This window comes from Calyptranema fuscum S582 (assembly GCF_055793305.1).
In genome coordinates this window covers 115,344-169,751 of record NZ_JBSLYH010000011.1, presented here as the reverse complement: position 1 = coordinate 169,751, position 54,408 = coordinate 115,344, and the positions used below count along the sequence as shown (strand labels likewise).

The window sequence follows — 54,408 nt, the reverse complement described above, 5'->3', positions numbered from 1 at the left end:
AACCCAACTTCGGCAAGAATCATAGGTTCAGGTGTTTTGTCAGTCCATTAGCGACCCACTACATCCAATGACTGGGCTAACCGGGTTTGAAATGTTGCCATCCAGTCATCCTGATGACGATGGGCTTCCCAGGCACCCGAATCCAGGGTGCCAATTTGCCAGGTTCCTTGCATCGAGTTAGCATCGTCTGCCAGGGTGCCTACATAGTTCACCGGAAACAGCGACACGATGAGATAGCACTTGGTGAACTGGATTGTCCGTCCCACCACAGAGCCACTCACCTCCGCTTCCCCTAAATAATCATCATCGAGAATATTGCCGCTGAGCAAATTTCCACGTTGCAACAACGTGGCTTCAAATCGTGTAGGAACCTCATCTTGCCAGTATGTTCCCAACCAACTTCCACTCACGTCTGCCATTGCGAAACTGCCGTTTGCTTCAAGGTTTGCAGCGATACAACTGATACGGAAACCCCAGCCGATAAGACTGGCTGCGATCAATTATGCATAAGCTTTGGTGTCTCGGATCGGTTTGCGTCGGATTTGATAACTGGAGTTGCTCGGGAAAGTCGCGACGTTTGACACTCGACGACGCCAGCACCCACAAATTGAGGGGTGGGGTCAAGGGTTGGGGCACCTGGGCAATATCGCGCCAAAACTGCCGCAGGCGAGACTGATTGGCGACAAAACCGTATTGCACCGGAATTTGGGTAGCATCTTTGGGAAAAAACTGGCGCAATTCCAAGGCAAAACTCAACCCCAACGCTACTTCTTGCAGCGATCGATATCCCACAATCACCACCAGTGGAGACTCTGGCTCCAGATACAGGGTTTTGGCGATCTGATCGGGGTGGTAAGACTTTTGAAAGGCGAAATTGTTGACGACAAAGGTGCTGCTGAGGATGCCGACCAGCAGTAGGGCGATGAAGGGATGAAGGGGTGAAGGGATGAAGGGAGGGGTGAAGAGATGAAGGGGTGGAGGGGTGAAGAGGTGGAGGGTGAAGGGGTGGAGGGGCAGAGTGATCCGGTAAATTTTAGGGGTGAAGCATTCGGATCAGGATGTTCGCCATTTACCAACGACTATTTAACGAATGCCTTGCCCTTGCAGGAGTTGCTGCTATCTAGCTGGGTCAGTGGCTCTATCTTTGTGTTTAGTTTTGTTAAGATTCATTAGAATAGAGAGTGTCAACCTAATCTAGTACAGCAAAACGAAAGTTTTGTAAGGGGTGAAGGGTAGAACCCCTTCTTGGGGGCTTCGCCCCCAAACCCCCATGTTGCAAAATTTGGTGTTTGCAACACTAGTGTGAGATGTGGGACTTTTCTGTCGGCAAAGTTCTGTATTCCACGATGGGTAAGGCGTTAGATGTTGTTGTGGAAGGCTTATGTATCTGACCTGGCTGGATAGCAATTCCTGGTTAATTGAGATGGCAGGGCAACGAATTTTACTAGATCCCTGGCTGGTAGGTTCGTTGGTATTTGGCAACCAGGACTGGTTTTTTAAGGGCGATCGCCCCAGCGCTCGTTCCATTCCAACCAATATTGACTGCATTCTGCTATCTCAAGGGTTGGAAGATCATGCCCATCCTCCCACCCTTAAACAATTGGATCGCACGATTCCTGTCGTCGCCTCTCCTAATGCCGCCAAGGTGGTCACAGCCCTGGATTATCAACAGATTACGCCATTAGCCCATGGAGAAACGACAACGCTGGCAGATCGGCTAGAAATTCGGGCATTTCCAGGAACGGAGTTGGGTCCATTTTTGACCGAAAACGGGTATCTGCTACGAGATTTAGCATCTGGCGAAAGTCTTTATTACGAACCGCATGGCTATCACTCTGAGAGCTTAAAGGACTTTGCCCCAGTCGATGTTGTCATTACCCCTGTGATCGATCTGAGGGTGCCGTTATTGGGGCCTGTGATTCAGGGTCATAAAACGGTGCTGGATGCCTTGCATATGTTACATCCTCAATATCTACTACCGACCGCAGCAGGTGGTGAGGTTGTGTTTACAGGGGTCTTAAATGCAGTGTTACAAACCACAGGCAGTATTGAGGAAATGCGATCGCAATTAGCCCAAAGCGACCTCTCAACCCAGTTATTAGACGTGACACCGGGCGATCGCGTTGAGATTCTTCCTCAAAAAGCAGCCGCGATGAAACCATAATGATGGATGGGATGCAGCATCTTCAGATCGTGGGTTTAATAACTTAAAGATTGTTTTGCAATGCACAGCGTTGCCGTGCGTTGCAAAAGATTCTCGGGTTTTATTGAAGCTGTGATCTGACACATCAGAATCACAAGATGGATATGACATGGAAAATACAGGTTGGCTCGATTGGATCTTGGGTGGAGTAGCGATCGCCATTTTAATGGGCGGCATGTTCATGCTGGTATCGGGTGTCTTGAGTATGAATAAGGTCAAATGAGGACGGCTATACATGAAGTAGATCTTTGGAACCAAGGGCGATGCCCTTGGTTCCAAAGATCTACTCATTAACCTATTGGCTTTAAACCGGACTCTATGGTTTTAACGCGACGCCAATTTCTTGCCCTGGCAAGCTACGGCACAACTGCCGCCGTTTTTGCTGATTTTTTGCCGGCTTGCAACCGTCAATCTATCAATACGCTATCCCATGCGATCGCGGCAGATAGCATAGGTTATGGGGCGTTGCAGCCCGATCCCAACGGGGTGTTAGATCTGCCTGCCGGATTTCGCTATCGCATTCTCTCGCACCAGGGAGACGTCATGAGTGATGGGCACCCGGTTCCCGGCGCATTTGATGGCATGGCAGCGTTTGCCGATGAGCAGGGAAATACAATTCTCATTCGCAATCACGAATTGTTGCCCAGTAGCCTCACCCAGGTCGCGGCTCCCGTGGCTAAACGCTATGACCGATGGGGCAAAGGGGGGACAACTACACTGGTGGTATCCCGCCAACGGCAACTGATCCGGCAATATGCGTCATTAGCAGGCACCGTTCGTAACTGTTCGGGTGGGGCAACGCCCTGGGGGTCTTGGATCAGTTGTGAAGAATTTACGGCAACCCCGGCGAATAATCAACCAGAGCAGCCTGACCACGTAGAGCAACCACACGGGTATAATTTTGAAGTGCCGATCACCGCAACCGGGTTGATCGATCCAGAGCCATTGATTGCAATGGGACGGTTTTGCCATGAAGCGATCGCCGTTGATCCCCGTACGGGTATGGTGTATCAGACGGAGGATCGAGTAGATGGGCTATTCTACCGATTTATTCCTCATCAACCCGGAAATCTCAAAGCAGGGGGTGTACTGGAGGCACTGTGTATCAAAGATCAACCCCAGGCAATAACCCGTTCCCAGTTTCCTCAGCGGCAACCCGTTGCGGTCGAGTGGGTGCCTATCGACCAGGTTGATCCCCCTGACGATACGGTTCGGATCGAGGGTTGGCAAAAGGGTGCAGCTCAGTTTTCCAGGGGAGAAGGCATCTGCTACAGCAACGGGGATTTGTATTTTACCTGCACCAATGGCGGAGATAGACAACTGGGGCAAGTTTGGCGCTATAGAGCAGCGGCAACATCCGCAGAAACAGACACCCTGGAATTGTGGTTACAACCCGATGATGCAACTGTACTAGATTTTCCTGATAACCTGGTCATAGCGCCAAATGGGGATGTATTGCTCTGTGAAGACGGGCGCGGCGATCAGTTTGTGGTGGGTGTGACGCCAACGGGACAGTTCTACCCATTTGCTCATAATGCATTGAACGGGTCAGAGTTTGCAGGAATTTGCTGGTCGCCCGATCGCTCTACCTTATTTCTCAATATCTATGATCCCGGAATAACAGTCGCTATTTGGCGCGATCGCCCTTCCTGATACCAATCTTTTATGAAGTTGCGCTAAACTAGAACCCCCTGTAGTCCCCCTTGCTAAGGGGGACGGCAACAGCCGGGGGTTGAATAAGACGCAGCTTCACATTAAATCGGTATGAGCAGTATTGGGAAAGAAGCTCCTGGCTGAGGTGAGCGTTGTTTGATCTCGCAGTGTTTGTCTGAAGTTCTGTTTAATTGGTATCATTCACTGTACAAAATCCCAAATCGAACCATAATCGCTGTAAAAAGCCGAAATCCTATCACTTTACGGATGGAACAGGCAGAATTTGCTATTTATAGTACTGAGAGCCTATCCGGAGAGAGAATTTTGTGTGCCCTGCGGGCACACAAAATTCTCTCTGTTACCCCGTTTTTGCATAGGGTCTTAGCGTGTGATTTCCTGTTTTTTGCGAAAAGGGAAGATAAATGTCCCAAGTGTCCGGCTCTGGTCTCCTGTATTTCGCTCCTGAGACTCAATCCGATCTGTTGATAGTGGCACCGGAGACACAAGTTAATAAAGTTTTAGCTCAGATGAGCCATTCTCAGTCGAGCTGTGCCCTGGTGACTCAGCAAAACCAACTAGTCGGCATTTTTACAGAGCGCGACTTGGTTAAAGCGATCGCCAGCCATATAGATTTGGAAGCTATTGCGATCGCTGACGTTATGACTCACTCGGTCGTTACGATCACCGATCACGATGCCAAAGATTTATTTACAGTTCTCGATCAATTTCGTCAACATCACATTCGCCATCTACCCGTTATCAATGGGCAAGGACAGATCATCGGCATCATCACGCCACACAGCATTCGCAATCAGTTAAAACCGTTCGATTTGTTGAAATTCAAACAAGTCGAAGAAGCCATGGAACGGCACGTTATCCATGCACCCTTGACCGCATCGGTACAAACCATTATTCAACAAATGACCCAGCGACAGGTCAGTTGCATCGTAATTACCGAAACAAGAGCAGATGGCGCAATTAGCCCCGTTGGCATTATTACCGAGCGAGATATCTTGCAGTTTCAGCTTTTACAAGTGGATTTTGAGCAGACTCCCATCAGTAGTCTCATGAGTACTCCACTGTTTACCCTGCATCCGCACGATTCGCTATGGACGGTTCATCGAGAAATGCAACATCGCCATACACGGCGGTTGGTTGTTGCCGAAACCACCGGAGAACTTGCCGGAATCATCACCCAAACCAGCATTTTGCGGATGCTGGATCCCATAGAACTGGCAGTGACCATTCAAACGTTGCAACAAAAAATTGATGAAAACACCACGCAGTTAAACCAAGAAGTCATGCGGGGACGCCAATTGGTGGAGTCACTCGCCGAAAGTGAAGCCCGATATCGAGCCGTCGTTGAACTACAAACCGAACTGATCAGCCGTTTTTTGCCCGATGGCAGCCTAACATTTGTCAACGATGCGTACTGTCGTTATTTTGGCAAAACCAGCCAAGCCCTGATGGGTAGCAACTTCATGGATGAGCTGATCGATCTCCATCGCCCATTGATTGTAGCGGCACTTGACAACCTGACCGCAGACCAGCCCATCACCAGGGTCGAAACCTCTGCGGTTTTGCCCACCGGAAAACTGGCGTGGCAGCAATGGAGTTATTGCGCCGTATTCGATTCCCAAAATCAATTAGTAGAATATCAAGCCGTCGGGCAAGATATTAGCGATCGCAAGTATCGCGAAGCAGAACGCCAGCAAGCTGAAGAACATCTCAAAGCCTCTTTGCGAGAAAAAGAAACACTTCTGCAAGAGGTGAAGCATCGAGTCAAAAATAATCTGCAAGTCATTACTGGCTTGCTGGACATGCAAATCAATCGGATTACAGAACCTCGATCAAAGATCTTCCTCGAAAGTAGTCGCGATCGCATTCAATCGATGCTGATGGTGCACGAAAATTTGTATCAATTGCACTCTTTTAATCAAAGTAGTTTCGCAGACTATGTCAGCAGACTGGTGCGAAATTTGCTTATGACCTACGTCGAATCGCCTCAACACATTGCACTGGCGATCGCCATCGAACCAACCCTATCCCTCACCCTCGATCAGGCAACCTATTGCGGCATGATTTTGAATGAATTGGTAACCAATGTCTTGAAATATGGCTTGAACGACGATCAATCAGGTGAGATCTCAATCTATCTAAATGAAACCCCCGATCACCAGCTGAGCCTAGCCGTTGCTAATCAAGGCGATCGCCTGCCTGACGATTTCTCATTAGATAACTTGACCTCTATCGGCTTAAAACTCGTGATCGCATTGGCAGAAGGGTTAGAAGGCACGGTTGCCGTTGAGAGGGGTAGCAGAACAGTCTTTAAAGTCTTATTCCCAAAATCTAACCTATCGGGCTAAATTCACTTGGTGATCTGCCATATACAGCCGCCAACTGCCCCAACGGGTAATTTCGCGTTGTCCTTCACAGGCGATGGGTTCGCCCAATACGCCCAATACGACTTCGCCATCATTTAACCGAACTTTGCCAATACACAAGCCGGGTGGCTCTTGAAGCAAAATCTGGCAGATGCCCTCAAAGGGAACATTCCAGACTTCAACAGCGATCGCCACGCCTCCTTCTTTAACCCGAATCATCGCTGGGTGGCGATCGCTAATCGACCACAGCCGATAACTGGCTTCTGTTGTGGTTTCTTGGATAAATTCTGCACCCACCCGGATGAGGTTATCGTTGAGTTCTAACCCACGCATCAGGGTACCATTGACGGCTAACTTTACAGACTGCATGATTAAGGCGATCGCACTCCTTGCTAACTTCTAAACCCGGTTTGAGTTGGAAGCTGTAATTGTCTCACAACAAAATCCATTCTCTAAATTACCGATCCGAAACGTGATGAGAAGAGTTGATTGTTCGTGCCCGTTGGGCACGAACAATCAACGTTTCAGATAGGAGACATATTGGTTTAACTTTTAAGAACCACTTGCGGTGCTGTAGCGGTTTCTAAAGCAGTTATAACGGCAGCAGCGGCAGCGGTCCATCCGACAATGCCACCTTGTGCCCGTACCATTTCTAGCGTCGCTTGCTTAAATTCTGGGAAATAGCTCTCCGTACAATCTTCTACCATCAGACACTCATAGCCTCGATCATTGGCTTCTCGCATCGTGGTTTGCACACATACTTCTGTCGTCACACCTGTAATTAACAAATGGGTAATTCCCCGTTCTTCTAACAACGACGATAACGGCGTGGCATAAAATGCACCCTTACCGGGTTTTGTAATCACTGTTTCACCGGGCAATGGTGCCAGTTCCGGAATAATCCCATTTCCCGCCTCACCCACAATCAAGATCCGTCCCATCGGACCTTCATCACCAATCTTCAGCGCACTCTTTCCCCGCTCCAACTTTGATGGTGGACAGTCCGATAAGTCTGGCTTGTGGCATTCAATCGTATGAAAAATCGGTAACTTCAGTGACCGAAACGTTTCTAACAAGTGTTTTAAGGTTGGCACGATCGCCTGTAACCGATTGACATCATTACCCAATGCATCTCCAAAGCCACCTGGCTCCATAAAATCACGTTGCATATCAATCACAATCAAAGCCAATTTACTTGGGTCAGCAGGCAGGGGGTAGTCGTAGGGTAGAGCGGGGATAGAAGGCATAGGGGTAATGGAGTAATAGGAAAAATCGAGAGATTCATGTGAAGCCGCAACTCATGCAGAACCACGATTCATACCAAGACATGATTCACATGGTGCCATTAAATGGTTAATTAGGACGGGGTGCCGGGGTGGAACCCCTGTCTGGGGGCACAGACCGCACCCCTTTCCAAACCAGCCCTGCGGCGGCTGTAGAGACGCGATTTCTAAGAAACGCCATGATTCCTAAGAGATGCGATGAATCGCGTCCCTGTGGTTTGATGATGCTAATGACCTGCCATACTTTGACCGATCGCGGCAAAGTCAGCTTGCTCGATGGGGCTGTCGTAAACAAATTTACCGCCACTAATCACGAGAATGCGATCGCTCAATTTCAACAATTCATCCAGGTCTTCACTGACTAAAAGAACAGCAACTCCTCGGTTACGAGCCGCGACAATTTGACCGTGAATGAACTCTACCGCCGCAAAGTCTAAGCCAAAGCAAGGGTTAGCGGCAATCAATAAACGAATGTGATCGGCAGATAATTCTCGGGCTAACACCGCTCGTTGAACATTACCACCCGACAGATTGCTGATAGGCGTTTCGGGCGAAGGTGTCTTCACAGAAAATTGCTGAATCAAGCCCTGTGCGGCTTGCTTGATCGCATTCAATATCAGCATAATGCCCTTTGCCTGGGGTGAGCGATCGAAGGTGCGCAGTGCCATATTTTCGGCAACACTCATATGGGGCACACAGGCATTGCGTAGTGGTTCTTCAGGCAAGGCAAACACCTTGTGCTTAAACATTTCGGCACGAGTTGCCGTATAAAGTTCGCCATTGACAATGATTTGCCCTGACGTTGGCAGACGTTGACCCGCCAGAGATTCTACAAACTCACGCTGTCCGTTACCCGAAATCCCGGCAATACCGACAATTTCGCCACTGTGAACCGTCAGATTGACCCCACCTACTGCTTCCAAACCATTATCTTTATTGGCATGGAGATCTTGCACCTGAAGCACAGCCACAGGGTCAGGATGCGTCACTTTCTCGACTTGTTTGGGCTCTCGTCGCTCGCCCATCATCATCTCTGCCATATCTGAAACGGTCAGGTCTTTGACCAATCCATTTCCGGCAAATCGCCCTTTGCGCAGTACTGTTACTTCATCAGTAAATGCCATTACCTCACGGAATTTGTGAGAAATCATCAACACGCTTAACTGTCCTGCCTTAACTTGTTCGCGCAACAAGCCCAATACTTCATCGGCTTCTCCGGGGGTCAGTACTGAGGTTGGTTCATCCAAAATCAAGATGCGGCTATGCAAATAAATTTGCTTGAGAATTTCTAGCTTTTGCTTTTCTCCAGCCGCTAATTGGGCGATCGGCACATCTAACGGGACTTGAAAGGGAGAGGATGCCATGAAGGTGCGCAATCCTTCCATTTCTTTTTTCCAATTGATCAGCGTGGGGCTATCAAACCGCGATAATACCAGGTTTTCTGCCACCGTCATCGCAGGCACAGACGTAAAGTGCTGATAAACCATACCGATGCCATACTTGTGCGCATCCCGAGGACTGTGAATAGCAGCTTTTGCACCATCAATCAGTACTTCACCCGAGGTGGGAGTGTAAAAGCCCATAATGCACTTCACCAGGGTGCTTTTACCCGCCCCATTTTCACCGAGCAGGGCATGAAACGTCCCCGGTTTCAGGGTCATGGAGACATCCTCCAGGGCAGTTAAGCTGCCAAACCGCTTGGTCATATTGACCACTTGCAGCTCGGCAGGTCGAGGCGTATCAGGCATTGGGGATTGAGTATTAGGGGTGAGAGTGTTGGCTTCGGTCATGGTATGAGACTCCAGCAGGTGGATAAGTGAGAGAAGAGAGAAGACGGGAGCAAGAAAAGCAGGAATTGAACGTCAGGGATTAAGGTGCAATAAATCGCGGTTTGATACCGAATTGGTTAAGATTTGATGGCTTGAATCAGGGCGTCTGAAGAGGCGATCGCACCAAAGACACCGCCTTGCATTGTTACCATTTTCAGGGCTGCCAGGTGGTTACCATAGTCGGTAGCGGCAGTGCAATCAGAAAGAAGTAGACATTCATAACCACGATCGTTGGCATCCCGCATGGTGGTATGAACGCAAACATCCGTAGTGATACCTGTGAGAATAATGTTTTGAATAGCGCAACGTTTGAGTAGCAAATCTAAATCTGTAGCATAGAAGGAACCTTTGCCCGGTTTATCAATAATCGGTTCGCCCGGTAGGGGAGCCAGGTCAGGAATGATATCCCAACCGGGTTCGCCCCGCACCAAAATCTTACCGCAAGGACCGGGATCACCAATACCTGCCCCAATTTGTTGCGATCGCCAACGTTTATTTTCGGGTAAATCTGCCAGATCGGGTCGGTGTCCCTCTCGCGTATGCATGATGTGATAACCCTCTGCCCGCATCACTGCCAACAACCGCTTGAGTGGCTCGATCGGCGCACGCGTCAGCGACAAGTCGTAGCCCATCTTGTCTACGTAGCCACCTTCTCCACAAAAATCGGTCTGCATATCAATAATCAGCAGCACCGTGTTTTCTGGGCGCAGATCGCCGTTATAAGGATACAAGTAGGGTTCTGATTCGACGTAACGTCCCATGGCAAGTCTCTGAGTGAATAAGGAGATTTGGTTATTAGCTAGTACACCAACTTAAAAGTTTTAGAGGGGGTGGAGGGGGTGAAACCCTCTCTTGGGGGCACAGCCCCGAAACCCCCATGTTGCAAAATTTAGTGTTTGCAACACTAGTAGCTGTTAGCTGTTAGCTGTTAGCTATTAGCTGGTTGAACGGGGTGCAGGGGTGGAACCCCTGGCTGGGGGCGCAGCCCCCACACCTCCACTGTCTTAGCCATCTACTCAATTGCTATAGCTGTTAGCTCTTAGCTGTTGGCTGTTAGCTCTTAGCTGTTAGCTATTAGCTGTTAGCTGTTAGCTAATAGCTACTTGCGGTTCTGCATCTTCGATATACATCCGGGAGGGTTCCGGGAAGCCACAGGACGTGCCATCTTTATGCACCACCTCGTCTTCCCAGGGAAGCCGATAGTTGCCATTCACCATATCTTTCATGTAGGTGTAGGGACAGTCTTGTGCGCCACCTTTGACCGCAACATAACCGCGATGCCCAAACTGGTAAATATTGTTCTCAACACCCCAGTGTTGACGAGCTTCGCGCACCAGGTCAGGGCGTAATTCAGCTGTAATAATTTCGTCGGGGCGATGGCTACCCATAACTAATGGTGTGCCGTCAAAATTAACAAACATCCCTTCGCCCATGGAGTCAAAACTGCCATCGCTACCGCACATACAGACCGAAGCCGTGTACATCAGGTTACAGAAAGCGTTCGCTTGATTGGTGACCTGCCAGGAGTGCCGAATTGGGGCAGTATATCCTGCCGTGCGAATCATAATTTCTGCGCCTTTATAGGCAGATTCCCGTGCCATTTCAGGAAACATACCATCATGGCAAATAATCAATGCGATCTTGCTGCCATTCGGTCCTTCACACACGGGAATGCCCAGATTCCCAGGTTCCCAGGGTTCGACCGGAACCCAAGGATGCAGTTTGCGGTAGTAAAGCTTTAATTCACCCCGGTCATCTAAGATAATGCCGCTGTTATAAGGGTTGCCGTGGGGATTGTATTCCATGATGGAAAAGCAACCCCAAATTTTATTGTCTTGGCAAGCCCGACTAAAGGCAGCGACTTCAGGACCATCTAGCTTGCACATGATATCGGGATTGGTATCCATCGACAGCCCATGCAATGAATATTCTGGAAAAACCACTAAGTCCATCGTCGGCATATTGCGTCGAGCTTTGCCAACCATTTCGACAATACGCTGCGTCTGCGCAGCCAGATCATCGGGCGTAACGACGTTGGGCAGTTGCAGTTGCACCATGCCTAAAACAACGCCGTTCGGTGATTTGTTGAGTCCGCCAAGTCCGCTCATAGTAAGAGTTTAGGGGGTTAGAAAAGGATGAAGGGTCATGGCTAATAGCTATTAGCCGTTAGCTATCAGCTATGTATCTGTTCCCAAGGCACCGGGTGCGCCGGTGAGGGTGCGTTTGGGAGTGCAAGTGGCAATCATAATCAACAAGGTCAGCACATAAGGGGCAGCGTTGAACAGATAGTAGCCTTCTTTGATGCCAACGGATTGCAGGGCAGGTCCGAGGGCTTGAGCACCCCCAAACAGTAGGGATGCCCAGAGACATTGAATGGGATTCCAGCGGGCGAAGATCACCAACGCAACCGCCATCAAGCCTTGTCCGCTAGAGATGCGTTCCGTCCAAACGCCGGGATAATAAAGCGAAAGCGAGGCTCCACCAATACCGGCTAAAAAGCTGCCTGCCATAACGCTCAGCATCCGCACGTTGAAAATAGAAACGCCCATGGCTCTGGCAGCATCGGGGCTATCGCCCACCGCCCGGATAAATAAACCCCAGCGGGTCGAGCGAAAGAACCAGTTCATAATCGGGGCGATCGCCAATCCCAAGAGAAACAAGGGACTGATCTGCAACGCTGCTTTTAATGCCGGAACCATGCCGTCGGTTGCCAGGTTGATGGTGGGTAACTGCGGCGCAGACGGTTGGATAAACGGCTTGCCCAGAAAGAAGGCAATGCCGCTGCCAAAGATAATCATGGCAATACCGACTGCCACATCATTCACACGCGGTTGTTGCGATAACCAGCCGTGAATCGCACCCAACACCAACCCTGCCAAACCGGCTACCAAAACGCCTATCCAGGGCGATCCGGTGAGATAAGAAATGCCATAGGCACTCATTGCCCCCGTCAGCAGGGTACCCTCCAGACCCAGGTTGATCTTGCCGCTCTTCTCCGTCAGGCATTCACCCAAACTGACGAACAGGAACGGTGTGCCACCCCGCATTGTCCCGGCGGCGATCGCCAGGGGCACCCCCCACCAACCTAAAGCCTCTACTGCTTCTGCTGCCACGTTAGAAGTCCTCCGAAAATGCGAGTTTCAAGTTTTGAACGAGGTGTCAGAGTAGCTAATAGCTGTTAGCTGTTAGCTGTTAGCTATGAGCTATGAGCTCTCAGCCTCATACCGTTACCACGGGCTCTTGTCCTGGAGAAGGTGGGGGAGCAGGAGGGGTGACAACGGTCATTTGTTCTTTGAAGAAGGGAATTCTGCCATACAGCGAGTCGCTGAACAATACGACTAAGAAAACCAGTCCTTCAAACACCAACACCGTTGCATCGGGCAAATTGTGCGATCGCTGTAAGATCCCGCCGCTAGCCAGAATGCCACCCACCAATAGGGAAATAAAGATCGCCGCCAGGGGATTATGGCGCGCAGCAAATGCCACCATGATGCCGCCATACCCATACCCAACATTAAGCGATTCGTTTGCCGAACCCTGGACAGCGGCAATTTCGACCATACCCGCCAAACCGGCACAGGAACCTGCCAGGAAGCAAATAGCAACCGTCAGCTTACCCACAGGTAATCCGGCAATCCGGGCAGCCCGAATATTACCGCCTGCCGTCCGAGCCGCAAACCCAAAGGTAGTGCGCTGAATCAAGAAGTAGGAAATGACGCAGGCAACAATGCCGTAGAGCAACCCCCAGTGAACCCGTGTACCAGGCATGCTGCCCAGCATATTGATTTCCGGCAGAGTAAAGCTAGAGGGCTTATTCAGCGAACTGGGGTCGCGCAGAGGGCCGCCGACTAGATGATTGAGTAAAGCGATCGCCACATAGTTGAGCAACAAACTGCTAATCGTCTCATTCACCGCCCGGTAATGCCGCAGTGCGCCAGCAATGCCAATCCATACGCCACCAATCAACAGCGCTGCGATCGCCATACCAATCTGGACAACGACAGACGGCAACCCTAACGGATCTGCCACCTGTTCCGCCGTCGGTAACACACTACCGTACGACAAAAATAGCCCCATGATAATGGCTCCCAGACCCCCCATCACCAGCGCTCCTTCATTGCCGATGATGACCAGTCCCAAGCGAGCGGGCAATGCCGTACACAACGCACTCAACATCAGCGGAGCCGCCCGAATCAGCGTATTCTGAAACGTACTCCAACTGCCAAACGCTGCCTTCCAGATTGAGCCATAAACGCCAAATGGATTTGCCCCTGCCAGCGCACAAAATACGCCAAACAGAATCAACCCAAATAGGATGGCACTAAAAGGAATGAAAATCGATTCGAGAGTTCTACGCCAACTTTGCATCGCTGAGTCCTTTTCTAACTGCCAATCGTGCCAATCACGCCATCGACGAGGTAGTTCATTTCCTCCAGTTTTGGATCTTGTTGTTTCAACGCTTCGCCCGTGGCAATCACTACCTTGCCCTGGTTATCTTTGATTTCGCCTTGATACACCACCATGCTGCCGTCCATAAATTTGGCGATCGCATCATCTGCCGCTTGCTTGGCATCTGGGGTAACCGCCGCACCATAGGCTGACATCTTACAGAATCCTTCCTTCAATCCCCCTCGCAACATATGGGGAATATCGCCGACCATCAATGTCTTGCCTGCGTTCAAGTCTTCAACCAACTTGCTATAAAAGGTCGTCCAATCCCATTCAGCTCCCGTCAAGTACCCTTTGGGAGCCAGAGAAACCTGGTCAGCATGATACCCCGTGCAGAACATGCCACGTTTTTCTGCGGTTTCCATCACGACTTTGGGGCTATCAACGTGACAGGTCACCGATTCAATTCCCTGATCTGCCATGCTGTTAACGGCTTCCGCTTCCTTCAACGGCATCGCCCAATCGCCTGTAAAAATCACCTGAGTTGTGGCATCGGGGCGTACACTGCGGGCACCCAACATGAAGCTATTGACATTTCGTAAAACAGTCGGGATTGGCTTAGCTGCCACAAACCCTAGCTTGCCATTCGCAGTGGTCAGCGCTGCCACAATACCGGAGATATACTGCGCCTCGTCAATATAGCCATAATAGCTCCCGACATTTTTAGGATGAACCCCTTCTTGATACAGCCCTCCCGCATGGAAAAACTGCACATCGGGATATTCCTCTGCCATTTTGAGAATGTGCGGGTCAAAGTATCCAAAGGACGTAGGAAACAGAACCTTAGCCCCATCAATGTCGATCATGCTACGCATCGATTCAGCTACAGCACTGGTTTCAGGCACACTGGCTTCTTCAACCAATTTGGCATAGGTTAATTTCGATGCCATAGCCGCTGCCCCTGCCGCATGAGCCTGGTTCCAGCCAAAATCGTCCTTTGGACCTACGTAGATAAAGCCAAGCACCAGTGGCTCACCGCCAGCAGGTGCCTCACCTGTCGAAGAGCCTGCCTCCGTTTCCGCAGACGGGCTGCATCCAGTCCCAAACTTTGCCGTAACCCCAAACGCACCAGCAGCCAACAAACCTCGAATAACCTGGCGGCGGGATAAACCTGAAAACCTTCTGTAGCTCACCGTCGTCTTCTCCGATAGAAATGCTTTTCGACAAATCACTTGCAAGTTGCGAATGCAAGACTCGCCATCAAACTATCGATTCGCTGCCTTACCCGTAGTATCTAAGATTACAAAGTTTAGATGGGTCGTGATCCGGATTTCGGTGGGGTTTGGGAATGAAGGGATACCATATCCGCCGCAACCGAGACAAACTTCGATTAAGAGCGTTACGCCCCCTAAATCCCTAATCCTGAGCGACTTTGAATGGTTCGGTTCCCCCAGAATTGGGGGTTATACCGATTTAATGTGAAGCTGCATCTTATTCAACCCCCGGCTGTCGCCGTCCCCCTTGCTAAGGGGGACTACAGGGGGTTCTAATTTGGCGCAACTTCATAAAAGATTGGTATTAGGGGGCGAGGTTCGGTTTCCCCTCAATCCGGAAGGACTTGGTTGAGAGGTTTACGCCCCTGTACCCCCCACTTCAACCTCTATGGGTGACGACGTGGACTCGGCTCACATCCATCAGGGTTAGCTGCTGATGCTACCCACCACACCCTCTACCAGATAATCCATTTGCTCTAGTTTAGGATCTTGCTGTTTCAGTTCTTCACTTGCCGTAACAACGACTTTACCCTGGTTATCTTTGATCTCACCCTTGTAGATCACCATGCTGCCATCCATAAATTTTGCCTTGGCAGCTTCGGCAGCCTGCTTGGCTTCATCACCCACCGCAGGACCGTAATCAGACAGCTTACAGAAGCCATCTTTCAAGCCACCCCGGAGTAAGTGAGGAATACTGCCATCCATCAGGTTTTTGCCCGAATTGATATCTTCAGCCAATTTGCTGTAGAGGTTTGACCAATCCCACTCGGCTCCGGTGAGATACCCCTTGGGTGCCAGTGCTGCCTGGTTGGCATGATAGCCAGAACAGAAAATGCCACGCTTCTCTGCGGTTTCCATCACCACTTTAGGACTATCCACATGGCAGGTGATCACGTCGATCCCCTGATCTGCCATGCTGTTTGCAGCTTCCGCTTCTTTAATCGGTTCTGCCCAGTTGCCAGTAAACACAACCTGGGTCGTCACCTCGGGTTTGACGCTTCTGGCTCCTAAGGTAAAGCTGTTGATGTTTCGCAGCACCTGAGGAATCGGTTTTGCGCCAATAAAGCCGAGCTTGCCCGTTTTAGACGTTAACCCGGCAACAATACCCGCCAGGTATTGGGCTTCATCGATGTAGCCAAAATAGCTCGCCACATTTTTAGGATGCGTGCCTTCTTGATACAGACCACCACAGTGGAAGAACTGTACATCCGGATAATCACCCGCCAGCTTGATAATGTGCGGGTCAAAGTAACCAAACGAGGTGGGGAATAAGACCTTTGCCCCATCAATGTCGATCATGCTGCGCATCGATTCTGCTACTGCCGTTGTCTCAGGGACATTGGCTTCTTCGACCAGCTTGACCCACGTAAACTTACCTGCCATCCCAGCGGCACCCTCGGCATGAGCCTGGTTATAGCCATAGTCGTCTTTAGGACCGACATAGATAAATCCCACGGTCAGTGCGTCACCTGCATCACCCCCGTCAGAACTGGCAGTCCCCTCGTTGGCAGGGCTACAGCCCGTACCAAACTTGGCGGTTACGCCAAAGGCAGTGGTTGCCAATAGCCCTCGAATGACTTGACGACGGGATAGGGATAAGACTCTCTTACTACTCACGGTTGCTCTCTCCGAAACATGACGGCAGGGAAATTAATATACGGTTCAAACTGCTGCTGAGCCAAAAACAGCAGCAATTATGTATAGTGCTTTACGCATTAATAATTAGCAGTATTAATGGGTTGCGTAGAGGATTTCGTGTTCTATGTAACATATCTGTCTCTATTCCATGCGATCGCACACCGCAATACTACAGACAGACATTCCTTATAGTTCTACGCAATCTAGTTAGGGCTTCGAGGGGGTGGGGGCGGTGCCCCCACGCAGGGGTTTTACCCCTGCACCCCGTCCTAACCCCAATGCGTACCGCTATAGAATCACAAATTAAATAAACCCGGACGTTTATTTTTGGAATCGCGGCGACGCCGCGATTCTAAAAATAAATCTTCGGTTTTATTAAATCCACGATCCTTAAAGAAAAAAGGGGAACATGATGGCTCAAACCTCACAGAGAAGTAGAACCCCTGCCCCCCGGTATTGACCTGATTGACACCACTATGACGTTGACTCTGGAAATTTCTGTGTAATGCGGCTGAGCTACACCACACGATAATTTCCGATGCAGTCTAAGTACTGCGTTTCACAAGTGGGGCTGGGATAATGAGAGGAATCGGGAGCACTGCCCCCTGCACCCCTAACCCCAACCCCGATTTGCGACGACGTGTACTATCCGTGTATGTCGGGTTTGATTTCGGTTGAACAGTTGACTTGCCGACAATGATCTCTAGAACGCTTGTCTCTATTGAGTTCAGTACGTTACACCACTGACGTGAACTTTTTGGGGGGAAATGGTGAAGAAATCGGGAAGAAAGCTGAATTGAAAACGCTTCGCGCGGCACACAACAACAAATCTGTGGCTTAAGCCATTGAAAATTACTGGGGGCGTGAATTTGAGGGAAGAGACGGCGTCTCTTCCCTCAAATTCACGCCTATCCCTCAACAACGCCAAGTGGCAAGGGCAAAGGGTTGTTATACACTAGTGCGTACTATCCATGTCTGTAGATATGCTTCACGAATTGCCCTACCACACCAGCCTCATTGCTCAGCAACCACAAACTCCTCAACCCAACATCAATCAAAACCCGCAACAACGACGTGGACAGCTTGATGTGATTATTGTTGCGATTTATTTGATCTGTGTCATCTATGTCCTGTATCGGGCATTTACCTCTCTGGATGACCAGACCAAAATTGCAGCAGAAAAAATTGCGGTTGAGAAAGAAAGCCTGGAGGGTCAAGAGGAAGAGCAAAAACTGGCAGACTCTGCTTTAAAAGATTTTGTAGATATCAAGTTTAAGTTTGAAGATCGCTATAAGTTTACGGAGCAACCCAAAAATCTAGGCATCACAATTGAAAATAAATCGAAGACATCTTCGATTTTTGTGGATTGGGATAGTAGTTCCTTAACTGATTATGACGGGCGATCGCGTCGTGTAATTCGTATGACCCCCGATAAAAAATTAGATTTGTCTCAACGGCAAGTCGATAGCATTATTGCACCCGGTCGAAGTTTGAAAGAAAGTTTGACGGCCGAAGACCTGTTGGAATCTAAAGAAGGTGGCATCTTAGAACCTAAAGCCCCCTTGATCAATATAGATGGGTTAAGAAAAGCATCAGAAAACAAGAAAACACCCAAATTTCTTAAAGATATGTATGCCAATTTCATGGCAAGAAAAGCCCCATTACGCTACTCATTGCGGCTGATTTTACAATTTTCAGAAGTCAAAACTGGGATTCGCACCGAAAGCTGGTATCCCATTCGCTGCGATTTTACCGTCGAAAAACGACCCTGGACAGACTATTTACCGTTCAATCCAAAAAGTAAATCTTAATAGCAACATGAGTCTCCTCAGAAACGCTTAGACTGAGATCAAGAGAAGAGTAAGCGAGGTGGTTGCGGACTTCGGTCTGAGGAAAGTCCGGGCTCCCGAAAGACCAGACTTGCTGGGTAACGCCCAGTGCGGGTGACCGTGAGGATAGTGCCACAGAAACATACCGCCAGTTACGGTTTGTCGGGATGTGCCCATTGGGCACACCAACCAAAATCGTTGACTGGTAAGGGTGCAAAGGTGCGGTAAGAGCGCACCAGCAGCATCGAGAGGTGCTGGCTCGGTAAACCCCGGTTGGGAGCAAGGTCGAAGAGACGACGGTTGGTCTTTTTCCGGTCTCGTTAGAGTGTACCGCTTGAGGCGTCTGGTAACAGGCGTCCCAGATAGATAACTACCCAACTGACAAGTTACTTGTCAGGAGAACAGAACCCGGCTTATGTCTTACTCTTCTCTCTTCATTCAATATTGCTAGTTATTGCGAACACTAAATTTTGCAACATGGGATGTGGGGGCGGTGCCCCCACGCAGGGGTTCCACCCCTGCACCCCGTTGTAAAACTTTTAATTGGGTTTACTAGTATTGCAAACACTAAATTTTGCAACATGGGATGTGGGGGCGGTGCCCCCACGCAGGGGTTCCACCCCTGCACCCCGTCCTAACCCTAATACATACCGCTATAGAACCAGATAATTTTTTGAAAACCATGCTCCGCATGGTTTTCAAAAAATTATCTGAACTCCCCTCGAATAAAAATCGCTATATCCCCTCATCTCTCATCTCTCCATCGCTTCATAGTTTTCCCATCCCTATGTCCCTCTTTGAGACTCCGAGATACAAGCAACTACGTCAGTTTGTCCAAAAATTAGGATTGTCCGAGCACGCTCCAGTCGAGTTAACGTTGCTCAATCTGGCATTAACCCATCCCACCGCTTCACCCGAGGTCAATTATGAACGGCTAGAATTTGTTGGCGATGCCGTAGTGAAATTAGCCGCCGCCGAGTTTTTGCATGAGCGCTATCCCACAGCCAGTGAAGGCGAACTATCAGCAATTCGAGCGATCTTGGTTAGCGATCGCCATTTAGCTGAAATTGCAGATTGCTATGGCTTAGAACGATATTTGCTGGTCGGCAGTAGTGCTAGAGGCGATCGCATCGGCAACGAAACCCGTCTGGCATCAGGGTTTGAAGCCGTCCTGGCAGCACTCTACCTCAGCACGCATACATTAGAACTGGTGCGCCCCTGGCTCGACTCTCATCTTGAGCAAAAAGCGGAAGCCATCCGCTTAGACCCGACGATGCAAAATTATAAGGGTGCATTGCAAACCTGGACGCAAGCCAAGTACCAAACTCTGCCAGAATATCGAGTGGTGGAAGTAGGGCAAGCCTATGGCGATGCCGAAAGATTTTTAGCAGAAGTTTGGCTGAATGGGCAGAAGTTGGGGCAAGGTAAAGGAAAATCGAAAAAAACAGCAGAGCAAGCCGCTGCTCAAGTTGCCTTTTTAGCATTACAGCAATCTGTTGCATCGCCCTGAGGCTCATAACTGATCGATTCACTCTAACGATATGGATTCCCAAAAACTGGGCATAGCAATTTTTGGTGTCGGACGGTGGGGGGTGCATTTAGTCCGCAATTTTTTGCAGCATCCACAAGCACGCGTCGTGGCGATCGCCGATCCCAGTCGCGATCGCTTAAACGACTTATCCAAAAAGTTTGCTCTAACCGATGAAGTTGCCTTAACGGTCGATTGGAGAGCCGCGATGAAGTTGCCTGGAGTAGAAGCAGTGGCGATCGCCACCCCAGCAACAACCCACTACTCGCTGATCCGTACTGCCCTGGAGTTGGGGCATCATGTATTGGCAGAGAAACCCCTTACCCTCAATGCTCAAGACGCGATTGAACTATGCCAATTTGCCGAGCACCAGCACCGACAACTCATCATTGACCACACCTATCTATTCCATCCAGCCGTTAGAAGTGGGCAGCAAGCGATTCAACAAGGGCTGCCAGGAGAGTTGCGCTACGGCTACGCCAGTCGAACCCACCTGGGACCAATTCGCCAAGATGTTGATGCTCTGTGGGATCTGGCAATTCACGACATTGCCATTTTCAATCATTGGTTAAATGCGACCCCCATACAGGTGCAGGCAGAAGGAACCGTCTGGTTGCAACCTCAAGCCCAAGCCGAACCCCTATTTCCCAGGGGACTGTCCGATTTGATTTGGGTCAAACTGCTGTATCCTACGGGCTTTCAAGCCCATATCCACCTGTGCTGGCTCAATCCCGATAAACAACGCCGCCTTGCCGTTGTCGGTTCTCGGGGCACACTGATTTTCGACGAACTGGCAGCGTCTGTCCCCCTGGTATTCCAACAGGGTCATTTGGAACATCTGCCTCCCCATTACATCCCGGTGGATCAACACTATCAACCCTTGGCGACAGAAGCGGCTGAGCCGTTGCAACAGGTCTGCCAGCATTTTTTAGACTGCGCACTCCACAACGAACCCTCTTCCCTATCGTCTGGCTGGGTCGGTGTGCAGCTTGTTCAAATTCTTTCTGCCCTGACACGCTCGATTAATCAAAACGGTGCCGTGATTGATGTGGCAACAGCTTAAGTCTTAATGGGTTATCAGCCATAGCGCTGCGCGCTCGGCTAGAACCCAATTATTTTTTTTGCAAGCCATGCTCTGCATGGCTTGCAAAAAAGAGAAATTGCTATCAAACCTTTTTTGGGGGAGAGCGACGGCGAAGCCGTCGCTCTCTCCAAACATAACAGGGTAATTAACTTGTGATCCTTAACAGGATCGCCGTTGCCAGCAAAAATAAAAGCCCCATACCCCCTGCCAACGGTTTCTCGTCCAGTCCCGTTAGCCAGGGGGAGCCGTTGCCCGTGTATTTCAAGACTTGCGTTGTATCCAGGCTGGCGATCGCCCAGATCCATCCGGCGTGTAAACCAATCGCCAATCCCAAATTGCCACCATCGACCCAACGGGCAAACACCAGCACCATCCCCATCAACCATAAGCCAGGCAGCTGGGGTAAATTGTCGCGCCCTTCCCAGACCAGGTGCAACACCGCAAATATCAAACTGGCGATCGCAGCGGCTACCCAGGAACCATAATCTTGCTGCAACACATTGACGAGAAAACCGCGAAATACTAATTCTTCGGATAGACTCACCCAAAACCCCAAAAGGGCGATCGGCACCACCTGCTGGAGCACAGACTGGAGTGACGTGCTGACGGATGAAGCAGCAGCAGCGGGGATAGTTTCAACAGGGATAATTTCAGCCGTGACAGCATCAGCCGGTACAGCACCGGCAAATACGGCATCAGCCGGTACAGCATCAGCCGTGACAGCATCAGCCGTGACAGATCGGTCTTGCCATGTGACCCAACCCAATGCCCACTCGACACCAAATAGGGCAGCAAGACCCACCACCCCCATCCCCCAACCTGACCCAACCGATCGCAAAACTGACCCCTGCCAGGGTAAGCCATAGGCGGCAAATGATTGGTTTTGCAGTGCAGCAATGCCCCACAACAACAAAGGCAGCAATAGGTATAGAGAAGCCACCAGGGGCAATTTTTGAGCCGGAGTGATGGGCTGGAACGGATGCCATTTGACAGCGATCGCAACCGGAATGGCGATCGGCAACCACAGACCTAACCAAACTAAAAGAAAAACTCCTACTACTAATAAAGCAGGAGCTTCTAATACCATTGGCAAAAATTGTTCAGGCAAAATTACCCCAACATCTCTATCACAATTAGGATCTTTACAAAATTAAACCCACAACTTTTTTGGGAGAGTGCGGCTCCGCCGCGCTCTCCCAAAAAAGCTATTCAAGTTATTTTTATGAGGATCCTTAGCAACGTCACTCAACCAGAGGTATCTCAACGAAACCCTGAGCAGAGAAAGTTTCTTTTCCTAACAAAGAATCGTTGACTAAATCAATCGTCATCAAAAGAGTCATCCGATCCATTCAGGCTATCGCTACTGACCTGAACCAAATGAATGTGCTTGTAACCTAACTTAATCTCAAATTCATCGCCAGGTTTCAAGCCCATTTTTTCGGTGTACGTTGCACCAATTACAATCTGTCCATTTTTATGAACGCTGACACGATAAGTGGGCTCACGTCCACGTCCATCTTTAGGACTTTCGGTACTGATAGGAGTCCCTTTTGCTGCTAACAAAGCTTCGAAAAACTCTGCTAAGTTAACACGAGTCTTATCGTTTTTACCTACAGTGTAATAACCACAAAGTCTTGCCTTCTCGCGTCGAGGCAAATGGGAAAGCTCTTTTACTTTTTGAAGAAGTGCTTTGCCTGTCAATGGGGTTGCTGGAACTTCGGTCATCACTGCCAGATGTCCTCGTAAAAATTAGGGATAACCAGCCAAAACCTAAGAATAGGTTTTGCCATATAAACAAAATAATAACCTTAAATCTGACTCCTGTGACAACTACTTTCTAGAAGATTGATATTACGAAATCTACTGTGTCTAAATGGGTAGTTTCTTAAGCAGAATTAAGCCTTTACAGATTTAAAATTCACGCCATTCAGTCTGGTTGAGCTTGCTAGCATCTTGATCTTAAATAAGCGGTAAATGAATCTGCTTTGAGTACCAGAATGTCTTAGTCACAACTCAGTAAGTAAGAAGACTGAGGCAGAAAGTTGACCCTCCGGATCAACGATCCTATCCCTTAGGAATTGGCGATCGCTCTAGGTAAATCTCCCACTAGCAATAGTGCTGAAGCCGTTAAACAGGCGTCAGAATTGGGATTCGTCGAGGAGATTTCTCCCGTGAGACTGATCTCAAAGGATCGGAAAAACCAGTGTTTTATGTGCCCAAAACAGATTTTTTAGTACCCATAGATTTATTTTTGATTTTCAAGGAATAATGGATTCCAGGGTGTCAAAAAAGCTATCCCCCATTGTTTGGCATCGGCTATAAAATCCCCCTTATCATTACTGAGCGATATTTTTTTTCGATCCCAGCCACATTTCCACCAGCCAAAATCTGGGCTGACTTAGAACTTTTCGAAATTTCAAGCTTCTGATCTGAGAAATCTGGTTTCCAGATCAGTATTCTGGCGGATTCAGCTTTGAATAGAAAATGCGATCGGTTTAGGGAAAATGAGAAATAATGTTGCAATAAGACACAATCTCAAAAAAGCATGGATCTTCTTTGTGCCGTTATCCGTTAAAGGATGGATTGACAAATATCCCCCTATCGTCAACCCCTAAAAGTCTGACTGTAAAGACTGAGAAATACGGGTGTTACAGAGGCAAAAGGATATAATCGCAAGCGCCAAAAACCTGAATTGGCTAAAGATTTAGTGATATAGCGACCTAAATTAGATGTGAAAGCGCCCGCCCAGAGGGCGGGCGCTTTCACATCTAATCATTAGAGCTCTTGCAGATTAGTTTGGGCAGGCTCTATTTCCATAAATCAAATAGGATTGCTACAAAAGCAAGACGATAGAACTGAGAACGCATAAATTCTCTACATTAGAAAAGCGAGGCTACTGTTACAATTCTCAAAAGAGTGATCTAAATTTCTTTCAACAATGGCGACTTCTGAGCGCAAACCGATTCTCCTTGACTTTGAAAAACCTCTGGCTGATTTAGAGGGACGGATTAAACAAATTCGCGAACTGGCTGAAGAAAACGATGTTGACGTATCCGATCAGATTCATCAGCTCGAAGCCAGAGCTAAACAGTTGCGAGAAGAAATTTTTAGCAGCCTGACGCCAGCTCAACGGCTGCAAGTGGCTCGTCATCCCCGTCGTCCCAGCACATTCGATTACATTCAGGCAATCAGCGATGAATGGATCGAACTGCATGGCGATCGCCTGACTGGAACCGATGATCCGGCATTAATTGGTGGAGTGGCTCGGTTAGACGGGCGACCCGTCGTGATCTTGGGTCATCAAAAAGGACGTGATACCAAAGATAATGTTGTCCGCAATTTTGGTATGGCATCTCCGGGCGGATATCGTAAAGCCATGCGGTTGATGAACCACGCGAACCGCTTTGGCATGCCCATTTTGACCTTTATCGATACCCCAGGTGCCTGGGCAGGCTTAGAAGCAGAACGGTTAGGTCAAGGCGAAGCGATCGCCTATAATCTGCGCGAGATGTTCAGCTTAGATGTGCCCATTATCTGCACGGTCATTGGCGAAGGAGGCTCTGGAGGGGCGTTGGGAATTGGCGTTGGCGATCGCCTGTTGATGTTCGAACACTCTGTTTATACGGTGGCAAGCCCCGAAGCCTGTGCCGCAATTCTCTGGAAAGATGCGGGCAAATCGCCCCAAGCCGCCGAAGCCCTCAAAATTACGGCGACTGATCTTAAGAACTTAGGGATTCTCGACCAATTGTTGCCAGAGCCTTTGGGCGGTGCTCATTCTGACCCCATCAAAGCCGCTGAAACCTTAAAGCAAGCCTTTTTGGAAAATCTGGCAGAACTCGATCAGATGACTCATCAACAGCGCAAAGAACTGCGGTACCAAAAATTCCGTAAAATTGGTGTCTTCAACGAAGTTCCTGCCTAAATATTCGGTCGCAATACGGATAGCAATATCTAAAACGCTTACTCTGTGAGCATTTCACAGATTAGGATCACAGATTTATGGATCTGTCCGTCTTGTTGAGGAGCGACGGCGAAGCCGTCGCTCCTCAACAAGACAGCATGGCTAAATGAAAGGATGTAACCCCGTTTTTGAATAAGGCTGCGCCCGATTTACCTCCGGCTGTTGCTGTCCCTCTTGCCAGGGGAGACTACGGGGGGGCATAGGTTTGGCGCGTCTTCAGGCACAGGCATAGCAGTCGGTTGATGACTCCAGTCGATAGCCCCCGGCAATGAAGGCAGAAGGTTGTGGACAGCATCCAGGAGTCACCTCACTGCCAACATGGCAAGGGCAACGATCTATAGATAAAGCTAGATAATAAGGATTGGATGATTTTAGGGTTGTATCTCTGCCCCATCACACTTAAGACATATGCGTTGAAATCAACAATGCTATAATTCTAAAAGTTACACTTCTTTACACTCCGTTAATCTTTCTATCGCATCGACATTCTCTTGTTTTTGCGATCGCCCAGGCTAGCAATGGGCTTGTACGAAGACATAACGCGAGATATAACAAGATTTTTTATCCCGTTACAGATGATGAATGGATACCTCAAAAATTAAGGATAGAAAGAGATAGAGGAGGCAAATCATTCTTTTGAGGGAATCTCGTCCTGATTCCTGAGATGTTACAACATGCCTTCGTTCTCCTCTCAGGGATTGCGTTTCACTCATCGCTATCGGATTATAAGCCCCTGTGAATTTGCGTAATCCTTACCTTAAGGTTGATGACTAACGCCGCAATGGCGGGTAAAACTGGCAGGTCTACCAGACTGCGCCAATACAAAAACTTCGGCAAGATTTAGTGAGCATCACGTTGACTCACTTGCTCAGGTTGACTTGACTGGAAATTCGGAATCATACATGGCTTCTAATGTTGGATATCGGGCACTCATCACAGGGGCAAGTAGTGGAATTGGCACCGCCACCGCTTTCGCATTTGCTGAAGCAGGCATCCATGTGTCGCTGGTCAGTCGTTCTCAAGACAAGCTGGAAACAGTGGCAGATGCAGTCAGACAAAAGGGAGTGGAGGCAAAAGCATATGCATTAGATCTATTTCAGCTGAATCAGGTTGAGTCTCAAATCGCCCAGATTGCCGCTGATTTCGGTCCCATTGACATTCTTGTCAATAACGCTGGCATGGGTTATACAGGCAACTTGACAGCAACGCCTCTGAACGCCTGGCAACAGGTTATCGACCTGAATCTGACGAGTGTTTTTCAATGTATTCAGGGTGTTTTGCCCGGTATGCGCGATCGCCAGCAGGGAACAATAATTAACATTGCTTCCATCGCCGGGTATCACGCATTTCCAGGATGGGGCGCTTACAACGTCAGCAAGGCAGGGTTAATTACCCTTTCCAAAACCTTAGCTGCCGAAGAAAGTGCCAACGGAATTCGGGTCATGATTCTCAATCCAGGTGCCGTGAACACACCTATTTGGGACAGTGAAACCGTCCAAGCTGACTTCGACCGCACGCAAATGTTATCGCCTGAAGTGGTTGCTCAATCGATTCTGCATTTAGCATTACTGCCTCAGGGTGCCGTGATTCCAGAGTTAACCCTCTTATCCAGTGCCGGAACTTTATAGTGCCCGATAGTACCGGAACAGCATCAACGATTTATCCCTCACACAGTCCATCGTTCGGAGTTTCGTCGAAAATTATTATGACTATTGCTTCTTCCAATTCTTCCAACGGCTTCAACAAGACCAATCGAACAACGCCCGCTGGTGTTAACGTTCCTAATCCGGCAGCACTAACGGTGCGCCCTGACCGGAGTACCCTGACCACCAAAGAAGAAGCCGCACAACCCCCTGAAGTGTCCTCAGAAGAAATGATGGATGCAGTTCGCACCATGCTTTTAGGGGTTGGAGAAGATCCTGAACGGGAAGGTCTCTTAAAAACACCCAAGCGGGTTGCTGAAGCAATGCAGTTTCTCACCAGTGGCTATCAACAATCTCTAGAAGAACTTGTCAATGGCGCTATTTTTGACGAAGGCCACAATGAGATGGTGCTGGTGAGAGACATCAACGTGTTTAGCCTGTGCGAACACCATATGTTGCCGTTCATGGGTAAAGCCCATGTGGCGTATATTCCCAACCAAAAAGTAGTAGGGCTAAGCAAACTAGCGAGAATTGTAGAAATGTATTCTCGCCGCTTGCAAGTGCAAGAGCGGCTGACTCGCCAAATTGCGGAGGCAATTCAAGAGATCCTTGACCCCCAAGGTGTTGCCGTTGTCATGGAGGCTAGCCACATGTGTATGGTTATGCGGGGTGTGCAAAAGCCAGGCTCTTGGACGGTCACAAGCGCTATGGTGGGTGTGTTTCAAGAAGATTCTAAAACTCGTGAAGAATTCCTCAGCTTGATTCGCCACCAACCCGCCTTCTTCTAATCAACCTAGGAGTGCAATCACTAACTTTTTCAGGGGGTGGGGGCTGCGCCCCTACCCCCTGAAAAAGTTACCCTAAAGCCCATCCCAATTTAAATGAGCGATAGGATTAGATAAAGCGTGAGAGCCTCGCTTCGCGAGGCTCTCACGCTTTTAAACGTTAGACCTCTGTGAGTTGATGTTGGCTGGGGTTGCCCAGATTCAAGCGCTGAAATAATTGGGCGACTTTGTCGAGATCTTTGTCTCCGGGCGATCGCTCCAGTCCACTAGACAGGTCAATGCCATCAGGGTTCGCCTGACTTAATGCTGCCAAAATATTATCGGGCGTCAAGCCACCCGCCAAAAACCAGGGACAGGATGGGCTAAATTCCGTCAGCGATCGCCAATCTAACGTCTGCCCAGTCCCACCATATAGCCCCGGATGGTAAGCATCGAGGAGCAGGGTATCGACTTCATCGGCATAGTGATAGGTCGTTTGCAATGTTTCTAACGTGCGGACTCGAATCGCTTTAATCCGTTCCACGTGGGGCAACTCCTTGCCAACGGCGCGGCAAAACTCTAACGACTCATTGCCATGCAGTTGCACCGCACTGAGATTAGCGATCGCCACGACCTGACAAATTTCTGCCAAACTCGCATCGACAAAGACCCCCACCCGATCGACCGTGAGAGCCTGACTATCCAGTTCAGACAATCGATCGACAACCCTGCGGATCTGGTCGGCGCTCACATATCGAGGAGATTGAGGCGCACAGATAAAACCCAGAGCCGTTGCACCCAAATGGGCGATCGCCAATCCTTGTTCGGGTTGAGTAATGCCACAAATTTTGATTCTCAACGATCCCTCCTGCTACTGATGCTATTGATGCGTGGCTCTATTCCAAAGAATTCCATCTAAATTTTGCAGCCTACTCATGGCGTAGATGACCCACTAGGGCGTTTCTGATGTTGGAGATGAATTTGAAGGTGAAACCTTCGGTTTCACCTTCAAATTCATCTCCAACATCAAGCTTAAAAGAGCTACATAGTTTTTCGCAAATCTTATCAATAAGCGTTAACTCTTGAAACAAATCTAGATTATTGAACCTGAGGTTTTTATAATCCTACTGTTTCAGGACAGATAGAGATCCCCCCAGTAGTTCTTAAGACTCAGTTCAATATAGGAGAGAAAATTTTGATGCATTCTACTCTTTTATTCGGTGTTACCACAGCAGAATGGTCTCCCAGCGTGGCTTTGATTATGATCACCTGCAATTTATTTGCGATCGCTGTTGGCTACTATGCCATCAAAAATCGGGGTGTAGGTCCCGGTTTGCCCGTTGAGATGCCAGCGATGTTTACAGGCTTTGGTGTAGCCGAATTATTGGCAACTGCTAGCTTTGGTCATATTCTCGGTGCTGGTATGGTCTTAGGACTTTCCAATGCTGGCTTGTTGTAAAACCGACACAATATAGCAATCCTAAATCAGTTGTGAAAGCGCCCGCCCAAAGGGCGGGCGCTTTCACAACTGATCAGGTTCATGAATCAAATAGGATCGCTATATAAGCTCAAAAGAAGTCTGTTTGTAAGGTGAACACTCTGGTTTTGCGTCACAAACAGACTTTTTGGTAGTCCTAAAAATCATGACATGAATACCACTGGCGACTGTTTTAATGTGAAAGGGAAACAGTTGAGATCCCTGTGCCCAACCTATCATCAGAAATAGGGATAAACAGCAGCCCTACCCCTTTGGCTGGAGAAATCTAGCGCGATCGCCTATTGTTAGGCAACACAGGGTTGATTTCAGTAAGATCAGAATCGTAATCGATCAGGAATTTTCATGCGATCGGGTTGGCGCATTGGCTCATTATTTGGAATCCCGCTCTTGTTGGATTCGTCCTGGGTTTTTATTCTTTTCTTAGTCACCTACAATTACGGCACAATCTGGCAACAGGAAGACTGGGGCGATAACATCGCCTGGATTGCAGGCTTTTCCATGGCAGTTTTGTTGTTTCTCTCTGTGTTGTTGCATGAGTTAGGGCATAGCCTGATTGCGCGATCGCAAGGCATTAAGGTCAGCTCCATTACCCTCTTCATGTTTGGTGGCATCGCCTCGATTGATCAAGAATCAAAAACCCCGAATCAAGCGTTTCAAGTGGCGATCGCGGGACCAGCTGTTAGTTTTAGCCTGTTTATCATTTTGGAACTGATTTATCGATTTTTGCCCCTCCCTGCGCCAATGACGTCCATTACCCGAGATTTAGCAGAAATCAACGGTGTTCTGGCTGTATTTAATATGCTTCCAGGCTTGCCTCTGGATGGTGGACAGGTTCTAAAAGCTGCTATTTGGCAAGCAACGGGCAGTCGGCTCAAAGGGGTGCGTTGGGCTGCCAGAGTCGGGCATTATCTTGGATGGTTTGCCATCGTTTTTAGCATTCTTTCATTCCTCAACACCTTTAACCCCTTGGTTTTGTGGTTAGCCCTGGTGGGGTGGTTTGGGGTCAACAACGCCCTTGCCTATACTCGAATTACAGATCTGCAAGAAGTGTTGCTGAACTTAAAAGCTTTAGACGCCATGAGCCACGAGTTTCGAGTCGTCGATGCGACCCTCAGCTTGCGGCAGTTTATGGATAAATATTTGCTGCTAGAAGAGGCGCAAGTGCCTACCTTTTTTATCGCATCTGATGGCCGCTACCGGGGTATGGTTTCGCTGGAAGAATTACGTCAAGCTGAACGTAGCCAATGGGAAACGCTAACCCTGGAAACAGTCTCCCATCCCCTCACCGATATTGCTACCGTTACGGAAACTACACCCTTGGTGGAAGTGATCGAACAGTTAGAAATTCAAGACTTACGCCGAATTACGGTGCTATCACCAGCCGGAGCCGTCGCCGGGGTGATTGACCGGGGGGATATTGTGCGGGCAACGGTGGAAAAACTGAAAATTCCTGTTTCCGACAGCATTATTAAACAGATCAAGGAAGAAGGCAGCTATCCCCCAGGCTTACAGCTATGGGCGATCGCCAAAGCCGCCAAAGATTGAGCCTCACAGCTTCAACCACCTGCCCAATCGTTTGGAGAGAGTGACGGCGGAGCCGTCACTCTCTCCAAACGATTGGGGGTTAATTCAATCCACAAGCCTTAGATTCTGCCAGTCTCCACTTCCAGACGTTTGTCAGCCGTCAACATGGTTTCAAACTCTTCGGCTAAGACAGGTGGGCTAAATAAATACCCCTGAATGCTATAACAGCCACTTTGACGCAAAAACGTCACCTGTTCCTGAGTCTCAACACCCTCTGCAACCACCTTGAGTTGCAAACTATGTGCCATTGCAATAATCGCTTTCACAATGGCAGCATCGTTGGAGTCGGTCGTGACATCTTGCACAAACGCCTGATCAATTTTCAGGGTATCCAGCGGAAAGCGCTTGAGATAATTCAACGACGAGTAGCCTGTGCCAAAGTCATCAATCGATATATTGACGCCCATTGCCCGCAGTTCTTGTAAAATTTCGATGGTTTTGTCTACCTCTTCCATGATGCTCGTCTCAGTCATTTCCAAAACCAGCAGTTCTGGGCTGAGTTTCGTTTCATGTAACACCTGACGCACCACCGCAGCCAGGTTGTGTTGTTTAAACTGTCGCGCCGAAATATTTACAGACACACGCACGGGCATCCGACTGAGTTTTTGCCAGCTATGGGCTTGAGCACTGGCAGTATGCAAAACCCACTCGCCAATCGATTTGATCAACCCCGTTTCTTCGGCAATCGGAATAAATTTTTTCGGTTCAACCATGCCGAGTTCAGGATGAAGCCAGCGCAATAATGCTTCGACCCCAATAATCCGTCCCGTGATCAAATTGACCTGAGGTTGGTAATAGAGTTGCAGCTCTCCACGCTCCATGGCGTTGTTTAAGTGCCCTTCGAGCGATCGCCGTTCGATCAGCAGCGTGCTCATTTCGGCATCATAAAACTGATGCTTTCCCTGGTTTTGCCGTTTGGCACACCGCATCGCTATATCGGCTTGTTGCAACAGCTGCTCTAAATTACTGCCATGCTCTGGATATAGGGCAATCCCAATGCTGAATTGGATATTCACATATTGGTCATTGACCATAAACGGCTCTTGCAGCAAATGCAAAGCTTGAGAAACCGTATTGCTAATCTCTTTCTTGGTTTGGCATTGCGTCAAAATCACACTAAATTCATCGCCGCCCAGGCGAGCTACGGTATTACCTTCACCAAAAATTTGCAACAACCGTTGCGCAACCCCTTGCAGCAGCAAATCGCCAGACGAATAGCCCAGATTATCGTTGATAGCTTTGAAGCGATCTAAATTAATGCAGAGAAGGGCAACCAGACTTTGCGATCGCTTTGCCTGCCCTAAGGCTTCTAGCAAGCGCTGGTGCAACAAAATTCGATTGCATAACCCCGTCAACGGATCCCGGTACGCCAGCTGACTGATACTGTCAGCCGCCCGCTTCATTTCATTGATGTAGGGTTCGGTAATATTTTTTTGTTTGTCGAGTCGAGCGGCGATCGCTCCCAACAACTCTGCCCGTGTAAACGGTTTGGTCAGATAGTCATCCGCACCCAGTTCCATTCCCTGACGCAAGTCACGCCGCTCGGACTTGGCACTGAGGAAAATAAACGGAATATTGGCTGTATCTGGATTGCGATGCAATTCTTCTAACACTTCATAGCCATCGCATCCCGGCATCATAATGTCGCTGATGATCAGATCCAGATTTTGCGCTTGAGCATACTGAATTCCCTCAAAACCGTCTGAAGCCACGATTACGTCGAACCCTTCAGCTTTAAGCAACTTGTGAATTAGGGATTGAACCGTCGGGTCATCTTCGATGACAAGGATTTTAGGCATAGATCTTGCTGAAGAGGAATTAGGCAACAGGGCAGTCATTCAGTTACAACGCCAACCTTAGAGATGTAAACATAATGTAAACAGAAATTTGGTATGCACACGTCTGACCCTAACAAAGCAATCAATAGTCTGACCCCAGCACAGCAATCAATATACATAACTTCACTTCTGACTAGGGCACTCGATTAATAAAGTTTGGACGGGGTAAAGGGGGTGAAATCCCTGCTTGAGGGCTGTGCCCCCACCCCCACATGGCAAAATTTAACGGGTATACGACTAAGACGCAGTGGTAATAAAAACTACAGATGGAATACTAACACTCTTAATTATTATTCCCAGACTCGTTGAGTGAAAACCAGGAAGTGGAAATACTAATTTTTATTGATGTTTATGGATAGCGTTTTATCAGCGACCATGAACCATTCTTCGCCTTGTTTTTGTTTCTTGACTAAGAAACCTTCTAAACCACTTTACAAACCTAAGCCGACGATTCCTGATGAAATCTGTTAACGCTTGGCTAACTATTGGCAGGAATGACCAGTATTTTATCGACTCGATTGCCATCCATATCGACCACCTCAAATCGAAAGTCTTCCCAGATGAAATGATCTGCGGACACAGGAATACGACCCAGTTGAGTAATCACAAACCCGCCCAAGGTTTGATAATTTCCTCGCTGTTCGCCCGGCAATTCTTCAATATCAAAGAGTTCTTTGAATTTGTCGATCGTTAACATGCCATCCATTAACCATGACCCATCCTCTCGTTGCATCATGGATAATTCTTGCGGCTGATCGGCAAAAGGAATATCGCCAATAATTACTTCCATCACATCATTAAGGGTAACGATCCCTTGAGTAACGCCATATTCATCGACAACAAAAGCAGTATGCGTTCCTGATTTTTTGAATAGTTCCAGCACCCGCAGCGCATGAGTGCTTTCGGGAATAAAGAGTGGTTGCCGCAGCATATCGGTGAGCTCGATCGGTTCTCCCGACAGGCTACGCGCCAACACATCGGTGACACTGACAACACCCAGCACGTTATCCAGATTATCTTGACAGACCGGAAATCGGCTATGGCGGCTTTCAACCATTTTGAGGCGGTTGGCTTCGGCAGAGTCGTTTAGATCCAACCATGTGATCTCCAGACGGGGAGTCATCAGGGCACCCACATGTTGATCGCCCAGGCGAAAAACCCGCTCCACCATATCCTGTTCAGCGGCTTCAAACATCCCCGCTTCAGCTCCCTGACGAACTAAAACTTTAATCTCTTCTTCGGTAATCAGGGGTTCGTCTGACGTCAGTTTGGCTCCCAGCAACTTTAGGACCCCTTCGGTTGAAATGCTTAACAGATGCACGGCAGGATAGACGATCGCCGACATCATCCGCATGGGACTCGCCACCCAAATGGCAATTTTTTCTGGACTGTTTAATGCCAGACGCTTGGGCACCAGTTCGCCAATAATCAACGAAAAATAAGCAATCGATAAAACCACCAGACCAAAGGCGATCGCCTGACTATAGGGCGCTAAAAAAGAAATAAGTGCCAGATATTTAGCTAACGATGCGGCGATCGTCGCGCCACCAAAGGCACCTGCCAGAATGCCAATCAGCGTAATTCCAACTTGAACCGTCGATAAAAACCGATTTGGGGAATTTGCCAAATCTAAAGCAACCATCGCCTTGCGGTTTCCTCGTTCAGCCATTTCTTGGAGACGTATTTTACGAGCCGAAACGATCGCCATTTCGGACATGGCAAATAAGCCATTGGCAAGGATTAAGAGAACAACAATAAAAATTTCGAACGCCATGAAAGTCCTGCTTCAAGAGGCTGAGTGCAACGTTGGAATCTAAATCTAGAGCAAACTCTCTAGTCCATAGTCTATAGCGCTACGCAGAGGATGGATGGATATCTGGATTGCTATTTGCCCATCGCTATTAAACCCAATCTAATATCCACACGCCATAAGCCTAACTACCAGGGCTCGTAGATGTCCTAAACTCGAGGATTGATTTGGGGAAGCGCGGCGACGCCGCGCTTCCCCAAATCAATCCTCGCTCCAGAGGAGTTCGGCAACTCCGGCACCCTTACCAAACGTTTACCTGGGTCTACTATTCTTAAAACCAGGGCTACAACCATCGCGACCCCACAGTATTACAGACATGCCTTCTAGAATGGTAAAGATAAGTTAAACCCAGTTCAATAAAAATAGCGTATGAACGGGTTCACGCTTTTTGTTTTTCTCTCCTCTTCGTGTGTCCAGGACGTATGGCTTTTTCCTCAATCACCCGTGCACTAGGGCGATCGCCCTTGACGACTGAACTCCTGACCAAGCTGCATCAACACCGCAGTCTTACCCTCAATGGCGTTTCCCGCATTCCCAAGGGGTTAGTCTCTTCAACCCTGGCACAGGTGCAGCAGCATCCGTTGCTGGTGGTCACTGCCACGTTGGAAGAAGCGGGACGGTGGAGCGCCCAACTGGAAGCTATGGGGTGGCAAACCGTCTATTTCTACCCCACCTCCGAGGCGTCGCCCTACGAGCCGTTTGATTCGGAGTCAGAAATGACCTGGGGTCAATTGCAAGTGTTAGCCGATTTAATCAAGCAGGATGCCGCAGAGTCAGACATGAAAGGGGCGGAGGAACCAATTCATTCGGCAACTCAAAATTTAAACCTCAAACCCCAAAAATCATTTGCGATCGTGACAACGGAGCGATCGCTCCAACCTCATTTACCGCCCATTGAGATGTTTCGAGACTATTGTCTCAGCTTGAATCAGGGGATGGAGTTGGATCTGGAAACCCTGAGTCATCAGTTAGCCAATTTGGGCTATGAACGGGTGCCTCTGGTCGAAATGGAAGGGCAGTGGAGTCGGCGCGGCGACATTATCGATGTGTTTCCGGTTGCCTCTGAGTTGCCTGTCCGCTTGGAATTGTTTGGCGATGAGTTGGATAAGATCCGCGAGTTTGACCCTGCAACCCAGCGATCGCTAGATCGAATCGACCGTCTGGTGCTGACGACCACCAATTACGCCCCGATGATTGCCGCCGCATTGGGATTTGGGGGGAAAGATGCAATCAATTCCGGGAAAGACGCGATCAATTCCAGGAAAGACGCGATCAATCACGTTTCTACGGTGTCGTCATTATTGTCGTCGTTTCTAACGCCGGAAGAACTGGAACACCTGCAACAGGGGCAGGCAATGGAGGGAATGCGACGGTTTTTGGGAGTGGCGTTTGCGCATCCGGCATCGTTGTTGGATTACTTGCCTGCCGATACCTTAGTGGCAATCGATGAACCCGAGCAATGCCGTGCCCATAGCGATCGCTGGGTGGAACATGCCGAAGAACATTGGCTGGAAGTTGGGGTTAAATCTCAGGATCAGCGGTTGCCGAAGATGCATCGCAACTTTGCAGCGTCCCTACAAGACTGCGAACGATTTGAGCGGCTGTATTTATCGGAATTGGCAGAAGAAGGTAAGGGATTAAATCTTGCCAGTCGTCCGTTTCCCTCGACGCCGCACCAGTTTGGCAAGTTAGCAGATACAATTCGCCAAGAGCGCGATCGCAATTTTTCGGTCTGGTTGGTGTCGGCGCAACCGTCTCGCTCCGTCTCGTTATTGCAAGAGCATGACTGTGCCGCGCAGTTTGTCCCCAATCCCAAAGACTATCCCGCCATCGATAAGCTGCAAAGTCAGCGGATTCCGGTGGCAGTCAAATATTCGGGGTTGGCAGAGGTAGAAGGGTTTATTCTGCCAACGTTTCGCTTAGTGGTCGTAACGGATCGAGAATTCTTTGGGCAGCATTCTCTGGCAACGCCGAGCTATATTCGCAAGCGCCGCAGAGCCGCATCAAAACAGGTTGATCCCAACAAGCTGCAACCGGGTGATTACGTCGTCCATCGCAATCATGGGGTCGGGCGTTTCCTCAAACTAGAGAGCCTGACGATTAACAACGAGACGCGAGAATATTTGGTGGTGCAGTATGCCGATGGTTTGCTGCGAGTTGCAGCAGATCAGTTGGGCACACTGTCACGGTTTCGGGGAATGGGCGATCGTACTCCCGAACTCAACAAAATGACAGGTAAAGCCTGGGAGAAAACCAAAAGCAAAGTCCGCAAAGCCATCAAAAAAGTGGCTGTGGATTTGCTGCAACTCTACGCCCAGCGCGCCCAACAACAAGGCTTTTGCTATCCGTTTGATATGCCCTGGCAGCAGGAATTGGAAGACTCGTTCCCCTATCAAGCCACAATCGACCAGCTCAAAGCGGTTCAGGATGTTAAACGCGACATGGAAAATGTCCGTCCTATGGATCGGTTGGTTTGTGGGGATGTCGGCTTTGGCAAAACCGAGGTGGCAATCCGTGCCATTTTTAAAGCCATCACTGCCGGGAAACAGGTGGCGCTGTTGGCTCCAACCACCATCCTGACGCAGCAGCATTACCACACGCTGAAGGAACGCTTTGCACCCTATCCCATCCAGGTCGGCTTGCTCAATCGATTTCGAACCGCCGAAGAACGGCGAGACATTCAGCAACGACTGACCACCGGAGAACTGGATGTGGTCGTCGGCACCCATCAACTACTTGGTAAAGGCATTCAGTTTAAAGACCTGGGCTTGCTGGTGGTGGATGAAGAACAACGGTTTGGGGTCAGTCAAAAAGAGAAAATCAAATCCCTCAAAACGCAGGTGGATGTGCTCACCCTGTCTGCAACTCCGATTCCTCGAACGTTATATATGGCACTGTCGGGGATTCGGGAAATGAGTCTTATTACCACGCCGCCGCCTTCGCGTCGTCCGATCAAGACCCACCTGGCACCCTACGATCCAGAAATGGTGCGAACGGCGATTCGGCAGGAATTGGATCGGGGCGGACAGGTGTTTTATGTGGTGCCACGGGTGGAAGGCATTGAAGAAACCACGGGACGATTGCGCGAGATGATTCCGGGGGCACGATTTGCGATCGCCCATGGTCAGATGCAGGAAGGCGAATTGGAATCGACCATGCTCACCTTCAACAATGGCGAAGCTGAAATTCTTGTCTGTACGACGATTATCGAATCGGGGTTAGATATTCCTCGCGTCAATACCATCTTGATCGAAGATGCGCAAAAGTTTGGTCTATCCCAGCTGTACCAGCTACGGGGACGGGTCGGACGGGCAGGCATTCAAGCCCATGCCTGGTTGTTTTATCCCAAACAAAGTCAGCTCACCGACACAGCACGGCAACGCCTGCGAGCGATTCAGGAATTTACCCAACTCGGTTCGGGCTATCAACTTGCTATGCGCGATATGGAAATTCGGGGGGTAGGAAATCTACTGGGAGCCGAGCAGTCGGGACAGATGGATGCGATCGGCTTTGATCTGTACATGGAAATGCTGGAAGACGCGATTAAGGAAATTCGTGGTCAAGAAATTCCCAAAGTGGACGATACGCAAATCGATCTCAATCTCACCGCTTTCATTCCTGCCGACTACATCCCCGACCTCGATCAAAAGATGAGTGCTTACCGAGCCGTTGCATCGGCGCAATCCATCCAGGAACTCAACCAGATTGCGGGAGATTGGAGCGATCGCTATGGTTCGATTCCAGTGGCAGCTCGGCAACTCTTGCGAATTATGGAACTCAAACAAATCGCCAAAACCCTGGGCTTTTCGCGCATCAAGCCCGAAGGCAAACAGCATGTTTTGCTGGAAACGCCGATGGAAGAACCTGCCTGGAACTTGCTCAAAGAGAATCTACCCAACCACTTGCATTCTCGCTTTGTCTATACCCCCGGAAAAGTCACCGTGCGGGGGCTGGGCGTGTTGAGCACCGACCAACAACTCGATAACCTGATTACCTGGCTGAGCCGGATGCAGGGCGCATTGCCCGAACCCGTCCTCGCCTGATGGTATGGATGAATTGGGGGTCGCGCAAAGCGCGACCCCCAATTCATGAACAGAATGACATTATTGCTTTACGATCGCCCCAAAATCTGCCAGAACTCGCGCATGGTTGCGCAGTAATCCCAATAAATTCAGACGATTGCGACGAATCTCAAGGTTTTCGTCCATGACCAAAACGCTATCGGCACCGTCAAAGAAATTGCTCACCACCGGGGCAATTTCTGCCAGCGCACTCACAAGCTTTTGGTAGTCTCGTTCGGCTTGAGCCGCCTGGGTTTTGGGCACCAATTGCACCAACGCATCATAAAAGGCTTGCTCCGATGGACTTTGGAACAGGCTGGGATCGGCGATCGCCACAGGCTGAAGCTGAACCGTATCCAGACTGCCCTGAGCCGCCAGCCGAGAGGAACGGTTGACAGTTTCGTAAATACTATCCAGAGTCTTGTTTTGCCGAATGGTTTGCAAGAAATGTGCGCGATCGCGCACATCTAACAAATCTTTGAGTGCCCGCTCGGCATACTCCGGATCATTTTCACCCAGCACCGCATTGACCAGGTCATAGTCGATCCCGCGTTCTTCTTGAAGCAACGTGCGGATGCGCTGCAAGAAAAAGTCGTGTAATTGCGCTTGCAGAGATATAGATTCTTGCGACTTTGCCGACGAGTTGGACGCGACATCTGTAACAACTTGCTGAATCATCTGATATAAATTCAGCGACAAATTGGCTGTCCAGGTGATATTGAGAATGGCATTGGCAGCCCGACGCAGAGCAAACGGGTCAGACGAGCCACTGGGCAACATCCCCAGGCTAAAAATCCCCACCAGGGTATCCAGCCGATCGGCAATACCCACCACCTGACCTGTCAGAGTTTGCGGCAAGTCATCACCCGCTCCCCTCGGCAAATAATGTTCCACGATCGCCGTAGCAACCGCGTCTGGTTCGCCACTGGTCAGCGCATAGGTTTGCCCCATAATGCCCTGGAGTTCGGGAAACTCTCCGACCATTTGTGTCACCAGATCGGCTTTGCAAAGTAGGGCAGCCCGTTCGATCGTTGCCCGTTCTGCCGAATTGAGGTGTAGCTGGTCGGCAATCAGAGTGGCAATATGGACAATGCGATCGACCTTTTCCCGCACCGATCCCAGGTCTTCCTGGAAGGTGACTTTCTCCAGACGAGGCAGATAACTTTCTAAAGGATGAGCGCGATCGCTATCAAAGAAAAACTTACCATCGGTTAATCGCGCCACAATCACCCGTTCATTGCCCTCAGCAATGATTTGAGACTTTTCGGGATCGCCATTAGAAATAGTAATGAAATAGGGCAACAACGTTTTGCTCCCTTCTGCCTGAAGCACTGGGAAATAACGCTGATGGCTTTCCATAACCGTGACAATCACCTCGGCAGGCAGTTCTAAAAACTGGGGATTAAATTTACCGATCACTGCCGTAGGATATTCCACTAAATCCGTCACTTCTGCCAATAGATCGGGCGAAATTGACGCAACCCCACCCACCGACTGAGCCGCTGCCTGAGTTTGCTCAAGAATACGAGTCCGGCGAACCTGGGGATCGACTTCGACATAGGCAGCATTAAGACTCGCCACATACGCCTCGGCACTGGGAATTGAAATTGGGTCGGGGTGCAACACGCGATGCCCGTGAGACATGCGATCGCTGGAACAACTTTCTGACCCATTGGTTAACGTCAGCGGCAACACCGCCTGATCCCACAGCAGCACCAACCAACGAATTGGGCGCGGAAAGCGCAGATCGCCGTCGCCCCACCGCATAAACCGCTTCCCTTCCAGATTCAAAATCCACTGGGGCACCAGCTCGGTCAACAGGTCGGGGGTCGGACGACCCAGAATTTTTTGCTGAACAAAAACGAAATCCCCTTTGTCAGTGCTGCGAATTTCCAGGGCATCTACCGCAACCCCACGAGAGCGAGCAAACCCTTCTGCTGCCTTGGTCGGTTTGCCATCCTTAAATGCTGCCTGCGCCGGGGGTCCCTTGACATCTTCTTCGCGATCGGGCTGTTGCTCCGGTAAGCCTTTGATCAACACCGCCAAACGGCGAGGGGTGGCGTAAAACTCTAACCCATCTGCGGTCAGGAAATGCTCGTCTAAGCTAGTGGGAATGCGCGATCGCCACTGTTCTAGGGCTGCTGCCACAAAACTGGCTGGCAATTCTTCTGTACCCACTTCTAGCAAAAATGACGCCATACCTCACCAAATTCAAATCTTAGAGAAATCTAATTGATGTCAAACTAACCTTCCCAGTTTACCTTGCGTCTCGCAGCACAGAGAAATGGGGTGGCAAATTATGTTGGATTCATGTTGAGATGGCGCGCGTCGCGCGCCATCTCAACATGAATCTCCCAATTTTGTTGCGGAGTTCCCCCCAGAGTGGAGCCGCAAGATTTGCCGTTTCCTATATTGTCTTCTGATAAATTGTCCTGCATACTGAGGGTTGCATTAAAGATCCAGTTTTTTTGCCGAACGTATTGCTCTACTAACCTTCAGCGTTTGCCCGATTTGACCCAACTACGATGACTGATTCAGCCCAGGATTCCAACTCAAATCCTTCCCTTATTTTCTTGCACGTTCCCAAAACAGCCGGTACGACATTGGTCGAAATCATGGCGCGTCAGTATGGAGACAATGCAATTTTTTGGACGACGAATGAAGTCATCAAGGCGATCGCCGACGCCAAGATTGTTCCTAAGTCGGGCAGTCAGCACTTCAAACTGATTCATGGGCATCTGAGTTTTGGGGTCGATCAACTGCTTCCCTACCCGTCTAAATATTTCACGGTCATGCGCGATCCGATCGATCGCCTGATTTCTGAGTATTACTACATTCAACAAGCCACCAACCATCCAAAACACGTCATTGCCAAAACTGCGCGCGATATTAAAGACTATGTCCGCTCTGGGCTTAACCGTGAAGCAGATAATGGACAAACCCGGCGGATCTCCGGCATTGGCAACAAAATTCCGTTTGGCAAATGTTCAGACGACGTTTTAGAACTGGCAAAACGCAACCTGAAAGAACAGTTTTTGATGGTTGGCATTTCTGAACGGTTTGATGAAAGCATTGTACTGTTGAGTAAATTGCTGGGATGGTCGCCGCCCTTTTATGCCAAATTAAACGTCACGAAAACCCGTCCCAAAAAAGATAGCCTTGCAGCGGGTGACTTGCAGATCATAGAAAAATATAACCAGCTAGATCTGGCGCTTTATCAATATGCCAAGACCCTTTTAGATGAAAGGATTGGGCAATATGGCGATGCCTTCTCGAACGAAGTTAAAGAGTTTCAAACGCTGAATGCCGAAACTGGCGATTTTGTGGCATCGAGAACACCTCAAACTATTCATCTTCAAGCGCAACCTCAACTTTCCCAAGATGATATCAACCAGCTGCAAACTCAGCTCAGTAAGACGAAACTTCAGCTGGCTCAGACTCAGCAAAAAGTCAAACTGTTGCGCCATCGGTTGAAGAAAAATCGGCGCAAACTCAAGCAAGCCAGAAACACCATTCACTCCATCGAATCGAGTAAGGTGTGGTGGCTCCATCAGCAGTGGCTCAAGCTGAAAGGCACCGTTTTACCGTCTCGGAAAAAGTAATACGGCACATGACGTGCAAGTTTTTGAGAGAGCGCCGCGCGGAGCACGGCTCTCTCAAAAAGCGTCACCTATCCAGGCGTGAAGCGCAATAGAACTGCTATAGATCTAACCGGATCTAACTACATCAGCTGGATCTACTTGATCGCTAATGCAGAGGTGGGGGCAATATTAGCTCCATTCAAGTTCGTGCCAATCATGTAGGCATCCTTTAAAGTCGCCCCACTCAAATTTGCCCCAACAAACGAAGCATCGGTTAAATCTGTTCCATTGAGATTTGCGCCCGACAGATCCGCCCCAATCAAATTGGCATTCTTCAAATTTGCACCGCTCAAGTCCACATTTTTCAACACCGCCAGACTCAAAACAGCGTTTTCTAGATTGGCATTAGCCAGATTAGCTCCTTCTAAATGAGCCAGATTGAGGTTGGCTTCGAGCAAATTTGCCGATTGTAATTGAGCATGATTTAAATTTGCCCAGCGCAGATCTGCCCCGCTCAGGTTGGCGTGTTGTAAGTTGGCATGATCGAGTTTTGCCAGACTCAGATTGGCATTACTGAGATCTGCCTCACTCAGATCAGCAGCATCTAAAACGGCTTCCCCTAAAAACGCCCCTTGCAAATTGGCTCGCTCCAGGGTTGCTCCGGTCAAGTCTGCGTAGGTTAAATCCGCTTCATTCAGATCCGCTTCATTGAGAATCGCATCTTTCAAAGACGCCTCACTTAGTTTTGACTGGCAAAGGTACGCTTCACTCAAATAGGCTTCGTTGAGATTGGCTTTGTTAAGATTCGACTGACCCAAATCAGCCCCAATCAAAATGGCTCGGCTGAGGTTGGCTTCGGTCAGGTCAGATTGGCTGAGATTTGCATCACTGAGATCAGCTTGGGTGAGATTGATTGCCCTGAGTTTCATGCCACTCAAATTCGCCCCACTCAGATCTACGGGTTGTGACTGTGTTTGCTGCCACTCATTCCAAATCTGAATGCCTTGCTGAATACGTGAAAGATGTTCTTGTTCAGCCATTACTTTGCCTCAATCACTAAACTGTTTGCACCAAAATGAGAGGTCTGCACCCAGTTCACTTTTAGGATCGAAGAGTATGGTTGGCATCGCGGCGTCGCCGCGATGCCAACCATAAGCTTCGGGTTTAATCAATCCCCAATCCTAAGGATCGGGGATTGATTAAACCAATTCCCTTTGAGAAAGGAATGATAAAACCATCGCTCTCTCAAAAAAATACGGGTCAATTAATTTGCAATCCTGATACCAATCTTTTATGAAGTTGCGCCAAACTAGAACCCCCTGTAGTCCCCCTTGGCAAGGGGGACGGCGACAGCCGGGGGTTGAATAAGACGCAGCTTCACATTAAATCGGTATGACGAGTTGCCTGAAATCAATTGGTTCACTCTTCGGCTAGATCGGTCTGAAATCCGGAAATGCTGGGTTCTCTTAGAAAAGTGAAGGTGGTTAGCCATTTTCACACTCAGCAAAACAGTATTGAAGGGTTAAGACAGGTATGACTGGACGTGTACTGGGCGATCGCTATCAAATTCAACAGCAGCTCAGTAAAGGAGTGGGACGGGGGACATTACTGGCGCTTGATCTAGTTACCCATGCCTGGGTCGTGATCAAACTGCTGCTGTGCCGCAATCAATTTGAAACCGAAGATCTGAAATTGTTTCGACGAGAAGCCGAGACGCTCAGAAGCCTCAACCATCCTGCCATTCCGCAATATTTAGACTATTTTGAGTTAACCCTACCCGATGGTCGTGGCTTTGCTCTGGTGCAAACCCATATTGTGGGTAAATCTCTGCAAAGTTATCTCGATGCAGGTCGTAGTTTTAGCGAAGCAGAAGCTCAAAAAATTGCGATCGCCGTTCTCGAAATTTTGATTCACTTACACCAACAAAAACCGCCCATCATCCATCGGGATATCAATCCCAGTAACATTTTGCTGGCAGCAGAACCCGATCAAGAGATCGGACAGGTTTACTTAATTGATTTCAAATCGGCACAAAATTTTGCCGCAACAGAAACCGGATCGTATACGATTACCGGAACGTATGGCTATACGCCTCCAGAACAAGCGGGCGGACGTGCCGTTAATGCCTCCGATCTTTATAGCCTGGGAGCAACATTGATCGCAATTTTGACGGGTACCGAACCGTCTAAGTTAGCCCGCAAGGGACTGCGGATCGAGTTTGAGCAAGAAATTTACCTCAATCCAATCTTTAGTAGCTGGCTAAAACGTATGGTCGAACCAAGTTTAGATAAACGGTTTACCTCGGCTCGGCAAGCTCTACTCACCCTATCGCCGCAAGACCTCCTTCGCACAGGCACAGCAAAACTGCCCCAAAAACCTGTAGACAGTCAAATTGGCTTCACTAAAACCAGCCACGCGATCGATATTTTAATGCCACAACGGTTTAGTCAGCGCCGACTGCGCATTGATGCCCAACGGTTTGCCATGGTGGATGAAATGTTGGGCTGTCAATATCGCCAGCTTGCCCAGGGTAACCGAACCGACATCCAACGGCTAGAAACGACCCAGACTCAATTGCTGATTTGGGTTGGCTCGCACAGTTATGTATTGAATGGCAAGCATCCGCTAACGATCGCAGAATTAGACTGGCTGGCGTATGAGTTAAGCCAATGGCTGAAATTGCCTGTCAAACGGTTGGAATCAAAGATTGATTAGCGATCGCAATCCTGGACAATTCAGTCAGCTCAAACCTGTGAGGATGTGCCATGCTCCGCGTGGCACATCCTCAGCCTATTACTTGGGAATTTTCGAGCAATCCCGATTTAAGACGCGCTGCCGCAATAGGTGTTCACTTCATTCACCAGAGGACCCTCTTGAGACGTTGCATTTACGATCGCTTCATAAGCAACTTGTGCTGCCGAGACATCATCTTGCTGCACCGCACTGACTAACGCGCGCGATGCCTGACCCGTCGAGGAATACATCGAAACAAAGCGATCGCGATAGCCCTGCAACTTAGGATCGGTTAGCGAAATCGCCTGCATTCGTCCAACCGATTGATCGGCAATATCAGCAATTTGCAGCAATCCATTGACATCGCCTGCCCCACTTTGGGTTGCAGACTGAACATCGGCAACAGCCTGGTTCGCCGCTGCAATCAACGAACTGCATTCGACGGTTTGAGCGATCGCTCCCGGATTAGTGTCTGAAGGAATGGTCTGCGCCTTAGCAGGAACGATAAAACTCCCGGCGAAGACTAGAAGAGGGGTGAAAAGAGCGATCGCTCGAAAATTTCTCAGCATATAAAAATTTGGGTTGCTCATGGTTTTAGCAAACATCTCAATACTGTATCAATAACATTAGCAATGGGGCTTGATCCGGGGACGATTTTTGGGTATTGCTGATTTTTGCTGAGCGCCAGCGCTCACTTACGGGTTGAACAGCGGCGCGCCGCGCTGCTGTTCAACCCATGAGCCGCCTGGTTCTGAGCGCGTCGCGACATCGGTCATAGACTGCATAGGTTTGTATTCTCCAGACATAAGAAATGTAGGTTAATCCATCTATCACATCAACTCTGGGGAATAGTTATGTCACGTCGAACCCGTGCTTCCTTTGCCAGCATTGCCCTTGCGTCATTTCTTGCACTTCCGTTACTATCAAATTTTTCCAGCGCATTGGCTCAATCTGCGATCGCAGTTCAGGTCAGTCAGATCGCTCGCCTGGGATGCACGCCGGATGAACAATCCAGACCGATTGACTTTCCCTGGTGTGCGAGTCTGCATTCTCGTGCCATTCGTTCGGTGGCGTTTAGTCCTGACGGACGGTTTCTTGCCAGCGGTAGCGTCGATCGCACGATCAAAATTTGGAACATGGCGACCACCGACCCACGCGATCGCACCCATCACCTGGTTCGCACGTTACCTGAAAATCCAGAACAAGTCTTATCGGTTGTTTTTAGCTCCGATGGTCGCCTATTAGCCAGTGGTGGCGGTCGCAACGTGCGCCTGTGGGATTGGCAGCGCGGCACCTTACTACAGGATTTTCAAGGTCATACGGGCATCGTCTACAGTGTTGCCTTCAGCCCCGATAACCGCATTCTTGCCAGTGCCGGGAATGACAAAATTATTCGTCTCTGGAACGTCGATACAGGTGCCCTGATCAGCGAACTCCAAGAAGATCAGGAAGTATTAGCGCTGGCATTTAGTCCCGATGGTCAAACATTGGTCAGTAGTGGGTCGGGCAGCACGGTAAAACTGTGGGATGTTGAAGATGTAGACGATGCGGACCTGGTCAAAATCATGGGTCCATTTGTTCATCCTGTCTGGTCGGTCGCATTTAGCCCCGATGGCGAACGGTTAGCCTTTAGTGGCGATCGCCAGGGAATCAGCAACGAACCCGACAATACCATTCGGCTGTGGGATCTCGAAGGACGACCCAAAGCAACCTTGCAATCGCATCGATCTGAAATTCGCTCGCTTAGCGTTAGCCCCGATGGTCGGTTTGTGGCAAGTGGCAGTCTGGACAACACCATCCAACTCTGGGATCTGGTAGCAGAGGAAGAGGTGAATCTACAAGCCGAACACGCCAACGAAATCTGGTCGGTTGCCTTTAGCCAAAATAGCAGAACCCTCGCCAGTGGTAGTGCCGATAACACCATCAAACTCTGGCAAATACAGTAATCAGATGGTGTGAGAACCGCACTCTGCACGGCTCTCACACCATCACCCATCTATTCAGGTGCAAAGCGCTACACAATGTGTTTCAAATCAGGGGTTAATTTTTGGAAAGGTGCGATCGCATCGTCTGGATCAGGTTGAAGGGGCATCGTCTGCTACGGGTTCTAGATAGTGGCTATCGAGCAAAAAGCTGCCCTTAGCAAACCGAATACCCCAATAGCCGCCCGGACGTCGATCCATCACAACCCCTTCCTCACCCACCTGAATCAGATTAGGCGGACGCAACATCGGCATCGGCTCTGCCGTTTTGATATAAGGGGGCAGTGCCACAACCCGAACGCGATCGCCTACCGAGAATTCTTTTGCGTCAGTCATAGGGGAAATGGAACCACTAAAGGGTATGGATGGAAGCAACCCCAATTCTTTTAAGAACGGCGGAGCCGCTGCTTTCAAACGGGATAACCAGAGATTGATTTTTGGAAGCGCGACGTTGTCGCGCTTCCAAAAATCAACGTCCGGGTTCTATTTAACATGCGAGCCTACGGAACTTGCCAGATTTTTTGATGATACTGGGCAGGTTCGGCATAGGGATCCGGCATCCCATGGGCATGATCATGTCCGTGGTGCGCATGCCCGTGATCGTGGGAATGTCCGTGATCATGTCCGCGATCATGGGAATGTCCGTGATCGTGTCCGTGATCATGGGAGTGTCCGTGATCATGTCCCCCTGCGCCTTGCTGCACGGCAACCAGACGGAATTTACACATTTCACAGTTCATTTGCACTTCGCCCAGCTGGGTTTCGATTTCCCGTTCTCGTAACACCGAGAACAGATGAGGATGCAAACCCATTTCGGGCAAACAAACCATCGAAATATCCGGAAACTGGGCGTGTTGTTCAGCTGTAATGTCAAAGATTTTTTTGACCAATACGCCTGTAAACAAAAAGTAAGGCAGGACAATAATTCGTTTGGGTTGATAAAGGCGAGCGCGGCGAAAGCCTTCTTCTAACCGAGGATGGGTAATGCCGATAAAGCAAACCTCAACCGTTTGGTAGCCACTGCCTTCCCAGACGATCCGTGCCATTTTGTAGACATCGCCATTGGCATCGGGATCACTGGCACCTCTGCCAACAAACAATACCACCGTTTCTTCGCGAGAAATGCCATGTGGATTCCATTGCGGTTGATCCAGTTCATCTAAACGCGATCGCCACAAATCCAAAATTCCTGGGGTAATGCCAAAATGCCGACCATAATGAAACGTCACCTGAGGATGGCGTTGTCGTGCCCGATCCAGCTCATTGGTCACATCAAATTTATTGTGACGCGCAGCAAACAATAACACCGGCAGCACAGACAACTCGGTGTACCCTTTTTCAACACACTGGTCAACCCCTTGCTGAATCGAAGGCTCAGTCAATTCTAAAAAACAAGGAATGACCGGACGAGATGGATCGAGTTGTTGGTAAGCAGCCGCAAAATCGAGTAGCCCTTGTCGTCCGTCTGCATCTCGGCTGCCATGCCCCACCAGCAACACAGGTCGTTCAAACGGAAGAGGCTTAAGAGACACCGATGCCAATGATGACGATTCGATCGGATAGACGATGGGAGAAGAAGTCATAAAACAACGAACTCCGTTCCTGTGCAACGCAGGAAATAGAGTGAATACACATCAAGTTAGCGTTCTGGCTTGCGAGAAGAAGGAATAGGAATACGGATCAGCGATCCGTTAACCTGGGATTTTTTTGAAAACGTCATGGTGAAGCCATTGCGCTCTCAAAACGATGCGGGGGGTATTCCATCCACGATCCTAAGGATAAGGGATAAAGGCTAAAATCGAGTCGCAAGTTGGCACGTTAAGACGTTCAAACCTGGTACCTGCAAAACGTTCAAACCTAACGCTTGACTCCCACTCCTATGGGTTACTTCCTGCGCTTACAGTTGCGGCACAGCGCCGGAATTGCACCGGACTTTCCTAACTCAGATGCTGTTCACATGTGCCTCGTTATCTTATCCTAATTGGCGATCGCACTCATACCTTGATCCCTGACTCTGACACTATTTCGACGATATTCCGACAATATGCTGACTTCGCTACGCCAGACGATTCGATTTTATTTAGAAGATATTGAAACCCCGATCGGTCAAACCATTAATGTTGCGATCGCCGCATTAGTGCTGTTATCCTCCGCTATTTTTGTGATCGAAACCTATCCGATCTCAACCGTGTTACGAAGTCAATTGGATCTGATGGATACGATCATTCTGTGGATTTTTTTAGGGGAATATTTACTACGCTTTTTTAGTGCCGAAAATCGACTGAAGCACTTTTTTAGCCTTTATTCTTTAATTGATTTATTTGCAATTTTGCCCTTCTTTTTACCCGTCAGTGATATTCGATTTATTCGAATATTCCGTTGGTTTAGAATCTTGCGATTAATTCGTTTTTTTGAAGGACGAACCATTTTAGGATACGTCAGCAGCGAAGATAGTGTTATTTTTAATCGGATTTTATTTACGCTATTTACCATTATTTTTGTCTATTCCGGTTTGATTTATCAAGTTGAGCATCCGATCAATCCGGATAAGTTCAAAACCTTTTTAGATGCCTTTTATTTTTCAGTGGCAACCATGACAACCGTCGGATTTGGCGATATTACGCCCACTTCTGAAGTCGGTCGGCTATTAACCGTATTGATGATTCTGACGGGGATTGCGTTGATCCCCTGGCAGGTGGGAGACTTAATCAGACGGTTGGTCAAAACGAAAGCTCAGATTGATACCCTATGCCCCAACTGCGGTTTATCGCAGCATGATGAAGATGCACGATTTTGCAAAGTCTGCGGTAATGCGATCGCCAAAGTCGGCGATGCCTGCGCCTTACCCAATCAGGAGATGTGATCCTGATCGCAACAGGCAATCATGAGGGCAATTTAGTATTAAACAAAACGCTGATTATTGGAGGCAAATATGAAGTTAAGCGCAATCTTGGCGGCGTTTCTTCTGGCTATTTTTTGCTTCGTTTTACCAGCAAATGCCGCCAACCCCGACCATGTCACACAACTGTTAGAACAAAAGTCTTGTCCAAATTGCGATTTAAGTTATGCCGACCTCAGAGGCGTCAACTTAGAACATGCCAACCTGGAAGGAGCCAATTTATCAGGTGCCTTGATCATGGCAACCCCTCTTAAAAACGCCAATCTCAAAGGGGCTGATTTACACAATACCAGCCTGCTTGTGGTGGATTTGAGTGGAGCTAATCTGAAAGATGCGAAGTTGCCCAATCTTCACTCGGTCACAGTGACGTTGTGTCAAACGATCGTACCCAGTGGCAAAATTTCTAATCGAGATTGCGATCGCTAACCGAAATTATTGACCCAAACGTCCTCATCTATAGCGACTCTCAAGGGCATAAAAGGCAAATTGGGGTGTGGGTGCGGCACTTCGTGCCGCACCCACACCCATTCTCATCGATCAAATTCGTTAAGACCCGATCGCGGAATGTTCTGCTGCCGAACTGGCAGAATTAACCGAATTGACCGTAGGCTTACTATCCTCTATCGGTTCCTGGATATGGGTCTGAGCATGGGTCGCCACAGGCAACGTAATTTCTACAGTAGTGCCCAACTCCAGACCATCGCTATGCAGGGTAATACTGCCGCCCATCATCTCAATTAAGCTCCGTGAAATTGCCAACCCTAGCCCAGTTCCTTCAAACTTGCGAGTGGTTGAGCCATCGACCATGACAAAAGGGCGGAATAGTTTGTGTTGCTGGTCGGGATCAATACCAATACCCGTATCTTTAACCGCTACAACCACCCAGGACGTAGGGGGCGAAAATTCATCGGTAGCATCCTGATAAATATCACCATCTGAGCCGTGGTCATAGGTGTCTGCGGCACTTTCGATCCGAGTAGTAATCGTAATCCCCCCCTGATCTGTAAACTTCGTAGCGTTATAGACCACATTCAACAACACCTGCTTTAAGCGAGCTGGGTCAACTTGAACCATGATCGGGGTGGACAGGTCTGGAATATGGAGTTCCAAGCCTTTTTGTTGAATCTGAACGGTTTGGATTTCAATCACCTCTTGCAAAATCTGGCAGAGATCGATCGCCTCCATACACATGGGCAACCCTTCTTCTTCAATCCTGCGAATGTCGAGTAGATCGTTAATAATTTTGAGCAGATGGACAGCCGCTTTGTCAGCTTGTTCTAAAAATTCAAATTCTTCTTCTGGCGTATCACAACAACCATCGCGAACCAGCCGAATGCAGCCAATAATGGCATTTAGCGGAGTTCGCAGTTCGTGAGAGGTATTGGCTAGAAATTCGCTTTTAAGTTGATTGGCAGTTTCCGCTTCTTGCCAAGCCGATTCCAGTTCTCTCGCCCGCTCTTCCAGGCGACTCACCATATTATCTAGCGCCTCAGCCAGATGGTTGAGTTCGCGAATACTGAAATTTTTGGGTGCCCGCTCCAGGGGGTTGCGTTTGTGGATACGACGGGCATATTTACTTAGCTTCTCAATCGGACGCGAGAGATCTCTTGCAATATAAAGCATGGCTAGCAGGTGAGCCGCCAGCAACCCTGTCGTCAAAATCACCAAAATTTGAGTGATAGAATCAAGCCCCTTGAGGGCGCTGTCTAATGGCGTGACTGCCATTACCGTCCAGATCTGGTTGTCGCCTGCGCTGGTGGGAATGAACACTGGGCTGAACCCAACCAACCACTCAGTTCCGTCGCCCTCGAAGTTAATATGCCGAACATCACTGGTGCCCCGCAGGGAATTATCCAGAATATCTTTGAAGCGGATTAAATCGCCTTCATCTTGAATGTTATGCCCCACCTTCCGGGCATAGGGATGGGCAAGGAAATTGCCATTGGCATCCATGACCACGGTATAACCCAGAAGCGACCAGGGTTCTGCGCTTTCCATTTGTTTGACAACAAATTCGACGCTGAGACTATATCGCAGCCGTCCGGCTGAGTCATATACGGGAGTACTGAGAACTAAATCTAGCTGACTCTGGTCTTCGGCTTGCTCCAGTTTTTTGGGTTGATCGGCAATCAGCGTAAAGTTTTGAAAGCGATCGCCCCCTTCTAAATCGGCTCGTTTTGCCCAATTTTCGGTTGAACCGATGGTCAGCGGCTGTTGACCGCAGGTACTGGCAATTAATTTTTTATTGCGCAGATCGGCAAGCTGCAAACATTGCACGTCCGTTGGCAGTTGCGACACCAATTGATCTAAAAACATTTGAGACAGATCTGTCGAACCCGATCGGAGCGCATCCGTGTCGCTGGCGATCGCCATACTGGAGTGAATCGAGCGGACAGAAGACTGAATCGCTTGTGCCTTGCGAATGGCGCTTTCGGTCAGGTTGATCCGGGCAGTATAGAGCAAGCTCGTACGTGCTTTCCGAAAGGTAACCGCTACTCCCAATAATAAAATTGGAATGCTGAGCAGTAAAACCCGCGTCAGCAAAATGCGGCGAAATGAGGACTGACCGAACATAGCCATAAGCAGTTTCAACCAAAGGCGCAAACTCGCCCTTTAAAGATTAATTCAACCACATAAGACAATTGAGGCATCTGTCACAGGTGAAGTGATTCTTCAGCTATTCTTCATCTGGATGAAGAAATGTCTTTTTGGGAGACACTTTCTATACTTTTCTCAAAGGTTTTATGGCAGTCACCCGGCGAATTTTAAACCCGTGCCTTTTTATGCTATGAATCGACCCCAAACAACCGTTGTATTAGCCATGAGTGCGGATGGAAAAATTGCTGATTATCAGCGATCGCCCGCTCGGTTTGGGTCTGCAACCGACAAAGCCCATCTAGAAACCCAGATTGCTGAGGCAGATGCAGTTTTATTTGGCGCAGAAACCTTACGAGCCTACGGCACTACTCTTAGAGTCTCTAGTCCCAATCTACTGCAACATCGCAATGATCGGGGAAGTCCCTCTCAACCTATTCATATCGTCTGTTCAAAATCCGCAACCCTCAACCCAGACTATGCGTTTTTTAGACAACCTGTGCGCCGCTGGTTGTTGACGACGGCAACAGGGGCAACTCAATGGCAAGATTCCTGCCAATTTGATCAGATTTTAATCGCCCCCAGTAGTGCTACAGGATTTGACTGGGTTGCAATCTTACACCAGTTATGGGAATTGGGGTTGAGCCGGATTGTGGTGACCGGAGGGGGTACCCTGGTCGCCTCTCTCTTGGCAGCAAATGTGATCGATGAGCTGTGGCTCACAGTCTGTCCGCTGCTTTTGGGAGGCGTCGATGCCCCGACCCCCGTCGAAGGGTCTGGATGGTTAGCCGCGATCGCCCCTCGCTTGCAACTGGTCTCAGTTCAAACCCATGATCACGAGGTATTTCTGCATTATCGTCTGCAACAAACTGAGGATTGCACTACCCTATCAAAAGGGCAGTAGTTCTATCGCAATGTTCAATTGCGCAAAGTCTAAGGTGTTGTGTGAGAGCCGCGCTCCGCGCGGCTCTCACACAACACCCGTCATCTATCCAGGCGCAAAGCGCTAAATACCCATTCTTGATCAATCTTATGGTGGAACAGCTTAAGCCGCGTTACTCCATTACCTGGGTAAATAAAATTGCAGACATTCCCCAATCTGCATGGGATGCCCTGGCAATGCCGTTGCAAACACCATTCTTTGAGTGGGAATGGCTGCATAATATGGAATCGTCTGGTAGCGCGACGGCAAAGGCAGGTTGGTTAGCCAATCATTTGACGGTCTGGCGCGATCGCTCTCTAATTGCCGTAGCACCGCTATATATCAAGGGGCATAGCTACGGTGAATTTATTTTTGACCACCAATGGGCAGAGTTAGCCGGTCGGCTGGGGGTGCAATATTATCCCAAGTTGTTGGGCATGTCGCCGTTTACTCCGGCAGAAGGTTATCGCTTTTTATTGGCTCCCGGTGAAGATGAAGACGAGCTGACCGAAATTATGGTTTCAGCGATCGATCATTTTTGTATTCAAAACCGAATTTCGGGGTGCAATTTTCTCTATGTTGATCCGCAGTGGCGACAGTTGATGGAACGGCATGGGTTTATCAGCTGGCTGCATCACAGCTTTATCTGGAAAAATCAAGGGTTTCACACCTTTGATGACTATTTGGGCGCGTTTAATGCCAACCAGCGACGCAATATCAAACGCGAACGAAAAGCCGTGACGAATATCGGGTTATCTGTCCGACCGCTGACGGGGGAAGCAATCTCGCGATCGCTGCTGTCGCAAATGTATGAATTTTATAGTGACACCTGCGATAAGTTTGGCTGGTGGGGCAGCAAATATTTGACCCGTCGGTTTTTTGAACACCTCTATCCCAACTATTGCGATCGCGTGGTGTTGTTTGGTGTATACGACGAGCAAAAGCCGCAGCATCCCATCGGTATGTCCTTTTGTTTAACCAAAGGTGATCAACTGTATGGGCGTTATTGGGGCGCACTGCAAGAGTTTGACAATCTCCACTTTGATACGTGTTATTACACCCCGATCGAATGGGCGATCGCCAATGGCATCCAAACCTTTGACCCCGGTGCCGGAGGGCGACACAAAAAACGGCGGGGCTTTCCTGCCACCCCCAACCATTCGTTACATCGCTTTTACGAACCGCGTTTAGCTCAGATCTTGCAAACCTATATCGGCGAGATCAACGAGATGGAACAACGCGAAATCGACTCGATCAACGAAGAATTGCCGTTTAAAAAAGAGACGAGTCAACCGCAAGAGCGTTAGGATCAATCCAGGGCGATCGCCCAGCGGATCAGAGTCAATTACACCCATGGTGCAAAATTTAGAATCACAAATTAATTAAAACCCGGAAGTTTATTTTTGGAAGTGCGGCGGAGCCGCGCTTCCAAAAATAAATCTT

42 protein-coding genes and 1 other RNA gene are annotated in these 54,408 nt (G+C 49.1%); 21 read left to right on the top strand and 22 right to left on the bottom strand.

The window, feature by feature from the left end:
• Positions 1-47: 47 nt before the first annotated feature.
• A complete protein-coding gene (locus ACR6Z4_RS10365) occupies positions 48-419 on the bottom strand; it encodes a hypothetical protein (RefSeq protein ID WP_479717182.1) in 372 nt (123 codons plus the stop codon).
• 19 nt (positions 420-438) lie between these two features.
• Positions 439-798: a hypothetical protein gene (locus ACR6Z4_RS10360; RefSeq protein WP_479717181.1), complete on the bottom strand. Its 360-nt coding sequence runs from the start codon at positions 796-798 to the stop codon at positions 439-441.
• 168 nt (positions 799-966) lie between these two features.
• Here ACR6Z4_RS10360 and ACR6Z4_RS10355 point away from each other — a divergent pair, with 168 nt between their 5' ends.
• From ACR6Z4_RS10355 to ACR6Z4_RS10340, 4 genes are all read left to right on the top strand, one after another.
• Positions 967-1,173 carry a hypothetical protein gene (locus ACR6Z4_RS10355; RefSeq protein ID WP_479717180.1) on the top strand — a complete coding sequence of 69 codons (207 nt, stop codon included), beginning with the start codon at positions 967-969 and terminating at the stop codon, positions 1,171-1,173.
• Positions 1,174-1,381: 208 nt separating this feature from the next.
• The gene (locus tag ACR6Z4_RS10350; protein ID WP_479717179.1) at positions 1,382-2,164 is read left to right on the top strand and encodes an MBL fold metallo-hydrolase; all 783 of its coding nucleotides are present in this window, start codon (positions 1,382-1,384) and stop codon (positions 2,162-2,164) included.
• A gap of 357 nt (positions 2,165-2,521) precedes the next feature.
• Positions 2,522-3,856: an alkaline phosphatase PhoX gene (locus tag ACR6Z4_RS10345; protein WP_479717178.1), complete on the top strand. Its 1,335-nt coding sequence runs from the start codon at positions 2,522-2,524 to the stop codon at positions 3,854-3,856.
• Between the two features lie 422 nt (positions 3,857-4,278).
• Entirely contained in the window at positions 4,279-6,222 is a 1,944-nt protein-coding gene (locus ACR6Z4_RS10340; protein WP_479717177.1) for a CBS domain-containing protein, read from the top strand.
• Here the strand turns inward: ACR6Z4_RS10340 and ACR6Z4_RS10335 are convergent.
• The 9 genes from ACR6Z4_RS10335 to ACR6Z4_RS10295 all read right to left on the bottom strand — a co-directional run bounded on the left by ACR6Z4_RS10335 (position 6,211) and on the right by ACR6Z4_RS10295 (position 16,632).
• On the bottom strand, positions 6,211-6,609 hold the full coding sequence (locus tag ACR6Z4_RS10335; protein ID WP_479717176.1) for an allophanate hydrolase-related protein: 399 nt from the start codon (positions 6,607-6,609) through the stop codon (positions 6,211-6,213). The two genes, ACR6Z4_RS10340 and ACR6Z4_RS10335, sit on opposite strands and share 12 nt — an antisense overlap.
• Before the next feature lie 176 nt (positions 6,610-6,785).
• Positions 6,786-7,487, bottom strand: a complete 702-nt coding sequence (locus tag ACR6Z4_RS10330; RefSeq protein WP_479717175.1) for a cysteine hydrolase family protein — start codon at positions 7,485-7,487, stop codon at positions 6,786-6,788.
• A 263-nt stretch (positions 7,488-7,750) separates the two neighbouring features.
• Positions 7,751-9,313 carry an ABC transporter ATP-binding protein gene (locus tag ACR6Z4_RS10325; RefSeq protein WP_479717174.1) on the bottom strand — a complete coding sequence of 521 codons (1,563 nt, stop codon included), beginning with the start codon at positions 9,311-9,313 and terminating at the stop codon, positions 7,751-7,753.
• A gap of 116 nt (positions 9,314-9,429) precedes the next feature.
• Positions 9,430-10,113 (bottom strand): biuret amidohydrolase, encoded by a 684-nt coding sequence (gene biuH / locus ACR6Z4_RS10320; RefSeq protein ID WP_479717173.1) that lies wholly within the window; start codon positions 10,111-10,113, stop codon positions 9,430-9,432.
• Positions 10,114-10,440: 327 nt separating this feature from the next.
• Positions 10,441-11,460 (bottom strand): formamidase, encoded by a 1,020-nt coding sequence (locus tag ACR6Z4_RS10315; protein ID WP_479717172.1) that lies wholly within the window; start codon positions 11,458-11,460, stop codon positions 10,441-10,443.
• A gap of 69 nt (positions 11,461-11,529) precedes the next feature.
• The gene (locus tag ACR6Z4_RS10310; protein ID WP_479717188.1) at positions 11,530-12,399 is read right to left on the bottom strand and encodes an ABC transporter permease; all 870 of its coding nucleotides are present in this window, start codon (positions 12,397-12,399) and stop codon (positions 11,530-11,532) included.
• 172 nt (positions 12,400-12,571) lie between these two features.
• Positions 12,572-13,720, bottom strand: a complete 1,149-nt coding sequence (locus ACR6Z4_RS10305; protein ID WP_479717171.1) for an ABC transporter permease — start codon at positions 13,718-13,720, stop codon at positions 12,572-12,574.
• 14 nt (positions 13,721-13,734) lie between these two features.
• On the bottom strand, positions 13,735-14,934 hold the full coding sequence (locus ACR6Z4_RS10300) for a BMP family ABC transporter substrate-binding protein (RefSeq protein WP_479717170.1): 1,200 nt from the start codon (positions 14,932-14,934) through the stop codon (positions 13,735-13,737).
• 507 nt (positions 14,935-15,441) lie between these two features.
• Entirely contained in the window at positions 15,442-16,632 is a 1,191-nt protein-coding gene (locus ACR6Z4_RS10295; RefSeq protein WP_479717169.1) for a BMP family ABC transporter substrate-binding protein, read from the bottom strand.
• 992 nt (positions 16,633-17,624) lie between these two features.
• Between ACR6Z4_RS10295 and ACR6Z4_RS10290 the strand changes: the two genes are divergently transcribed.
• The 4 genes from ACR6Z4_RS10290 to ACR6Z4_RS10275 all read left to right on the top strand — a co-directional run bounded on the left by ACR6Z4_RS10290 (position 17,625) and on the right by ACR6Z4_RS10275 (position 21,073).
• The gene (locus ACR6Z4_RS10290; protein WP_479717168.1) at positions 17,625-18,464 is read left to right on the top strand and encodes a hypothetical protein; all 840 of its coding nucleotides are present in this window, start codon (positions 17,625-17,627) and stop codon (positions 18,462-18,464) included.
• Between the two features lie 46 nt (positions 18,465-18,510).
• An RNA gene (gene rnpB / locus ACR6Z4_RS10285) (RNase P RNA component class A) lies at positions 18,511-18,913 on the top strand.
• 356 nt (positions 18,914-19,269) lie between these two features.
• Positions 19,270-19,992, top strand: a complete 723-nt coding sequence (rnc, locus tag ACR6Z4_RS10280; RefSeq protein WP_479717167.1) for a ribonuclease III — start codon at positions 19,270-19,272, stop codon at positions 19,990-19,992.
• Between the two features lie 31 nt (positions 19,993-20,023).
• Positions 20,024-21,073 (top strand): Gfo/Idh/MocA family protein, encoded by a 1,050-nt coding sequence (locus ACR6Z4_RS10275; protein ID WP_479717166.1) that lies wholly within the window; start codon positions 20,024-20,026, stop codon positions 21,071-21,073.
• A 166-nt stretch (positions 21,074-21,239) separates the two neighbouring features.
• On the opposite strand, the gene ACR6Z4_RS10270 is transcribed toward ACR6Z4_RS10275, so the two are convergent.
• On the bottom strand, positions 21,240-22,202 hold the full coding sequence (locus ACR6Z4_RS10270; protein ID WP_479717165.1) for a lysostaphin resistance A-like protein: 963 nt from the start codon (positions 22,200-22,202) through the stop codon (positions 21,240-21,242).
• Positions 22,203-22,411: 209 nt separating this feature from the next.
• The gene (locus ACR6Z4_RS10265; protein ID WP_479717164.1) at positions 22,412-22,819 is read right to left on the bottom strand and encodes an AbrB family transcriptional regulator; all 408 of its coding nucleotides are present in this window, start codon (positions 22,817-22,819) and stop codon (positions 22,412-22,414) included.
• Between the two features lie 1,213 nt (positions 22,820-24,032).
• Here ACR6Z4_RS10265 and ACR6Z4_RS10260 point away from each other — a divergent pair.
• The 3 genes from ACR6Z4_RS10260 to folE all read left to right on the top strand — a co-directional run bounded on the left by ACR6Z4_RS10260 (position 24,033) and on the right by folE (position 27,486).
• A complete protein-coding gene (locus tag ACR6Z4_RS10260) occupies positions 24,033-25,016 on the top strand; it encodes an acetyl-CoA carboxylase carboxyltransferase subunit alpha (RefSeq protein ID WP_479717163.1) in 984 nt (327 codons plus the stop codon).
• Positions 25,017-25,957: 941 nt separating this feature from the next.
• Positions 25,958-26,683, top strand: a complete 726-nt coding sequence (locus ACR6Z4_RS10255) for an SDR family oxidoreductase (protein WP_479717162.1) — start codon at positions 25,958-25,960, stop codon at positions 26,681-26,683.
• Positions 26,684-26,760: 77 nt separating this feature from the next.
• Positions 26,761-27,486 carry a GTP cyclohydrolase I FolE gene (gene folE, locus ACR6Z4_RS10250; protein WP_479717161.1) on the top strand — a complete coding sequence of 242 codons (726 nt, stop codon included), beginning with the start codon at positions 26,761-26,763 and terminating at the stop codon, positions 27,484-27,486.
• A 157-nt stretch (positions 27,487-27,643) separates the two neighbouring features.
• On the opposite strand, the gene ACR6Z4_RS10245 is transcribed toward folE, so the two are convergent.
• On the bottom strand, positions 27,644-28,321 hold the full coding sequence (locus ACR6Z4_RS10245) for a phosphoribosylanthranilate isomerase (RefSeq protein WP_479717160.1): 678 nt from the start codon (positions 28,319-28,321) through the stop codon (positions 27,644-27,646).
• 339 nt (positions 28,322-28,660) lie between these two features.
• Between ACR6Z4_RS10245 and psaK the strand changes: the two genes are divergently transcribed.
• Complete coding sequence (psaK, locus tag ACR6Z4_RS10240) at positions 28,661-28,921, top strand: photosystem I reaction center subunit PsaK (RefSeq protein WP_479717187.1); 261 nt, start codon at positions 28,661-28,663, stop codon at positions 28,919-28,921.
• A 381-nt stretch (positions 28,922-29,302) separates the two neighbouring features.
• Complete coding sequence (locus tag ACR6Z4_RS10235) at positions 29,303-30,505, top strand: site-2 protease family protein (protein ID WP_479717159.1); 1,203 nt, start codon at positions 29,303-29,305, stop codon at positions 30,503-30,505.
• 98 nt (positions 30,506-30,603) lie between these two features.
• Here the strand turns inward: ACR6Z4_RS10235 and ACR6Z4_RS10230 are convergent, their stop codons facing one another.
• The gene (locus tag ACR6Z4_RS10230) at positions 30,604-32,343 is read right to left on the bottom strand and encodes a putative bifunctional diguanylate cyclase/phosphodiesterase (RefSeq protein ID WP_479717158.1); all 1,740 of its coding nucleotides are present in this window, start codon (positions 32,341-32,343) and stop codon (positions 30,604-30,606) included.
• A 517-nt stretch (positions 32,344-32,860) separates the two neighbouring features.
• The gene (locus tag ACR6Z4_RS10225; RefSeq protein ID WP_479717157.1) at positions 32,861-34,156 is read right to left on the bottom strand and encodes a hemolysin family protein; all 1,296 of its coding nucleotides are present in this window, start codon (positions 34,154-34,156) and stop codon (positions 32,861-32,863) included.
• 458 nt (positions 34,157-34,614) lie between these two features.
• Here ACR6Z4_RS10225 and mfd point away from each other — a divergent pair, with 458 nt between their 5' ends.
• Positions 34,615-38,235: a transcription-repair coupling factor gene (gene mfd, locus ACR6Z4_RS10220; protein WP_479717156.1), complete on the top strand. Its 3,621-nt coding sequence runs from the start codon at positions 34,615-34,617 to the stop codon at positions 38,233-38,235.
• 60 nt (positions 38,236-38,295) lie between these two features.
• On the opposite strand, the gene glyS is transcribed toward mfd, so the two are convergent.
• The gene (gene glyS / locus ACR6Z4_RS10215) at positions 38,296-40,452 is read right to left on the bottom strand and encodes a glycine--tRNA ligase subunit beta (RefSeq protein WP_479717155.1); all 2,157 of its coding nucleotides are present in this window, start codon (positions 40,450-40,452) and stop codon (positions 38,296-38,298) included.
• A gap of 326 nt (positions 40,453-40,778) precedes the next feature.
• Between glyS and ACR6Z4_RS10210 the strand changes: the two genes are divergently transcribed.
• Entirely contained in the window at positions 40,779-41,855 is a 1,077-nt protein-coding gene (locus ACR6Z4_RS10210; protein ID WP_479717154.1) for a sulfotransferase family 2 domain-containing protein, read from the top strand.
• Positions 41,856-41,989: 134 nt separating this feature from the next.
• On the opposite strand, the gene ACR6Z4_RS10205 is transcribed toward ACR6Z4_RS10210, so the two are convergent.
• Positions 41,990-42,874 (bottom strand): pentapeptide repeat-containing protein, encoded by an 885-nt coding sequence (locus tag ACR6Z4_RS10205; RefSeq protein WP_479717153.1) that lies wholly within the window; start codon positions 42,872-42,874, stop codon positions 41,990-41,992.
• A 493-nt stretch (positions 42,875-43,367) separates the two neighbouring features.
• On the opposite strand from ACR6Z4_RS10205, the gene ACR6Z4_RS10200 reads away from it, so the two are divergent.
• Positions 43,368-44,549 (top strand): serine/threonine protein kinase, encoded by a 1,182-nt coding sequence (locus tag ACR6Z4_RS10200; RefSeq protein ID WP_479717152.1) that lies wholly within the window; start codon positions 43,368-43,370, stop codon positions 44,547-44,549.
• A 107-nt stretch (positions 44,550-44,656) separates the two neighbouring features.
• On the opposite strand, the gene ACR6Z4_RS10195 is transcribed toward ACR6Z4_RS10200, so the two are convergent.
• Positions 44,657-45,157, bottom strand: a complete 501-nt coding sequence (locus ACR6Z4_RS10195) for a hypothetical protein (RefSeq protein WP_479717151.1) — start codon at positions 45,155-45,157, stop codon at positions 44,657-44,659.
• A gap of 264 nt (positions 45,158-45,421) precedes the next feature.
• Here ACR6Z4_RS10195 and ACR6Z4_RS10190 point away from each other — a divergent pair, with 264 nt between their 5' ends.
• Positions 45,422-46,513, top strand: a complete 1,092-nt coding sequence (locus tag ACR6Z4_RS10190) for a WD40 repeat domain-containing protein (protein WP_479717150.1) — start codon at positions 45,422-45,424, stop codon at positions 46,511-46,513.
• Positions 46,514-46,642: 129 nt separating this feature from the next.
• Here ACR6Z4_RS10190 and sipA read toward each other — a convergent pair whose 3' ends face one another.
• The gene (gene sipA / locus ACR6Z4_RS10185) at positions 46,643-46,885 is read right to left on the bottom strand and encodes a regulatory protein SipA (RefSeq protein WP_479717149.1); all 243 of its coding nucleotides are present in this window, start codon (positions 46,883-46,885) and stop codon (positions 46,643-46,645) included.
• 164 nt (positions 46,886-47,049) lie between these two features.
• The gene (locus ACR6Z4_RS10180) at positions 47,050-48,132 is read right to left on the bottom strand and encodes a sirohydrochlorin chelatase (protein WP_479717148.1); all 1,083 of its coding nucleotides are present in this window, start codon (positions 48,130-48,132) and stop codon (positions 47,050-47,052) included.
• A gap of 461 nt (positions 48,133-48,593) precedes the next feature.
• On the opposite strand from ACR6Z4_RS10180, the gene ACR6Z4_RS10175 reads away from it, so the two are divergent.
• Positions 48,594-49,412: an ion transporter gene (locus ACR6Z4_RS10175; protein WP_479717147.1), complete on the top strand. Its 819-nt coding sequence runs from the start codon at positions 48,594-48,596 to the stop codon at positions 49,410-49,412.
• 69 nt (positions 49,413-49,481) lie between these two features.
• Positions 49,482-49,874 carry a pentapeptide repeat-containing protein gene (locus tag ACR6Z4_RS10170; protein WP_479717146.1) on the top strand — a complete coding sequence of 131 codons (393 nt, stop codon included), beginning with the start codon at positions 49,482-49,484 and terminating at the stop codon, positions 49,872-49,874.
• A gap of 120 nt (positions 49,875-49,994) precedes the next feature.
• Here ACR6Z4_RS10170 and ACR6Z4_RS10165 read toward each other — a convergent pair whose 3' ends face one another.
• On the bottom strand, positions 49,995-52,028 hold the full coding sequence (locus ACR6Z4_RS10165; RefSeq protein WP_479717145.1) for a HAMP domain-containing sensor histidine kinase: 2,034 nt from the start codon (positions 52,026-52,028) through the stop codon (positions 49,995-49,997).
• A gap of 208 nt (positions 52,029-52,236) precedes the next feature.
• Here ACR6Z4_RS10165 and ACR6Z4_RS10160 point away from each other — a divergent pair, with 208 nt between their 5' ends.
• Together ACR6Z4_RS10160 and ACR6Z4_RS10155 are read left to right on the top strand one after the other, a co-directional pair.
• The gene (locus tag ACR6Z4_RS10160) at positions 52,237-52,947 is read left to right on the top strand and encodes a RibD family protein (RefSeq protein WP_479717144.1); all 711 of its coding nucleotides are present in this window, start codon (positions 52,237-52,239) and stop codon (positions 52,945-52,947) included.
• Positions 52,948-53,075: 128 nt separating this feature from the next.
• Entirely contained in the window at positions 53,076-54,272 is a 1,197-nt protein-coding gene (locus tag ACR6Z4_RS10155; protein WP_479717143.1) for a GNAT family N-acetyltransferase, read from the top strand.
• Positions 54,273-54,408 lie beyond the last annotated feature (136 nt).

What these genes read in the sequence shown, in the direction of transcription:
- ACR6Z4_RS10205 (WP_479717153.1), bottom strand. Translation starts at nt 42,874, where the DNA reads ATGGCTGAACAAGAACATCTTTCACGTATTCAGCAAGGCATTCAGATT.
- ACR6Z4_RS10260 (WP_479717163.1), top strand. Translation starts at nt 24,033, where the DNA reads ATGGCGACTTCTGAGCGCAAACCGATTCTCCTTGACTTTGAAAAACCT.
- ACR6Z4_RS10340 (WP_479717177.1), top strand. Translation starts at nt 4,279, where the DNA reads ATGTCCCAAGTGTCCGGCTCTGGTCTCCTGTATTTCGCTCCTGAGACT.
- folE (WP_479717161.1), top strand. Translation starts at nt 26,761, where the DNA reads ATGACTATTGCTTCTTCCAATTCTTCCAACGGCTTCAACAAGACCAAT.
- ACR6Z4_RS10175 (WP_479717147.1), top strand. Translation starts at nt 48,594, where the DNA reads ATGCTGACTTCGCTACGCCAGACGATTCGATTTTATTTAGAAGATATT.
- ACR6Z4_RS10315 (WP_479717172.1), bottom strand. Translation starts at nt 11,460, where the DNA reads ATGAGCGGACTTGGCGGACTCAACAAATCACCGAACGGCGTTGTTTTA.
- glyS (WP_479717155.1), bottom strand. Translation starts at nt 40,452, where the DNA reads ATGGCGTCATTTTTGCTAGAAGTGGGTACAGAAGAATTGCCAGCCAGT.
- biuH (WP_479717173.1), bottom strand. Translation starts at nt 10,113, where the DNA reads ATGGGACGTTACGTCGAATCAGAACCCTACTTGTATCCTTATAACGGC.
- ACR6Z4_RS10170 (WP_479717146.1), top strand. Translation starts at nt 49,482, where the DNA reads ATGAAGTTAAGCGCAATCTTGGCGGCGTTTCTTCTGGCTATTTTTTGC.
- ACR6Z4_RS10235 (WP_479717159.1), top strand. Translation starts at nt 29,303, where the DNA reads ATGCGATCGGGTTGGCGCATTGGCTCATTATTTGGAATCCCGCTCTTG.
- ACR6Z4_RS10365 (WP_479717182.1), bottom strand. Translation starts at nt 419, where the DNA reads ATGGCAGACGTGAGTGGAAGTTGGTTGGGAACATACTGGCAAGATGAG.
- ACR6Z4_RS10335 (WP_479717176.1), bottom strand. Translation starts at nt 6,609, where the DNA reads ATGCAGTCTGTAAAGTTAGCCGTCAATGGTACCCTGATGCGTGGGTTA.
- sipA (WP_479717149.1), bottom strand. Translation starts at nt 46,885, where the DNA reads ATGACTGACGCAAAAGAATTCTCGGTAGGCGATCGCGTTCGGGTTGTG.
- ACR6Z4_RS10310 (WP_479717188.1), bottom strand. Translation starts at nt 12,399, where the DNA reads ATGCGGGGTGGCACACCGTTCCTGTTCGTCAGTTTGGGTGAATGCCTG.
- ACR6Z4_RS10290 (WP_479717168.1), top strand. Translation starts at nt 17,625, where the DNA reads ATGTCTGTAGATATGCTTCACGAATTGCCCTACCACACCAGCCTCATT.
- ACR6Z4_RS10345 (WP_479717178.1), top strand. Translation starts at nt 2,522, where the DNA reads ATGGTTTTAACGCGACGCCAATTTCTTGCCCTGGCAAGCTACGGCACA.
- ACR6Z4_RS10225 (WP_479717157.1), bottom strand. Translation starts at nt 34,156, where the DNA reads ATGGCGTTCGAAATTTTTATTGTTGTTCTCTTAATCCTTGCCAATGGC.
- ACR6Z4_RS10195 (WP_479717151.1), bottom strand. Translation starts at nt 45,157, where the DNA reads ATGAGCAACCCAAATTTTTATATGCTGAGAAATTTTCGAGCGATCGCT.
- ACR6Z4_RS10255 (WP_479717162.1), top strand. Translation starts at nt 25,958, where the DNA reads ATGGCTTCTAATGTTGGATATCGGGCACTCATCACAGGGGCAAGTAGT.
- ACR6Z4_RS10230 (WP_479717158.1), bottom strand. Translation starts at nt 32,343, where the DNA reads ATGCCTAAAATCCTTGTCATCGAAGATGACCCGACGGTTCAATCCCTA.
- ACR6Z4_RS10190 (WP_479717150.1), top strand. Translation starts at nt 45,422, where the DNA reads ATGTCACGTCGAACCCGTGCTTCCTTTGCCAGCATTGCCCTTGCGTCA.
- ACR6Z4_RS10200 (WP_479717152.1), top strand. Translation starts at nt 43,368, where the DNA reads ATGACTGGACGTGTACTGGGCGATCGCTATCAAATTCAACAGCAGCTC.
- ACR6Z4_RS10165 (WP_479717145.1), bottom strand. Translation starts at nt 52,028, where the DNA reads ATGGCTATGTTCGGTCAGTCCTCATTTCGCCGCATTTTGCTGACGCGG.
- ACR6Z4_RS10305 (WP_479717171.1), bottom strand. Translation starts at nt 13,720, where the DNA reads ATGCAAAGTTGGCGTAGAACTCTCGAATCGATTTTCATTCCTTTTAGT.
- ACR6Z4_RS10160 (WP_479717144.1), top strand. Translation starts at nt 52,237, where the DNA reads ATGAATCGACCCCAAACAACCGTTGTATTAGCCATGAGTGCGGATGGA.
- ACR6Z4_RS10275 (WP_479717166.1), top strand. Translation starts at nt 20,024, where the DNA reads ATGGATTCCCAAAAACTGGGCATAGCAATTTTTGGTGTCGGACGGTGG.
- ACR6Z4_RS10350 (WP_479717179.1), top strand. Translation starts at nt 1,382, where the DNA reads ATGTATCTGACCTGGCTGGATAGCAATTCCTGGTTAATTGAGATGGCA.
- ACR6Z4_RS10325 (WP_479717174.1), bottom strand. Translation starts at nt 9,313, where the DNA reads ATGACCGAAGCCAACACTCTCACCCCTAATACTCAATCCCCAATGCCT.
- ACR6Z4_RS10210 (WP_479717154.1), top strand. Translation starts at nt 40,779, where the DNA reads ATGACTGATTCAGCCCAGGATTCCAACTCAAATCCTTCCCTTATTTTC.
- ACR6Z4_RS10155 (WP_479717143.1), top strand. Translation starts at nt 53,076, where the DNA reads ATGGTGGAACAGCTTAAGCCGCGTTACTCCATTACCTGGGTAAATAAA.
- ACR6Z4_RS10355 (WP_479717180.1), top strand. Translation starts at nt 967, where the DNA reads ATGAAGGGGTGGAGGGGTGAAGAGGTGGAGGGTGAAGGGGTGGAGGGG.
- ACR6Z4_RS10265 (WP_479717164.1), bottom strand. Translation starts at nt 22,819, where the DNA reads ATGACCGAAGTTCCAGCAACCCCATTGACAGGCAAAGCACTTCTTCAA.
- ACR6Z4_RS10330 (WP_479717175.1), bottom strand. Translation starts at nt 7,487, where the DNA reads ATGCCTTCTATCCCCGCTCTACCCTACGACTACCCCCTGCCTGCTGAC.
- rnc (WP_479717167.1), top strand. Translation starts at nt 19,270, where the DNA reads ATGTCCCTCTTTGAGACTCCGAGATACAAGCAACTACGTCAGTTTGTC.
- mfd (WP_479717156.1), top strand. Translation starts at nt 34,615, where the DNA reads ATGGCTTTTTCCTCAATCACCCGTGCACTAGGGCGATCGCCCTTGACG.
- ACR6Z4_RS10180 (WP_479717148.1), bottom strand. Translation starts at nt 48,132, where the DNA reads ATGACTTCTTCTCCCATCGTCTATCCGATCGAATCGTCATCATTGGCA.
- psaK (WP_479717187.1), top strand. Translation starts at nt 28,661, where the DNA reads ATGCATTCTACTCTTTTATTCGGTGTTACCACAGCAGAATGGTCTCCC.